Genomic DNA, 57,671 nt, shown 5'->3' with positions numbered 1-57,671 from the left:
GGTGCCGGATTCGCCGAACGCGGCTTCCGGCGGCTGCGTCACTGGCTGTCGGCGACGCACTCGGTCATCGAATCCTGCGCCTGCGCCGCGGGCTGCCCGTCCTGCGTCCAATCTCCCAAATGCGGAAACGGGAACAGCCCGCTGGACAAGGCGGCGGCCGCGCGGCTGCTCGCCGCGGTGCTCGCCGACCTTCCGATCGATGCGGATGACGAGGTAAGCGCCGAATAAAAAGGAATTCGATCATGTTAACTGATACATTGCCGCAGATATTCATGCCTATGCATGCGAATTCCTCCCTCAATTTTCCGTCCTTGTGCTGGGAATTGGTATCGGTACTGCAATAGCGGACGCTGCCCGAATAGCAATACTCGTCGTTAACAAAATTGAGCATGCGCGCATTGGTCCCCTTCCCGCACCGGTCCGGCACGCGCGATCGCGCGTACACTGCGCGCCCCGAACAGACCTATTGGTACTTTCTCTTCGACAGTTAGCAACACATCCCAATCGGTGACGTCGCACTCCGTGACCCGCGCACGCATCCGCTGTGCGAGCACGCGCGCTTCGGTACAACCCGCCTGCACACCTTCCAGCAGTGCGGCCGCGCCGGCCAACGCCGCGAGGTCGGCCGCCGCTTGTATCCGGTGCCGCGCCACGACAATCATCCCGACCTGCGCAAGCAGCGAAGTCAGCACGATCAGTCCCACCAGCGCCAGGCAGGCAGTCACACTCGCAGCCCCCTCGTCCGCCCGCAGGCCCCGACGATCCACCGGATCTCTCCCAGTTCCAGCCCTGCAACCACCCACCGACCCTCCCCCTGATCCCGCCTCGCGACCACCCGTCGGCCCTCCCCTCGATTCCAGGCCCGCGACCACTACAGCCCTCCCTCGGTTCCAGCTCTGCAACCACTCCCCGCTTCCAGCCCCGCAACAACTCGCCGGTCCTCTCTCGGCCCCAGCCCCGCAACCACCCATCGGCCATCCCCTGATTCCAGCCCCACTACCACTCACCAGTCCGCCCCCGGTTCCAACGCCGCAACTGCCTCGGCTCGCAGCACCAACCCTGGCAGCAGCGGGGTTCCGACGGCGACCTCGGCAATCACCCGCCGCCCGTCCCGCCGGATATCGATATCCGCATCCGGCGGAGCGACCTCCCGCGCGGCAGCAGCCGCATGGGCCCGGTCACCGCGCGCGGCCAGGCGAGCCGCCTCGCGGGCAGCGTCGACGCAGCGCACTTGAGACGACGCCGCGAGCAGTGCTGCCACGCACAGGATTACGGTCGCGACGATCGCGGCGAGCGCGATCGCCGCCTCCACCGTCACCCCACCACGGTCGTCACCGAGCGCCAGTGTGCGCTGCGTTTTCTCCGCCTGTGCTCCGGCTATCCGTAGGCCGGCTACACACTGGTGTCGAGCGCCTTGTCGATGATCTTCGTCAGCGCATCCACAATGCTGTCCCCTGTAACCACTCCATAGAGCACGGCGCCGAATGCCGCGGCAGCTATGGTCCCGATAGCGTATTCCGCTGTGCTCATGGCCTCCTTCCCGGCCACCAACCGCATCAGCCGGACACGCAGGCATGATCCGAACGAACGCGCGACGCCGACAATGCGCCGCACCGTACGAGCGAGCGCCTTTCGACCGGTCTCGATCGGCGACACCTCCGCCGCGCCGGCGCATACCCGCGGTGTCGAACTGGACGCCGTCGGCCTGGTCTGTGTCTCTGCCGGAGACCCGTGCCGCCGAGCGCTGATGCAACCGCGCTGACCTGCAATGGAAATACCCTGTGCCGCAGCATGTCCCGATGAAGAACCACCAACGTTTTCCGCAACGCGCGCTTCCGGTATCGGACGTGTCGCAGCCGCAACAGCCGACGACCCGCTGCTCACCGCCCCCACTCTGCCTCCGATCGCCGTCCGGGCATGGACCGCATCGCGCCGCGTTCCTGCCGAGCAGGCGCGCTCCGCCGCGGCAACGGGCTCTGACGGTACCGGGCTCGACTGCTCCCGAAAGCGGGTCCGCGCTGTCCGGCGCAGGTTCTTTCCGCCACTCATGCTCTCCCCCGTTGGTGGTCGCCGCAACGCGGCGGACCACATCAGCCGCGATACCGCGGTGAGCTGTCGTGTTCTCGTGTGGATATGCACGTGGTTCCCCTCTTCTCTTACCAGCCCAGGCAGCAGTTCCACCCGGGCATGTTCCGGTGGTGTTCACAGCAGACCTCCGCCGAGCACGCTGGTGGCCAGGCCGATGACCACCGGCACGATGCCCAGGCAGATGAACGCAGGTAGGAAGCACAGGCCGAGCGGACCGCCGATCAGTACCCCAGCTCGCTCGGCCCGTGCGGCGGCCTCGTCTTCGACCGTGGCCCGGCGTTGACCCGCGAGTTCCCCCACCGCGACCGCCAGCGAGGAACCCGAGCGCGCGGACCGGCGGGCCAGCCGCGCCAGTGCCTCGAACTCCGTTGGTGTGCCTGTTTTCTCGACCGCCGGTGCCGACCATGCGATGGCGGGGTCGGCACCGAGGGCGAGCAGATCCGCGGTGCGATCCAATGCCGCACGCAGCCGGGCCGGGGCGCCGGGCGCTACCGCGCCTACCGCTGCCGCTGTCGGCATGCCCGCCCGCAGGCAGGCCGCGAGCAGATCGAGTACGGTCGCGACGGCAAGCGGGTCCTCAGCGTCTGCGCGGCCGGACCCCGGACCGGTTGTCCACGATCGACGAGCACGGGCTGGCGAAAGCCTGGTGATCACGGAGGTCCGGGCCGGCTGCACGACCAAGGCCACGGCCAGCAGCATCAACGACGTCTGGATTCCGGTGCCCATGGTTCCCCTGTTCAGCGGCGAGATCATCGGAGCGGCGGTTGTTGGTTTCGACCCGCCCGATATCGGCGGGCCGCCCCAAGGCGGGGCAAAGGTTCGCTCGGGTTGCTCGGACCCGTGGGTACGACAGCGGGCATGCTCAGGAGGTGCGGGCGGCGCGCGGCCCGGCCGCCATAGCAGGAGCACGTCCTTGGTTTTCGGCGCGTCATATCAGCACCTTCCGTGTGATGGCGTCCGACCACAGCAGCCCCGCGCAGGCCAGGCCTGCACCGATCGGCAGCAGGTAGTTCCCAGCCGGGGAGGTGAACAGCACTCCCAGTGGTGCGGCGCCCATAAGCTGACCGAGGGCGATACCGAGCAGGGGCAGACCGGCCAGCACCGCCGCGGTGGCGCGAGCTCCGGCGAGCGCGGCCTCGGTGCGGTCGCGGAAGCGGATGCGGGCGGTCAGGTCGGTGCGGGCCGCGCCGAGTAGTTCGGCGAGGGCCAAACCGTGGTTTTCGGCGACGCGCCAGGCATCGGCGATCCGGCCGAGTTCGGCACCGATCACCCAGCCGTGACCACGCAGGGCGTCGGAGCCGCAGCCGCCCAGCCTGCTGCGCGCCGAACTCACCGCGAAAGCACGCGATGCGACGCCCGCGGCCTCGGCAGCGGCCACCTGAGCAGCGGCACTCGGGTGCGCACCCACTCGCAGCTCGCCGATGACCGCGTCCAAGGCGTCGAGCAGCTGCCCGCATTCGGTTCGCCGCGACCGATCCCGTGCGGCGCGACGCATGCGGATACCGATGGTTCCGGCGAGTATCACGGCGGCGATCAGCGGCCCGCTTCCCAACAGGAACGCTGCAGCACAACCGATTCCGGCCCCTACCCGGTACACCGCCGCCGATCCGTACCGGGCCGCCGGACGGCAGACTGTGGCGAACAGCTCCGAGAACCGGCGCCGCTGCCTGCCCCGCGGCACCGCCAGTAAGGCCAATGCGGCACACACGAGCGCGGGGCTCATCGCTCCAGCCGTTCGCGCAACAGGCCCGACAGGGCGGACGCAGCAGGTACTGCACCGCTATCGGCGCGCCAGGCGGCCGTGATCCGGACGTGTCCGTGCTGGTCACGTTCGAGCAGGCCGATTTCGCGGAGTCCGCGTGACCCGTCGGCGCGGCGGTGCACGTGCAGCACGATGTGGACCGCGGCGGCGAGCTGGCTGTGCAGGGCCGCTCGATCCATGCCGCCGAGGGCCGCGAGGGCTTCCAGCCGGGCGGGTACTTCGGCCGGCGAGTTGGCGTGGACGGTGCCCGCGCCTCCGTCATGGCCGGTGTTGAGGGCAGTCAGTAGGTCGACCACCTCGGCGCCGCGGACCTCGCCGACAACAATCCGGTCGGGCCGCATGCGCAGAGCCTGGCGAACCAGCTCGCGCAGGGTGATCTGCCCGGCGCCCTCGACATTGGCGGTGCGGGCGACCAGCCGGACGACGTGCGGGTGCGGCGGGGCCAGTTCTGCGGCGTCTTCGACGCAGATGATCCGTTCGGCCGGGTCCACCTCGGCCAGCAGCCCGGACAGCAGAGTGGTTTTGCCCGACCCGGTTCCGCCGACGACGAGGAAGGCGAGCCGAGCCCAGATGATCTGTCGCAGCAACTGCTTCGCATCGGGGGGCACCGCACCTGCCGCGGCAAGCGCGTCGAGACCCTGGGTGGCTGGGCGCAGTACCCGCAACGACAGGCAGGTGCCGCCGTGCGCGACCGGTGCGAGCACGGCGTGCAGCCGGACGCCGAACGATTCGCCGAGCGACTCTTGGTGACCCGACAGCCGGCCATCCACCCAGGGTTGAGCGTCGTCGAGGCGGCGACCCGCAGACAGTGCGAGGCGCTGCGCGAGCCGACGGACCGCCGCTTCGTCCGGGAAGGTGATCGAGGTTTTCTCGATGCCGTGCCCACGATCGATCCACACCGCATCGGGTGCGGTGACGAGCACATCGGCGACATGCGGATCGTGCAGCAGTGGCTCCAGGACCCCAGCGCCCGTGAGTTCGGTCTGCAGCAGCCGCAGGGCGCGCAGCAGGTCGGTATCACCGAGCACACCGCCCGCCTCGGCTCTGATCGCCGCCGCCAGCCGCGCCGGATCCGGTTCCCGGGAGTCACCCGCGAGACGTTCCCGGACTCGGTCCAGCAGATCGGCGTTCACCAATCCGCCAGTAGTTTCACCTACAGTCATTCCGCCCCCCTTTCGTCGCGGAGCCGTCGCGATACACAACCGCGAGCCGAGCGACCTCACCATTCATCTCGCGAGCTCCTCGGCCGGTCCGTGCAGGACGGACAGGACCGCGTCGCACGCGTCCCGCAAGGGCCCGCGCCGCAGGGTGAGCCCGCCGCGTTCCAGTCGAGCAGGTAGCCCCGGTTGTGCTCGAACGGCCGCCAGCAGCGGAAGATCGAGCACTTCCGCGATTTCGTGTCCGCGCAGGCTGCCCGGTGCAGGACCGCGAACTAGCAAGCCCTGGTTGGGGTTACGCCGGGCGATGTGTGCGGCGACAGTTCGGGCGGCGGCGACCGCACGCAGCTGGGCGGGAACCACGAGTACCACCAGATCGGCGGCGTCGAGCATCTGGCCGGCGTGCGGCCCACGTTCACTGGAAACATCGCAGACGACGAGATCGCCCGCACCGTGGCTCGCTTCGATCACCGCGTGCACCGCCGCGGAGCCGATATCGCTGCGCGCCCCGCTGTCGCGGCCGCAGGACAGGACGGAAAGTCCGGTAACCGCTTCCGGGAGCGCATTGTGCAGTGCGGTTGCCGATACCCGGCCGTTCTCGACGACCAGATCGGGCCAGCGCAGGCCGGGCGCCTTTTCGATGCCAAGCAGCAGGTCGATCCCGCCGCCGTGCGGGGCGCCGTCGATCAGCACGGTATTGCGCCGGAACCCGCCGGTGGCCGAGCGCAGCGCGGTGGCCGCGGCGAGTGTCGAGGCTCCGGCTCCACCGACCGCGCCCGCTACGGCGAGGACCAACCCGCCCTCGGCGCGGTTTTCGGCGTGTTCGGCGAATTTCTCGATGAGCCCGACCGCGGATCCTGGGAGCGCGATAACGTGTTCAGCGCCGATCGCGGCGGCGGCTTGCCAATCGTCGAGAGCTGCCTCCCCCGCGGTGACGGTGACGACACCGGGACGGCGGGGATGCCCTGTTCTGGCACAGGTTTCAGCGGCTTCGGTGTCGAGGACGACCAGCGGAGCGGCGGTCCAGGGATGTCTGCCGACGGGCGCGGCCCGTTCGTCGAGCCGCCTGCCCGCCGCGGCTGCCACCCGGCGGACTTCATCGCGTAGCCGGGAGTCGTGGATGAGCGCCAGCACCGGCGCTGTGGCGGGAGCCGGATCGCTGGCTGTTTCGGGCAGGTCGTGAGCCATGTCGTCAGCGTGGCGCAGCGGCGTGAGGCCGCGGTAGGCCGTGAACCGGAATGTGGATAACTCGCGGGTTGTGGATGAAACGGTTTCCGCCGTGAGCGCCGAGCCGGAGGGGACCCGTTTCGATGCATTCACCAACGAATCGACCCGGAAAGAGGCTGGTGTCCACTGCGCGGAAAAGAGGCTTCCCAGAAATAGAGGACGGCCCCAGCCGGGGGGGAGGAGGCTGGGGCCGTCGGGTTCAGCCCCGGGGGGTCGGGCTGAACGCGCCTGGAACATGTCCAGGTGCCAGCAATACTACACCTACGCACCGGCCATAATGCAAGCCCGACTTTCGGGAAGTCCCCCGAATCACTGATACGGCTAATTGGAGCGTAAAAGCGCAGTTCAGAGCACCGCAGAGCCACGAAGAAGGGTACAGGAGGCGACATGCCTATCCTGGACAGGTGACTGCCCAGGGCGATCAGACAGGATTTCCGCGCCGACCCCCGACGGGCGGACGTGTTGCCGCGTTCTTCGATCTCGACAAGACGGTGATCGCGAAATCGAGCACCTACCTGTTCAGCAAGCCGTTCTACGCGCAGGGACTGCTGAACCGACGCGCAGTTTTGGAGAGCAGCTACGCGCACTTCCTGTTCCTGCTTTCCGGCGCCGATCACGATCAGATGGAACGGATGCGCGCCCATCTGACGAATATGTGCGCAGGCTGGGATGTCGAGCAGGTGAAATCGATCGTGGCCGAGACTGTGCACGAACTGGTCGATCCGTTGATCTATGCGGAGGCGATGGACCTGATCGCCGATCACAAGATCCGCGGACATGACGTGGTGATCGTCTCGGCCTCCGGTGAAGAGGTCGTCGCGCCGATCGCGGAGGCGCTGGGCGCGACGCATACCGCCGCGACCCGGATGGTGGTCGCCGACGGCAAGTACACCGGCGAAGTGGACTTCTACTGCTATGGCGAGGGCAAGGTCAGCGCCATCGAGAAGCTCGCCGCAACAGAGGGTTACGACCTGTCACGCAGCTACGCCTACTCCGATTCGATCACCGATCTACCACTGTTGTCCGCTGTCGGCCATCCGACGGCGGTGAACCCGGATCGCGCTCTGCGCCGGGAGGCCGCGGCCAGAGGCTGGCCGGTTCTCACCTTCTCCAGCCCGGTTTCACTGTGGTCGCGGTTCCAGGCACCGGCTTCAACGACTGTGGCCGCCACCCTGATGGTAGGTGTGAGTGCGATCGTCGCAGGCGCGGTCAGTTACCGGCTGCTGCGCCGACGCTGAGGTCATCGCGGGTCATCGCGCACTTACTTCACACACCTGCGGAGTACTTTCCGACCCCCAGAACCTCGACCGTCGACACGTCGAAAGAGTGGCATTACAGCACGAAACGCCGAAAGACACGCCGGTAATTCAATACTCAGCAGGCCCTTGATGTGAAAGCGCTCACAGTGTAAAAATGGAGGCACGGAAGGACGGAAGGCCAAGACGCAGCCGGAAGAGAAGGCTCCGTTTCCCATCCCACCCTTCCTGGCACGGACACCAGGTACCCACGCGGAGCTCGCCGCGACAAGGGCAGAAGTGTTGTGGGCCTGCGAAATCCGACCTGCCGACGGCGATGGCCTCGCACAGTTTGCGGGGATGAGCCGCGGTGGGCGCTCGGAGGAACGCCGAGGCCGTGGAGGACAACCCGATAAGCACGCATGGTAACCAGGTAGTTCGTGCCCGCGGGCGGTGAAGTCGATCAACGACAACGCCGCCCGCTTCTACTGTGCGGCCCGACCCAATGGTCATCCCACGGCCGAATCGGCGATCGACTTCGCTTCCCGAGCGCCGTCCTCCAACGCGCCGCAGCACAGGATCACCCATCCGCCGACCTCGTCCACGGTTCCCTCCCCGAACCCGGCTGCCCCGTCCAGATAAGCCTGGCGTCTGCGCAACCAGAACACCTCCGGCACACCGAGGCCGTGCGGATCCAACCCGCTGGATACCGCGACCAGCCGTGACGCCGCGCGCGCCACGATACCGTCGGCGGAACCGAATGGCCGCAGTGTCAACAGTTCCCCGTGTACCACCGCCGCAACCACCGGCGCCGGTGCCGTCGACCCGAGTACCGTCTGCACCAGCAGATCGAGCCGTTCGGCAACACCCGCATCCGCCCGCGGCCTGCCCAGCTGCTCGGGATCGGACACCAGATCGGCCGCGGCCAGTAGATGTAACCTGGCCAGCGCCTGCAATGGCGCCCGCTGCCAGATACCGGTCATATTCCGCAGCGCGTCACCGTCGAGCGCCTGCCCTACCCGCAGCGAACCAGCCAGGATCGGGTCGGAAACATTCCCGTCGGCGGGCAGGTCTACGCTGCCGCCGTCGATTGCGGCCGACGAACGCGCCGCCCGCACCGCCGCCTCCGCCGCCGTGGTCGGCCAGCCGCGGCGGTTCGCTTTGTGCCGGTGCACCTCGGCCAGCGCATCACGGGCCTTGTCGGCGGCAGCGCGCACACCGGGCAGGTCGACGAGGGGCTGCAGCGGATCGGTCACGAGGTACGAGGCTACTTCCGTAACCCAGTTCACCGGACCAGCAGGTCCCGGCCCGGAATGGCGTCGAGCAGGTTACGCGTGTACTCCTCGCGGGCGGCGGCGAACACTTCGTCGGTGGTCGCGGCCTCGACAACCCGGCCGCGCCGCATCACCAGCACTTCATCGGCGATCTGCCGGACCACCGCCAGATCGTGCGTGATGAACAGATAGCTGAGCCCGAGTTCGGCCTGCAGTTCGTTCAGCAGGTCCAGGATCTGCGCCTGCACCAGCACGTCGAGCGCGGACACTGCCTCGTCACAGACCACCAGTTCCGGTTCCAGCGCCAGCGCCCGGGCGATGGCCACCCGCTGCCGCTGCCCGCCGGACAGTTCGTTCGGATACCGGGCGAGCACACTCGACGGCAAGGCCACCTGGTCCAGCAGTTCCCTGACCTTCGCCTCCCGCTGGGCGCGGCTGCCCACCCGATGGGTGCGCAGCGGTTCGGTGAGGCTGCGGTGAATCGAGTACATGGGGTCGAGCGAACCGTAGGGGTTCTGGAAGATCGGCTGGACGCGGCGGCGGAACTCCGCCTGCTCGGCACGGTCGAGCCGGGACACGTCGGCGCCGACGAAGGTGACCGTGCCGGATGTCGGCGGGATCAGGCCGAGCACGAGCTGGGCAACCGTCGACTTCCCAGATCCGGATTCACCGACCAGCGCGGTGGTCGTGCCGCGCCGCAGCTGGAACGAAACCTCCTCGACGGCGGCGAGTTCTGTCGACTTCCAGGGCAACGAGCCGCGGATGCGGTACCGCTTGGTGAGCCGTTCCGCGACCAGAATCGCCGCGTCCTCCGCCGCGCCCCGCTGGGCATCCAACCGGTCCTCGATCACGTACCGCCTATGAACCTCGACCCGCCCGCCGTTCTCGGGCCGCTCACCGACCTCAGTACTCCCACCGATCTCAGCGCCCTCATCGACCACAGCGCGCCCATGAACCTCGGCTGGCCCGCCGTCCTCGAGGCTCTCGCCGATCACCGCAGACTCATCGTCCTCAGTACGCCCGTCGGCCTCGGATGGCCCGCTGACCTCAGCAGGCCCGCCGGATTCGCCCCGCGCCGCAACCTTCGTCCGGGTCGCGCCCACCCGAGCTGCCGCCAGCGACGGGGCCGCGGCGACCAGCCTGCGAGTGTATTCGTGCCGCGGGTCGCGCAGGATGTCCAGCGCTGGGCCGGACTCGACGACCCGCCCCCGGTACATCACCACCAGATGTTCGGCGCGTTCGGCGGCGAGCCCCAGGTCGTGAGTGATGAGCAGCACGGCGGTGCCCAGCTCAGCGGTCAGGCCGTCGATGTGGTCGAGGATCTGCCGCTGCACGGTCACGTCCAGCGCCGAGGTCGGTTCATCGGCGATGAGCAGCGTGGGACGTCCGGCCAGCCCGATGGCGATGAGTGCGCGCTGGCGCAGCCCGCCGGACAGTTCGTGCGGATACTGGTCGGCGCGGCGTTCGGCGTCGGGCACCCCTGCTGCGCCGAGCAATTCGACGGCTTTGGCGCGGGCGGCGCGGCCGCGGGCGATCCCCTTGGCGGCCAGTGTCTCGGTGATCTGGAAACCGATCTTGTGCACCGGGTTCAGATTCGTCATCGGATCCTGCGGGACGAACCCGATGCCGGTGCCGCGCACGGCGACCAGCTGTTTCCGGGATGCGGTGGCCAGCTCCCGTCCGGCGAAGCGGATGCTGCCGGAAACCACCCGCCCGCCAGGGGGCAGCAGGCCGATGATCGCATGCGCGGTGGTCGACTTCCCTGACCCGCTTTCGCCGACAATCGACACCGTCTGCCCCGGGTAGACGATCAGATCGACGCCGCGGACCGCATCGACCTGGCTGCCGCTCGTGCCGAACGCGACACGCAGGTCCCGTATCTCCAGCAGCGGGCCCTTGTCTTCGACGCTCTGCCATTCACGGGTTTCCTGCTCGACACTCATGCGCGCCTCCCACGGGACTTCGGATCGAGGGCATCCCCCAGTGCGTCGCCGAGCATGATGAAACCGAGCACGGTCAACGCCAGCGCGGTCGCCGGGTAGAAGAGGATCAGCGAACCGCCGCGCAATTGGTCGCGCCCCGTGGCGATATCGGCGCCCCAGGACACCTCGGTGGGCGGCAGCCCCACTCCGAGGAACGACAGCGTCGCCTCGGTGACGATGAACACGCCCAGCCAGATCGTGGTCACCACAATGACCGGTCCGAGCGAATTGGGCAGCACATGCCGCACCAGAATCCCGAACCGGGACACCCCTAGGGCTCGCGCGGCCAGCACGTATTCGCTGTTCTTCGCCGAGATCACCGCGCCGCGGGCGATCCGCGCCACCTGCGGCCAGGTGAAACCGGCCAGGACGACGATCACCGTCCAGATGGTGCGTTCGGTGGACAACTGCATGATCACGATCGCGGCCAGCATCAGCGGTACGGCGTACACGATTTCCGAAAGACGCGAGATCACCGAATCGACAAGGCCTCCATAGAATCCGGCGAGCGCGCCCAGCGTCGCACCGATCAGGAGGAACAGCAGTGCGGTGCCGACTCCGGTGAGCACCGAGGCTCGCGCACCGTAGATGGTGCGCGCGTAGATATCGCAGCCCTGCAGGTCGAAGCCGAACCAGTGCTGCCCGTCCGGCGGGAGCAGGCTGTTGGTGACCACGCAGTAGCGCGGGTCCTGGTCGGTGAACAGCCAGGGGAAGGCGGCGACCAGCACGACGAGCAGGATCAGCGCTGCCGAAACCAGGAATATCGGGTTCCGGCGCAAACCGCGCCAGGCCTCGCCCCAGAAACCGCGCGGTGCGCCTGTCACCCGCACCTGGTCGGTCGCCTCGACTGTCACCTCTTCGGCCGGAGCCACCCAGCGCTGCTGCCCCGGCCGCTGCGGGCGCTGCTCATCGGACATCGACTACCACCCCCGTTCAGGCGTAACGGATACGTGGATCCAGTGCCGCGTACAGCAGGTCCACGATCAGGTTGGCGAGCAGGAACACGACGATCAAGACGGTGACGAAGGAAACCACGGTCGGCGCCTCACCACGCACCACCGCCTGGTAGAGCGTGCCGCCGATACCGGGAATATTGAAAATGCCCTCGGTGACGATCGCGCCGCCCATCAGCGCGCCCAGGTCGGCGCCGACGAAGGTGACCACCGGGATCAGCGAATTGCGCAGGATATGCGCGGTCACCACGCGCCGGCGCGGTAAACCCTTCGCGGTCGCGGTCCGCACATGGTCGGCGTCGCGGTTCTGTGCCACCGCGCCGCGGGTCAACCGCAGCACATAGGCAAACGACAGCGAACCCAATACCAGCCCGGGCACCAGCAGCCGGGCGAAGCTCGCATCCGCACCGACCGTCACCGGCGCTATCCCCCATTCGATGCCGAACAGGAACTGGGCCAGGAACCCCAGCACGAACACCGGGACCGCGATCACGACCAAGCTGAGCACCAGCATCGTCGAATCGAACAGTTTGCCTTTGCGCAGGCCGGCCAACACCCCGAACAGCACACCGAAGATCGTTTCGAACAGCAGCGCGAGCAGCGCCAACCGGAAGGTGATCGGGAATGCGCGCGCCATCTCGTCCCGTACCGGACGCCCGGAGAACGATTCGCCCAGGTCGAAGGTGAAGATCCCCTTCAGGTAGTACAGGTACTGCACCAGGAACGGCCGGTCCAGGTGATATCGGGCGCGCAGCTGCTCTTCCAGCGCCGGGGTGAGGGCACGTTCCCCGGCCAGCCCCGCCACCGATCCGCCGGTCACCTTGTAGATCAGGAAGTAGATCAGCAGCGTCGCGCCGAAGAACACCGGAACCATCTGCAGCAGCCGCCGCACGATATACCAGGCCATGGGCTCTCCTCTCCGGTGCGTGGCTCAGCGCAGTTCGATGTTTTCGAAGTCGGCCATACCGTTCCAGGCGAAGGTGACGTTGTGTACCCGCTCGGAGTAACCGGCGGTGTTGACGTAGTCGAAGATCGGAATGGTCGGCAGATCGTGCAGCAGCACCGACTGGGCGCGGCCGACCAGCCGCCACGATTCGGCTTCGGTCGGGGCGGCCTCGGCGGTGGCGATCAGCGCGTCGAAGTCCGGGTTGCGGTAGGCGAAGTCGTTGGTGGCCGATCCGCCGAGGAAGCTGGGCTCCAGGAACTGCAGCATGGATGGATAGTCGCCCTGCCAGCCAGACCGGAATGCTTTGCCGATGGTGCCGGAGGTGATCTGGTCACGTAGCTGTTTGAACGTCGGGTACGCCGCGCCGACCGCCTCGATGCCGAGGGTGTTCTTGATGCTGTGGGCGACCGCGTCGATCCAGGCCTGGTGGTCGCCGTCGGCGTTGTAGGCGATCTCGAATTTCCCGCTCCACGGTGCGATCTCGTTCGCCTTCGCCCAGAGTCTGCGCGCCTCGTCGGGGTTGTATTCGAGCACTTCGGAACCGGGCAGTTCGGGATCGTAGCCGGGCAGTACGCGGGAGGTGTAGTCGCGGGCGGGCTCTCTGGTGCCGCGGAAGATCTTCTCCGCGATCGCCGCTCGGTCGATCGCCCTGGAGATGGCGTGCCTGCGCAGCCGCCCCTCTTCTCCGTCGAAATGCGGTAGGCCCGGCTGCGTTCCGATCCACTGGTTCTGCGCGGTCGGCGCACGCACGATCCGATCGCCGAGATCGTCGTCGACGACCGTCAGCGCGCTGCTCGGGACGGTGTCGAGGACGTCCAGGTTACCGGCCAGCAGATCCGAGTACGCTGCGTCGAATTCGGAGTAGAACACGAAGGTCAAGCCCTTGTTCTTGGGCGGACGGCCACCTCGGTAGCTCTCGTTGGGGACCAGGTCGAGCTTGACGTCGTGCTGCCATGCGTTGCCGTCGGCGAAACGGTAGGGCCCGTTGCCGATCGGATGCTGCCCGAACGCTGCCATATCCTTGAACGCGACCTCGGGCAGCGGATAGAACGGGGCGGAGGCCAACCGAGTGCGGAAGTCGATGGTGGGGGCTTTCAAATCGACGGTGAAGGTCAATTCGTCGAGCACTCGCAGCCCTGACATGCTCTGCGCACGAGGGGGATCGGCCTGCACATCGTCGAATCCGACGATCGGCGCGTAGGCATAGCTCTGCAACTGTGCGTTGGTGATCAGAGCGCCGTAGTTCCAAGCGTCGACAAAAGAGTGTGCCGTGACCGGCGAACCGTCGCTGAAGGTCCATCCCGGCTCCAGCCGGATCACATAGTGCTGCTGATCGGTCGTTTCAATGGAGCGGGCCACTTCGTTGTGCAGGCCACCATCGGCGTCGATGCGGCGCAATCCGGCGAACAAGCGATCGACGATACGGCCGCCACCGTTTTCGTTGGTGTTGGACGGGACCAGCGGGTTCTGCGGTTCCGAACCATTGACCGCGATGGAATCGCCGAGCGCCGGGGTGATCGTGCAGGCGGGCAATACCGCGACCCCCAGCAGCACCAGCACAAGTCCGACGATCCGGAACGCGCCGCATCGCCGCCGGGACCTCCAGAGCACGCCGCCGGCCGTCCGCAACGCCCTCGATGACCTCACAGGTACCCCCGACTCACCATCGCCCCCATTTCCGCCGAAGAGTTGGTGCTGACCATAACCGCGCCATCCGGTTCCCGCACCACGATCACCCCGGATTCGGCTCAATGCACCTTCCCGGCAAGCTTTCGCCCCCCGCCACGAGCGGCGTGGATCACAGTTCAACTAGTGTCGAATCGGCTTTATCCGTGGTGAGAAGGAAGTGACGACATGACCGAAACCGTCGAGCACCCGGACTCCTATCCGCCGAGCGCGGAGTTCGCGGGCGCCGCGAACACCGACGCGGGCATCTATCAGCGTGCCGAGCAGGATCGCGAGGCGTTCTGGGCCGAGCAGGCGAACCGGCTGCACTGGGACCAACCGTGGCACCAAGTGCTCGACTGGTCCGAGGCACCGGTAGCGAAATGGTTCGCCGGGGGCAAACTCAACGTCGCCTACAACTGCGTGGACCGGCATGTGCTCGACGGGCACGGCGACCAGGTGGCCATCCACTGGGAAGGCGAACCCGGCGATTCCCGGTCGATCACCTATGCCGAACTGCTCGACGAGGTCAGCCGGGCCGCCAACTATCTCACCGAACTGGGTCTGGAAGCCGGCGACCGGGTCGCCATCTATATGCCGATGATCCCGGAAGCCGTCATCGCGATGCTCGCCTGCGCGCGGCTCGGGCTCACCCATTCGGTGGTGTTCGCCGGGTTCTCCCCGGCAGCGCTACGCCAGCGCGCCGACGACGCGCGCGCCCGGCTGATCATCACCACCGACGGACAGTGGCGGCGCGGTAAGCCCGCCCCGCTCAAGGAGGCCGTGGACGAGGCCCTGTATGCACACGGCGATGTCCCGCACAGTGTGGAACACGTGCTGGTGGTGCGGCGGACCAACACCGAGATCCCGTGGACCGAGGGCCGCGACCTGTGGTGGCACGAAACCGTCGCGAAAGCCGACAGCAAACACCAGGCGCAGGCCTTCGATTCCGAACATCCGCTGTTCATCCTCTACACCTCCGGCACAACCGGGAAACCGAAGGGCATCCTGCACACCAGCGGTGGCTATCTCACCCAGACCGCCTACACCCACCACTACGTCTTCGACCACAAACCGGGCGACGACGTCTACTGGTGCACCGCCGATATCGGCTGGGTGACCGGGCACAGCTACATCGTCTACGGTCCGCTGGCCAACCGCGCCACCCAGGTGCTCTACGAGGGCACCCCGAATTCCCCCGATGAGCACCGCCACTTCCAGGTCATCGAGAAGTACGGCGTCACCATCTACTACACCGCCCCCACCCTCATCCGCACCTTTATGAAATGGGGTAGGCAGATCCCCGACAGCCACGACCTGAGCAGCCTGCGCCTGCTCGGTTCGGTCGGCGAACCCATCAACCCCGAAGCCTGGCGCTGGTATCGGGAGGTCATCGGCGCGAACCGGACCCCGGTAGTCGACACCTGGTGGCAGACCGAGACCGGGGCCATCATGATCTCCCCGCTGCCCGGCGTCACCGCCACCAAACCCGGCGCCGCCATGACCCCGCTGCCCGGGATCAGCGCCCGCGTCGTCGACGAGGACGGTAACCCGGTGCAGGCGTCGGAGCACGAGGCGGTCGGCTACCTGGTCCTCGACCAGCCGTGGCCGGCGATGCTGCGCGGTATCTGGGGCGATATGCAGCGATACCGGGCCACCTACTGGGAGCGGTACGCCGCGCAGGGCTGGTACTTCGCCGGTGACGGCGCGAAACTCGACAGCGACGGCGATCTGTGGGTACTCGGCCGCGTGGACGACGTCATGAACGTTTCCGGCCATCGCATCTCCACCGCTGAGGTCGAATCGGCTCTGGTCGGGCACGCCGGTGTCGCCGAAGCGGCGGTGGTCGGCGCCAGCGACGAGACTACCGGCCAGGGCATCGTCGCGTTCGTCATCCTCACCGCGGGCGCCGCCGACACCGGCTCGCTGATCGCCGAACTGAAGGCTGAGGTGGCCCGCGAGATCAGCCCCATCGCCAAACCGCGCGAGATCCACGTGGTTCCGGAGCTGCCGAAGACCCGCAGCGGAAAGATCATGCGCCGACTGCTTCGCGATGTGGCCGAGGGCCGCGAGCTCGGCGACACCTCGACACTGGTCGATCCGCACGTCTTCGAGGCGATCCGGGCCAGCCGCGCCTGATCGCTGCGGTTTCGCTGGTATACGGGTGGGGTCGGAGGAATTCCGGCCCCACCGTTAAAATCGTGACAGGTGAGCCGGGAAGTCTGGTCGGCATGTGGTCGTGTAGCCCGGGGGTCGCAAGGTCCCGGTTGGGCGGCCGTGGTCCTGCCCGACCGACCGAAAGGTTCTTGTGATCACCCCGACCCGCTCCGAACTATCCCGGTTTCTACGTACCGAAACCGTCGGTGGATCACTGCTGCTGATCGCCGCCGCGGCGGCGTTGCTCTGGGTGAACTCCCCGTGGGGCGCGGCCTATACGACGATGACCGAAACCGTCGTCGCCATCGAGCCACTACACCTGGAGCTGACTCTCGCCGACTGGGTCAAGGACGGGTTGCTTGCGGTCTTCTTCTTCGTTGTCGGGCTGGAACTCAAACGCGAACTCGTCGTCGGGGAACTCGCCGACCCCAGACGCGCCGCGTTGCCGATCATTGCCGCGTTCGGCGGAGTCGTCCTCCCCGCGGTCATCGCTTACACCGTCGGTTTCGGGGTTCCCGGTATGGACCGTGGCTGGGCTATCCCGGTAGCCACCGATATCGCTTTCGCGCTCGCGGTGCTGGCGTTGACCGGGTCGCGTATCCCGGCCGGGGCACGGGTGTTCCTGCTCAGCCTCGCCGTGGTCGACGACCTGCTGGCGATCATCCTGATCGCAGTGCTGTTCACGACGGGGCTCGCGCTGCTGTGGCTGCTCGCCGCGGCCGGATGTTTCGCGGCGTGGTGGCTGGCGCAGCGGCAGCGGATCCGGACCCCATTGGTGTATGTGCCGTTGGCGTTGGTGTCGTGGTATGCGCTGCACGAAGCCGGTATCCATCCGACACTCGCGGGCGTCGCGGCCGGTCTGCTGACCCGAGTCCGACCCGATCCCGGCGAATCGCAGGCACCCGCTACCCGATGGGAACACCTGTTCCAGCCGATTTCCGCAGGATTTTGCGTTCCGCTGTTCGCCTTCTTCGCCTCCGGAGTCCCGTTGAACGGCGAAGTTTTCGGCGAACTGTTCACCGAACGTCTCTCGCTCGCGGTGATACTCGGGCTGCTGATCGGCAAAATCGTCGGCATCTTCGGAATCAGCTGGCTCGCAATCCGGTTCGGCATTGCCAAACGTCCCACACGGCTCGGTTATCGCGATATGTTCGCCCTGTCGGTGCTCGGCGCGATCGGGTTCACCGTTAGCCTGCTCGTGGCAGAACTCGCGCTGACCGACAACGCCGCTGTCGAATTGGCCAAGGCCGCGGTATTGGTGACATCCCTGACCGCATCGGTGGTCGGTTCGGCGCTACTGTTGCGCCGTGGGCGTGTCCACCAGGCGCGGCGCGACGCGGCTGCGCTAGAACGACAAGAGGCCGAGCAGTGCCGGGACAGGGAGAGGGTCGACCAAGTGAGTGTCACACAAGGCGGTAACGGAAACGACGCGCGAGGAAGCACGGTCGCGGCCATTCCGCTGTCCGAGGTCGACCCGCACGCATCGGCCAGTTTCGGCAGCCTGGTCCGCGATGCCACCGAACAGGTCTCCACCCTGGTGCGCGCCGAGGTGGAACTGGCCAAAGCCGAGGTCACCGGTGAGATCAAGAAGGGACTGCAGGGCAGTGTCTTCTTCATCGTCGCGCTGACCATTCTGCTGTTCAGCAGCTTCTTCTTCTTTTTCGCCGTCGCCGAAACCCTCGCCATCTGGCTGCCCAGGTGGTCGGCGTTCTGGATCGTGTTCGCGCTGATGGTGCTCGCCACCGCCGCGTTCGCGTTCCTCGGCTACCGCAAGGTGAAGAAACTGCGGGCGCCGGAGAAGACCATCGATTCGCTCAAGCAGACCCGCACCGTGCTGCCCAGCGGATTCGGTACCCATGAACAGCCCGCCCAGCTGGAGAAGACCACCGCCGCTCGGGGCTGAACAGGCACGGGCGTGCACGGTCCGCCCAGCTACCGCCTTTGGGCGTACCTCCGCCTTCGCTCCGGCCATGCGCATTCAGGCGTACAATCTCCGCGCTCGCTCCGGGGCGGGTGCGGTCTTGCGTATCTTCGCATTCGCTCCGGGGCGGGTGCGGTCTGCGGAGAGGGTTGGGTTCGGAGGCGCCCTAGCGGATCCGGGCGGCTGCGCGTTTATTACGCTCGGTCGCCGTGGCGTCGAACTTCCTCCCGGACCCGTCCAGTGTGCGTTATGAAGGTCCGTGGACCCATCGCGACGTACACGCCAACGGTATCCGCCTGCATGTCGTCACCGCCGAGCCGGAACAGGCCGACGCGCCACTGGTGGTGCTGCTGCACGGATTCGCTGACTTCTGGTGGTCCTGGCGGCATCAGCTCACCGCCCTGGCCGGCCTCGGCTACCAGGCAGTCGCGGTGGATCTGCGCGGCTACGGCGACAGCGACAAACCGCCACGCGGCTACGACGGCTGGACACTGGCCGGGGATATCGCGGGGCTGATCCGCGCGCTCGGCCACACCGAGGCGACCCTCGTCGGGCACGCCGACGGCGGGCTGGTGTGCTGGACGACGGCAGTACTGCATCCACGGCTGGTCCGGTCCATCGCCGTGGTCGCTTCCCCACATCCGGCAGCCTTGAAAAGCGCGGTCCTGCGGGATCGTGTCCAGCGCGCGGCGTTGCTGCCCAACTTCCTGCGCTACCAGCTGCCCCGCTACCCCGAACGGCTACTCACCCGCGGTGACGGCGCCGAAGTACAACGGCTACTGCGCCACCGGGCCACACCGGCCTGGGCCGGGACGGCGGACTTCGCCGACACCGTGGACCGGATGCGTTCAGCGATCCAGATCCCCGGCGCAGCACACTGCGCGCTGGAATACCAGCGCTGGGCGTTCCGCAGTCAGTGGCGGCCGGACGGACGCCGGTTCATGGCGACCATGCGCACGCCCATCGATATCCCGGTGCTGTCCCTGCGCGGCGCAGCCGACCGGTACGTGCTGGCCGACTCTGTCGCCGACGGGCAGCAGTTCTCGCCGCAACGCCGTCTCGTCACCATCACCGACGCCGCGCACTACCCGCATCAGGAAAACCCCGAAGCGGTCACCGCCGAATTGGCGACACTACTGAACTGACCGTCAGCTGAGCACACACGGCCCAGTCGCCACCGGCGAGAGGGACGTGGACGCGGCATCGATACGGGAACGCACCTCGTCCAGAGTCAGCACATACCCGGTGTCGTCATCGGTGACGGCCGCGCCGAAAACCATACCCAGCACCTGGCCCTGGGTATCCACCAGCGGGCCGCCGGAATTACCCGCCCTGACCCGGCCGCGCACCGTATAGACCTCACGTTCGACGGTGCCGTCCCGGTAGATCGTCGGACCGGTCAGGTCCAGCGTCTCCCGCACCCGCGCCGCGCTGGCGGTATAGCGTCCACCGCCCGGGTAGCCGAGCACGATCGCACTCTCACCGGAACGGGCCTCGCGCGGGGACTGCGGGATCACCGGGGCGGTCAGCCCGGGCACCGACAAGACCGCGACATCCATGGACGGATCGAATTCCACAACCGTGGCCTCGAGCGGGCCGTTGGCCGAGTCGACGGTGAGACTGGTCGTCCCGGCCACCACATGCGCATTGGTCATCACCCGTTCCGATGCGATCACGAAACCCGAGCCTTCCAGCGCGCGTTGGCAGCTCGGCGCGACACCGCGGATACGCAGCACACTCTGCTGCAACGAAGCTGCGACCGGGCTGGCGAGCACACTCGGGTCCGGTGGCTCCACGGCCGCGATCGGCGCGCGTCCGAACGGACCGATCACATCCGGCAGACCGGAAGTGTTGAGCAGTTTGGAGAATTCGTTGGGCAGCTTGCGCAGCCAGTTCGGCGCGACCTGGTTGACGTCGGCCAGCACGCGCGACCCGTTGATCGCAGCAGCGATAGCGGGCTGCGACGACGTCGCCAGCGGCAGGGCGAGCAGCCAGGCCGTCACCAGCACCGCGACCGCCTGCAACACCGCGCCGACGGCACTGTCGGCGCCCCGCGCGAACGGATTGCGCATCCCGCTGCGCGCCGCCCGGCCGAGCACCATGCCCGCGACCTCGCCGACGATCACCAGCACCACGATCAGCAGCACACCGGCCAGCACCCGGCTGCGGCCCTCGTCGATATGGATCAGAATGTGCGGCGCGATCAAGATTCCGGCAACCGCGCCGAGCACCACCCCGAGGAACGCCAGCGCCGAAGCCACCGCCCCCTGCCGCCATCCCGATGACGCAGCGAGCAGCGCGAGCACGACAACCGCAATATCGAGCCAAGCCGAAGCGCTCACAGGGTCATCCCCACAGCCGCCAGCGCCTCCTCCAGATCACGCACATCGGTGCGGTCCCAGTCCAGCTCCCAGCCGAGCGAGGAGATAAGCCCGGCCAAGATCCCACCGGTCAACCCCCACACCAGCATTCCGTCCACCTCGAACGCGGGGCTCTGATAACCGAGTCCGCTACGCACCACAAAACGATTAGCGGGGGCGAGCAGATCGGCCATCGACACCCGCACCACCCGCTCGGTTTCGCTCTGGTCGACGACGCGCACCTGGCTCGGGTTCCGCCAATACGCCACCACCGGCGTCACATCGAAACGCGACGGCGGCACGAACAGTTTCGGCAGCACCGCGACCGGATCCACGCCGTCGCGGTCGAGGCCCGTTTCCTCCCATGCCTCCCGCAGCGCGGTATCGATCGGTCCGGAATCCTCCGGATCGACGGCGCCGCCCGGGAAAGCCACCTGGCCGCGATGCTGGCGCATGGTGGACGCGCGCTGCGTGAGCAGCACCTCCGCGTCGGCGGGCAGACCGCCCGGCGCGCCCGGATCGGATTCGGGCGAGCCGCCGAACAACACCAGCACCGCGGCTTGCCTCGGCTTGGACGCGACCGCCATCACCCGGCGCACGGCGCGCGCCCGGCCGAGGGTATCGGCGAAATCCTCGTGCACAGAGTCGGTCGCGCGATGCAGCCACGGTGGTATCCGGTCGAGCTTCATACCGTGACTCCCAGCTTGTCGGCGACGATGCTTGCGATGTCGTCGACATCGTGGAACGGGCGCGCTATGTAGTCGGCGATGGTGCCGTCGGCACGAACCAGCACCGTGATCGGCAGCGCGTTCGGTGCTCCCGCGGCGGCACGAACCCGCGCATCGGGGTCCTGGAAACCAGGCAGCCGCAGTTCGGGGGCGCCCTCGGCACGTAACTGCTTGTTCAGCGCGGCGAGCATGGACAGCGCTTTCGCTTCCCCCGGATCGCTGTGCACCGTCACCACGGCGACCGCGGACCCGGCGCGGGCGGCGTATTCGGCCAGGATCGGCAGCTCGGTCCGGCACGGCTCACACCAGTAGGCCCACAGGTTCAGCACCGCGGGGCGGCCGGCGAGCGCGACTGCCGGATCGACGGGACGCCCGTCGGCGAGGCAGCCCAGCGACAATCCGGCCAGCGGGCCGTGGCCCTCCACAGTATCCACGGGACGTGGACACTGCGCGGCACCCGACGCCGCACGCAACTCCGGCCCGATCTCGGTAGCCGCGGGCGCCCGATCTGCGGTCTGCTCGCCGCCCCCGTCACGCGGCCACAGGGCGACAGCGGCCGCCACCACAACGATCACCCCCGCCAACAACCAACGCCATGCCACAGGTACTCGGCTCACCGCCCCACCAGTTCGAGCAGATGCTCCGCTTCCGGTCCCTTCACCAGCGCGGCGGCGGTATCCGGATCCGTCGGTCCGATCCCATAGGAGGGGCAGTCCTTCGCGAGCACACATACTCCGCACGCCGGCTTGCGTGAATGGCACACCCGCCGCCCGTGGAAGATGACGCGATGGGACAGCAGTGTCCACTCCTTGCGCTCGATGAGCTCGCCGACGGCGTATTCGACCTTCACCGGATCTTCTTCGGTCGTCCACCCCCAGCGACGCACCAGACGGCCGAAATGGGTGTCGACGGTTATACCCGGGACCCCGAACGCGTTTCCGAGGATGACATTGGCAGTCTTGCGCCCGATACCGGGCAAACGGACCAGTTCCTCCATGGTGTGAGGTAATTCACCGTCGTAATCGGCCAGCAACGCTTGCCCGAGCCCGATCAGCGAGTTCGCCTTGTTGCGGTAGAAACCGGTCGGCCGGATGTATTCCTCCAGCTCCGCACGGTTGGCCTCCGCATAGGCGCGGGCATCCGGGTAGGCCGCGAACAGCGCGGGAGTGGTCATGTTCACCCGGGTATCCGTGCACTGAGCCGACAGGATCGTCGCCACCGCCAATTCGAGTGGAGTGGTGAAATCCAGTTCGCAATGCGCATCAGGGAAGGCAACCGCCAGCACTCGGTTCATCCGGCGCGCCCGGCGGACAAGCCCCAAACGGGTTTCCGCCTGTCGGGACCTGGTTTTCCGTTTCGCCGCCCCGGCCGCAGCCGGACGCGGAGCAGCCGCCGCGGCGGGGGCAGCAAGCTCGTTCCCGGCGGTTTCGGAGGGGGAGACACGCACCCATCCACCATACGGAACGGTCCGACAACGTTGGCTTCCCCGTTCGGCTCCCGTATTCCATCTGAGACCTCGAGCGTGTTTACTGCTCGGCATGCAAGGACTCGCTGTGGTGCTCTTCCCAGTGGTGTTGATGCTGTTCGCGCTCGTCATGGAGCGGGTCGAGAACCGACTGCGCAATCTGCTCGAACCAGACGAGGAAGTGCAGCGGTACCTGGACAAGGCAAGCAACGCCGAAGTGAAGGAGCTGACCAAGCTCGGCCTACCGGCCGCCGTGGCCCGGATGCGTAAGCGCCGGTCACGCACCGACGACGCCGAAGAACTCGATATCGCCCGCGCCAGCTGAGCGGCGATACAGCGCCGAACCACCCCGCTACCGCGCTGTATCCACACCTATACGTGGTGTCTGTCACTACGCGCTCTCCGGGCCGCGTAGACTGCACTGTCGGCCGACCCGCTTCGGTCCAGGACTTACAGCCATTTCCCAAAAGGAGCACATTCGTGGACGAGGCCCTCGCCAGAGCTGGCATCTTCCAAGGCGTTGAGCCCACCGCGGTGGCGGCGCTGGCCAAACAGCTGCAGCCGGTGGATTTCCCACGCGGCCACATCATCTTCAATGAAGGTGAACCCGGCGACCGGCTGTACATCATCACGTCCGGCAAGGTGAAGATCGGCCGCCGCTCCCCCGACGGACGGGAAAACCTGCTGACCATCATGGGTCCGTCGGATATGTTCGGCGAGCTGTCGATCTTCGACCCGGGACCACGCACCTCAACGGCCACCACGGTCACCGAGGTCCGCGCTGTCACCATGGACCGCGAAGCGCTCAAATCCTGGATCGACCAGCGGCCCGAAATCGCCGAACAGCTGCTGCGAGTCCTCGCCCGCCGCCTGCGCCGCACCAACAACAACCTCGCCGACCTGATCTTCACCGACGTCCCCGGCCGCGTCGCCAAAGCGCTGCTACAGCTCGCGCAGCGGTTCGGCACGCAGGAAGCAGGCGCCCTGCGAGTCACCCACGACCTCACCCAGGAAGAGATCGCGCAACTGGTCGGCGCCTCCAGGGAGACGGTCAACAAGGCCCTCGCCGACTTCGCCCACCGCGGCTGGCTGCGACTGGAAGGCAAGAGCGTCCTGATCTCCGACTCCGAACGCCTCGCCCGCCGCGCCAGGTAATTTGGCTGTTACATGGCCGCGCCTCCGGCGCAGCGGGTTCGCGGCCCCCTGGTGGCTCGCGTTTCAGCCCTCGCGACTGGCGCCTTCGGCGCGTGCGCGAGTGTCGGACGTTCGTCCGCCCCGGCGCTCCTAGCTGCGAGGGCTGAAACGCGAGCCGGGCCGCAAACTGGACGGGGGCGGTTTGGAGTGCGGACAGGAGCGGCTGGCTCAGGGCCGCCCCTGGAACTGACCTGGCAAGCAGACCGCGCTCTGGCACTGTTGAGAACCCCCGCCGACTGGCCGCGATCGTTGAGCTTGCCCCTCCTCTAGTTTTCAGGCCGCAGATAGCCGCCCAACGGCTCGCAACCTCGGTCGGATGTAAAGGCTTCGATCAGTGGAAGAACAGGGCGTGTTCGATGTCGGTCGGCGTTCAGCCGGTGGAGCGCAAGTAGTCCAGTTGGGCTTTTACGGAGCTGCGGGCGGCGGGCCAGAGGCGTTTGTCGACGTCGGCGTAGACCTTGCGGACCACCGCCATGGCGCCCGCGTTCTCGCCGAGTTCGCGCAGAGCCGCGCGGACCTGGTCGAGGCGTTCCTGGCGGTGCGTGATGTAGTACCGCGCCACCGGCTCCAGGTCGGGGTGGTCGGGGCCGTGGGCGGGTAATAGCGCCCGGCCCGCGCCGACCTCGAGCAGGCGGTCCAGGGAACGCAGGTAGTCACCGAGGCTGCCGTCGGCGGATTCGAGGACGGTGGTGCCGCGGCCGAGGATGGTGTCGCCGGTGAGGACGGCGTCGTCGAGGACGAAACTCATCGAGTCGTCGGTATGACCGGGGGTGTGCACTACGGTGATGCCGAGGCCTGCGGCGTCGATGACCTCGCCGTCGCGCAGCGTCGTAGCGCTCGCGCGGGTGTGTTTGTCGTCCATGGCACGCACCGGCGTCCCGGTCAGTTTCACCAGGCGGTCGATACCGTCGGTGTGATCGGAATGCCGATGCGTGATCAGGGTGAGCGCGATATTACCGTCGGTCGCGCGGGCGATCGCCTCGATATGCGCGCGCTTGTCCGGACCGGGATCGACGACGACGAACTCCGAACTTCCCGGCGCCCGCAGAACCCAGGTGTTGGTGCCGTCCAGGGTCATCTGCCCCGGGTTGTCCGCCAGCAACACCGACGCTGTCGGAGTCACCTGCCGCAGTTGTCCGTATGCGGGATGGGTCGGCGTCATCGCAAATACCTCGCCCTCGATCGGGGAACGTTGCCCAGGAACCTGTTTAGCGCACCTCGGCGATGAGTTCGACCTCGACCGGGGTGTTCTTCGGTAGTTCCGAAACCCCCACCGCGGAGCGCGCGTGCTCGCCCGCGGGCCCGAACACCTCGCCGAGCAACTCGGAAGCGCCGTTGATAACCAGCGGTTGATCGGCGAAACCCGGCGCGGAGGCCACGAACCCCACCACCTTGACGATCCGCACCACCTCGTCGAGCCCGACCAGATCGTGTACGGCCGCCAGCGCGTTGAGGGCACACCAGCGCGCCGCCGCCGCAGCCTCGTCCAGCGACACCTCGGCGCCGACCTTGCCGGTCGCCGACAGCTGACCGGACACGAACGGCAGCTGACCTGAGGTGTAGACGTGCGAGCCGGTGCGCACCGCGGGAACATACGCCGCGACCGGGGCCGCGACCGGGGGCAGTGTCAGGCCGAGGCGCTCGAGGTTCGCACGCCACCCGGTGGCGGGGCCTGCGGCCGTCGAATCGGTGGTCACGGCGTTACTTCTTGGGCCGCTTGAGGTAGGCCACATGCTGTTCGCCGGTCGGCCCTGGCAGCACCGTCACCAGCTCCCAGCCGTCGACACCCCACTGGTCGAGGATCTGCTTGGTCGCATGGGTGAGCAGCGGAACGGTCGCATACTCCCACTGGGTCACATCGCTCATGCGCAGGAAGCCTAGAGGCCCGCGAATGTCTGGTACAGCACACCCCGGTTCGCGGAGCCTACGGGCGTCATTTCGCCCTGGGTTATAGGCTCGCGACCGTGGCAGTACCAACAGCGGCGACGCATCCGGCCGAAACCGAGCTGAATACAGGCTGGCCGGAACGCGCAGCGAAAGCCCGCTTGCACTACGTCTCCGGCAAAGGGGGTACCGGCAAGTCCACCGTCGCGGCAGCGCTGGCCTTGGCGCTGGCCGCTGGGGGGCGCCGGGTGCTGCTGGTGGAAGTGGAGAGCAGGCAGTCGATCGCGCAACTGTTCGATCTGCCGCCGCTGCCGCCGACCGAGACCAGGATCGCCACCGCCGACGGCGGCGGCGAGGTGGTCGCGCTCGCCCTCGACATCGAGCATGCGTTCCTCGAATACCTGGAAATGTTCTACAACCTGGGTTTCGCGGGTCGGGCGATGCGCCGCATGGGGGCCATCGAATTCGTCACCACCATTGCGCCCGGGCTGCGCGACGTCATCCTCACCGGCAAGATCAAGGAATGTGTCGCCCGCGTGGACAAGGGCGGCAGACCGGTCTATGACGAGGTGGTGGTGGACGCCCCGCCCACCGGCCGGATCGCGAGCTTCCTCGATGTCACCAAAGCAATGGCCGAGGTGGCCAAGGGCGGGCCGGTCGCCACCCAGGCCGAGAGCGTGTCCCAGCTGCTGCATTCGGACCAGACGATGATCCATCTGGTCACCCTGCTGGAGGCGCTGCCGGTGCAGGAAACCGCCGACGCGGTCGCCGAACTGACCGCCGCCGACCTGCGGATCGGCGCCGTGATCGTGAACCGGGCCAGCCAGAGCCCGCTGCCCGCCGAACTGCGCAATCGAGCCGCGGCCGGTGAGCTCGACATCGAGGCGGTGCGCGCCGGGTTGAAAACCTCCGGTATCCACCTGTCCGACCTGGATTTCCAGGGTTTGATCACCGAAACCGTGGAGCATTCGGCGACGCTGCAGGCACAGGACGACAGCGCCACCGAACTACTCGAGGTGAACGTTTCCCGGCTGTCGCTGCCCGCGCTGGCCGACGGCATGGACCTGGGCGGGCTTTACGAACTGGCCGAACATCTGATCGCGCAGGGAGTCCGATGAGTGCACCGCGCCCGACCCAGCCATCCCCGCTGGATCTTTCGAGGATCATCGGCGACCCGAACACGCGAGTGCTGGTGTGCTGCGGCTCCGGCGGTGTCGGCAAGACGACCACCGCGGCCGCGATCGCATTACGCGCCGCAGAGCAGGGCCGCCGGGTGGTGGTGCTCACCATCGATCCGGCGCGGCGACTGGCCCAGTCACTCGGAGTGGCCGATCTCGGTAACAGTCCGCAACGGGTTGCGCTGGGGCCGGAGGCCGAAGGCGAGCTGTACGCGATGATGCTGAACATGCGCCGCACTTTCGACGATATGGTGCTGGAACACACCAGTCCGCAGAAAGCGGAGCAGATTTTCGCCAACCCCTTCTATCAGACCGTGGCCTCCTCCTTCGGCGGGACGCAGGAGTACATGGCCATGGAGAAGCTGGGACAGCTTGCCGGGCGGGGCAACTGGGACCTGATCGTGGTCGACACCCCGCCCTCGCGCAACGCACTGGACTTCCTCGACGCGCCGAAGCGGCTCGGTAATTTCCTCAACGGCCGGATGATCCGGGTGATCATGGCACCCGGACGCGGGGTGGGCCGGTTCGTCACCGGGGCGATGAGCCTGGCAGTGCGCGGTGTATCCACCGTTGTCGGCGGCCAGATGCTCACCGACGCGTCGAATTTCCTGCAATCGCTGGAATCGCTGTTCGGCGGGTTCCAGGAACGTGCCAACCGGACCTACGCCATGTTGTCCGCACCGGGCACGCATTTCCTGGTTGTCGCCGCCCCGGAGCCGGATGCGCTGCGTGAGGCGTCGTTCTTCGTGGATCGGCTGTCGACGGAGCGGATGCCGCTGGCCGGACTGGTGCTGAACCGAACTCACCCGATGCTGTGCTCGCTGCCGGCCGATCACGCACTGACCGCCGCCGATCAGCTGGCCGAATCCGATCCGCTGACAACCGGCGTGCTACGGGTTCACGCCCATCGCATGTCGATCGCCCGGCGAGAACAGCATCTGCTGCACCGTTTCACCGGGGCTCACCCCCGCGTGCCGATCGTCTCGGTTTCCGCTTTGCCGTTCGAGGTCTCCGATCTAGAGGCGCTACGCGCGGTGGGTGTTCAGCTCGCCGACGGGAGCTGAACACCGCCGCGGTCGTTGGTCACATGGCCACCTGGTGCCGACGCTGGGCCTGGAAGAAATCGGCCCATGAGGTCACTTCCGGGTGTTGTTTGAGCAGTGCGCGCCGCTGCCGCTCGGTCATCCCACCCCACACACCGAACTCCACCCGGTTGTCGAGGGCGTCGGCCCCGCACTGCATGAGCACCGGGCAATGCCGGCAAATCGTCGCCGCCTTGCGCTGCGCCGCGCCACGAACGAACAGCTGATCGGGATCCACTTCCTTGCATCGCGCCTGTGATACCCAGGCGATCCTCGCTTCGGCCTGCTCTACGTCCAATCGAGCGATGGGGGATGTCATGTGCATTTGGTGTGCCCCTTTGCAGTCCGAACACCGGTGAACGGCGCTCCGGAATCGCGTGCCACCCGCAGCAACCAGAACCCCGCTGCGAAGTGCACCACATTCCACTTTGAGTGTTAGCTCTATCACACTGGGTCTCAATTTAGGTAAAGGTATGGCGCCAGCGCAAGACCGAATGATGACTTTTTGGTACGTCCGTGCCTGTGACCACGCGACACGCCGTGCCCCGGTTCTGCGACACGCGGCCCCCGGCTACGGAGAAAACAAGCATCGCGCCACCGGATCGATGACCGGTTCCCGCTGCGGCATACCGGGTCCGGGCAGCGGCAGGAGGCAACGACACGACCGGGCCACACACCCGCAGGGCCGAACGAGCCAACCCCGTAGGCTGTGGCCGTGCCGATCACACATTCGCTCGCGAAGCTGGCCGGCAGCTGCGCGCTCGCCGCGGTGCTCGTCGCCGGGCTGTTGTTCCCGTTGGCAGGCGGCTTCGGTTTCGTGTCCAACCGTGCGGCGGACGCCGTCGACAACGTGTCCGCCGAACTGGTCGAGGGCACTGTGCCCGCGGTGTCCACCATGGTCGATGCCGCAGGGAACCCGATCGCCTGGCTGTACGAGCAGCGGCGTTTCGAGGTGCCGAGCGATCAGATCTCCAACGATATGAAGCTGGCCATCGTCTCGATCGAGGACCGCCGCTTCGCCGACCACGACGGGGTCGACTGGCAGGGCACGCTGCGCGCATTCCTGACCAACACCTCCAGCGGTGAGGTCCAGCAGGGTGCCTCGACCATCGACCAGCAGTACGTGAAGAACTATCTGCTACTGGTGGCCGCCAAAACCGACGCCGAGCGGCGCGCCGCCACCGAGACCACCCCGGCCCGCAAGATCCGCGAGATCCGGATGGCGCTCACCCTGGACAAGGAACTGAGCAAGGACGAGATCCTGACCAGGTATCTGAACCTGGTTCCGTTCGGCAACTCCTCGTACGGCATCCAGGACGCAGCGCAGACCTATTTCGGGATCGACGCCAAAGACCTGAACGTAGCCCAGTCGGCGATGCTGGCCGGGATGGTGCAGAGCAGCTCGAAGCTCAACCCGTATACCAATCCCGACGGGGTACTTGCCCGCCGCAACGTCGTGCTCGACACGATGATCCAGAACATTCCGAGCCGGGCCGACGAATTCCGCGCGGCCAAAGAGCAACCGCTGGGTGTACTCCCCGAACCGGAGGGCCTGCCGCGCGGTTGCATCGCGGCGGGTGACCGGGGTTTCTTCTGTGATTACGCACTGCAGTATCTGGCCGAAGCCGGGATCAGCAAGGAGCAGATCGACAAGGGCGGTTATCTGATCAAGACCACCCTCGACCCGGCGCTGCAGGATTCGGTGAAACGCGCGGTCACCGAGGCCGCGGACCCGAATCTGGAGAATATCGCCGAGGTCATGTCGGTGATCGGGCCGGGACAGGACAAACATCCGCTGCTGGCGATGGCCAGCAGCCGCACCTATGGCTTGAACCGCGAGGCCAATGAAACCCTGCTGCCACAGCCGTATTCGATGGTCGGCGACGGCGCGGGCTCGGTATTCAAGCTGTTCACCACTGCGGCGGCGATGGAGAAGGGTATGGGCATCAGCGCCCAGCTCGATGTCCCCGGCCGCTTCGACGCCAAGGGCATGGGCAACGGCGGCGCTCCTGGCTGCCCGCCCGAAACGTACTGCGTGGAGAACGCGGGCCGGTACAAGTCGCCGATGTCGGTGACCGAAGCACTTGCGACGTCACCCAACACCGCGTTCGTGAAGCTGATCCAGCAGGTGGGCGTGACTCCAGCCGTCGATATGGCGGTCCGGCTCGGCATGCGCAGCTACAACGAACCGGGCAGCTCGGGGCAGGACAATCAGAGCCTCGCCGACATGATCAAAGAACACAATATGGGTTCGTTCACCCTCGGCCCGTTCGCCATCAACCCGCTCGAGCTGTCGAATGTCGCTGCCACGCTGGCCTCGGGCGGCAAATGGTGCCCGCCCTCCCCGATTGCGGAGGTGATCGACCGCTACGGCAAGCCGGTTCCGTTGACCGAGCAGGCCTGCGAGCAGGTGGTCGAACCGGGTCTGGCGAACACCCTTGCCAACGCGATGAGCAAAGACGATCAGCCAGGCGGCACCGCGGCAGCCGCGGCGGCGGCGGCCGACTGGAAGCTGCCGATGTCGGGTAAGACCGGAACTACCGAAAGCCACCGCTCCTCGGCGTTCGTCGGGTTCACCAACTCGCTCGCCGCCGCCGTGTATGTCTACGGTGACAGCCCGACTCCCGGCGAGATCTGCTCCTTCCCGCTGCGCAACTGCAGCGCGGGCAATGCCAGCGGACTCTTCGGCGGTAATGAACCGGCACGTACCTGGTTCAATGCGATCAAACCGGTCGTACCGAACTATCCGCCGCCCGCGCTGCCCCCGCTGGACGAAAAATACGTGCGCGGCGCGCAGAACGCCCAGGTCCCCGATGTGGTCGGGATGACGAAGGGCGAGGCGACGACCGCACTGACCTCCGCCGGTTTCAAGGTGAACGCAGTGGATTCGGCCGGTTCGGCGCCCAAAGGCACGGTAACCGGTTCGGCGCCGAACGGATCGGCGATCCCGGGTTCACTGGTGACGATCTACGTCAGCGACGGGACAGTACGGACCCCGCCGCCACCCGGACGTCCTGCGGCACCACCGCCACCAGGGATCCCCGGCCTGCCGTTACCGCCGCTGCTGCCGCCCATCCCGATCCCGATCCCCATCCCGCGCTGAGATGAGCCGCTGACAACGCCGGCCGGAGACAACCGGCTGGCGTTGTCGCTTCACCGGACTACAGTCGTGCCTTCACCGCAGCCGAGATACGGGAACCGTCGGCCTTACCCTTGGCCAGCGCGGTTGCGATCTTCATGACCTGACCCATCTGCCGCATCCCGGGCCGCTCCCCGTTTTCCTCGGCGACCTCGGCGATGGCCGTATCGGCGAGGTCGGCGACCTCGGCGTCGGTCAGCTGGGCAGGCAGGTATTCATCGATGATGCGGGCCTCGGCGTGTTCGTTGGCGGCCAGTTCGCCGCGCCCGGCCTGGGTGTAGACCTCGGCGGCCTCGTTGCGTTTCTTCGACTCCTTCGCCAGCACCGCGATCACCTCGGCGTCGGACAGTTCCTTGGCCTGCGCGCCGGCGACCTCGGCATTCTGGATGGCGGCCAGCAGCATGCGCAGCGTGGCGAGGCGCAACGAGTCCTTTGCTTTCAGCGCGGCGGTCATATCCGCGCGCAACTGGGATTTGAGTTCCGACATGTGCCAAACGTAGCGGTTGGGTGGACGCTCGCCCATCACATTCCGCGGCCGCGACCTGTCCGGTGAGCCGGGTAGCGCTATATCCCACTCGGCCGACTCGCCGAAACCTGTGCGTGAACACACCGCGCACTCCCGGACGTGGTCACCTATGCTGGGCAAATGCCCGTAATCTCCACCTCCGCTCTTCGTCGAACCGCGTTCGGCGCCGCCGGAGCCGCGGCGGCCGGAGTCGGTTACGCCTCGCTGATCGAACGCAATGCCTTCACCCTGCGCGAAACCACCATGCCCGTGCTGCGGCCCGGTTCGGCGACGCTGAAGGTGCTTCACCTCAGCGATCTGCACATGATGCCCGGTCAGAAACTCAAGCAGCAGTGGCTGCGTGAACTCGACCGCCTCGAACCCGACCTGGTGATCAACACCGGCGACAACCTGTCGCATCAGAAATCGGTGCCCGCCGTCGTCCAGGCCCTCGGCGGTCTGCTGTCGCGGCCGGGCCTGTTCGTGTTCGGCAGCAACGACTACTTCGCGCCGGTCGCCAAGAACCCGCTGAAGTACTTCAACAAGAACCACCGCCGCACTCATGGGGCGCCCTTGCCCTGGAAGGATCTGCGCGCGGCGTTCACCGAACGCGGCTGGCTCGACCTCACCCATGTGCGCCGCGATATCGAGGTGAGCGGAATCCGTATCGCCAGTGCGGGCGTCGACGATCCGCATCTGCAGCGGGATCGCTACGACACCGTCGCGGGTGCGCCCAACCCGCTCGCCGATCTGCGGATCGGCCTCACTCACTCCCCTGAGCCCCGGGTCCTGGACCGCTTCGCCGAGGACGGTTACGACCTGGTGCTGGCCGGCCACACCCACGGCGGCCAGCTGTGCCTGCCCGGCTACGGCGCGTTGGTCACCAACTGTGATATCGACCGCTCCCGGGTAAAAGGCCCCTCCCAATGGGGCGAGCACACCCAGCTGCATGTTTCGGCTGGCCTCGGCACCTCCCCGTGGGCACCGTACCGGTTCTGCTGCCGCCCCGAAGCGACGCTGCTGACCTTGGTTGCGGCTCCGCCGAAGCGCCCGAGCTCCGATAGTGGCCACGGCGTCAACCCTTCGGAGGCCGTCGCCCGCTGAACTGGGCCCGAAAAGAGCGTTTGACCTGCCGGTTTAACGTCCGAGCCACCCCTGATGTAAGCTACCTGAGGTTCGCTTCACGGGGTGTGGCGCAGCTTGGTAGCGCGCTTCGTTCGGGACGAAGAGGTCGTGGGTTCAAATCCCGCCACCCCGACTCGTGTGGTTGAGACACGAAAAGGGCTCCTGATCAGAAAGCTGGTCAGGAGCTCTTCTTCTTATCCGGGCCGCAGCTGACTACGGCCACCGAACAGTAGCCGTCCGAGGAACTGTCCGAGCGCCTTACCGGAACCACTTGCGCTACCGTTGTCTCAGTCCTTCTGAGCCAGCAGGCCCCCACGTGCAACGGACCGTACGGCTGCTGCGGAGCGTCTGCCGCCGTGGGGATTATCCCTGCCGACACACTGCGGCAGATCCCGTCACGTGATGACGATGGTGTCGTCCAGCAGGAATGGAAGCAGGAAATTGCGTAGAAGGGCGCGTTCTTCGTCTTCGCCCGCGGGCGGCAGGGTCAGCAGGGAAACCATGACGCGGACCGCCCAGCGGCCGAGACGTTCGGCGGCGGCGGGGTGCAGGTCGGGGCGGAAGTGGGCAACGAAGGCGGTGACCAAACTGTCGATCACAGCGGACGAATTCGACAGTTGAGCGACGATACCAGCGTTTGCGGGCTCGAACCACACCGCAAGGTGCGGGGTTTTGCGGGCTTCGGCCAGCGTGGCCGCCATACCGTCGAGCAGCTGATCGGCGAGGTCGGGGCCGTCGAGCGGGTAGTCGCGCCAGACCCGCTCGATCAATTGCCGGGCTTCGCGTCCGGCGAAGGCGACATACAGGGCTTCGCGGTTATCGAAGTAACGGTAGAGCGTGGCACGCGAACAGCCCGCGGCCTCGGCTACCTCGGCCATCCCGACAGTGGTCACGCCCTTGTCGAGGAACAGGGCGCGCACGGCGTCGAGAATGCGTTCGCTTGCCAGTTCGGCCCGGCTTTCGGCCAGCCAGCCGGTGCTCATGCGGCACACCGGAACGGCACGCTCGTCGGCCTGCGCACATAGGGACCGGGCGCATACCGCACGGCATCGCAATCCACCTGGTACTCAGGGAACCGCACCAGCAGTTCCTCCAATGCCACCCGTGCCTGCATACGAGCTGCGGCCGCGCCGAGACAGTGATGCGGTCCGTGCCCGAAGGTGAGGATGCGCTGCGGGTTGCGGTCGATATCCAGCTCCGCCGCGTCTGCGCCGAACACTCGTTCGTCGCGATTCGCCGAACCGTACACCAGCAGCACTTTACGTCCCGCGGGGATCGTAACCCCGGCGAGTTCCACCTCGCGGGTGGTGGTGCGGGCCAAACCCTGGACCGGCGAGGTGAGCCGCGCGAGCTCCTCCACCGCGACCCGGATGCGGTTCGGGTCCTCGGCAAGGGCGGCGCGCTGGTCGGGATGTTGCTGTAGTAGCTGCACGGCGCCACCGAGCAGACCCGTGGTGGTGTCGTTGCCGCCGGAGACCATGGTCCAGGTGTAGGCGAGGATCTGCACCAGACCGTTGACATCCGAGTCGTCGGCCGCCACACCAGCCTGAACCAGCAGGGAGACGGTGTCGTCGCCAGGGTCGGTGCGCCGCTGTTCGATGAGTTCGGCGAAGTAACCGAGCATCTGCATCGATGCCTGCTGTGCGGCGGCGGAGCGCTGGGTGCTTGCCGCGACGACCGCGTCGGTCCAGCCGTCGAATCTGGACCGATCTGCCTCGGGAACACCGAGGTAATAGGCGACAACCATCGTCGGCAGCGGTTTGAACAGTTCCTCGACGATATCGCCACCGCCTCGTTCGGCCAGCCGGTCCAGTCGCTCGCGCACGAACCGGCGAACCACCGGTTCCACCTCTTCGACCTGGCGAGGCGTGAAGCCGCGTGCGACGAGTTTGCGGAAATCGGTGTGCTCCGGCGGATCCTGCATCACCAGTGGCGGATTCGCGGTCAACCCGATCTGCTCGAGTTCGCCGTATTCGACGGTCAGCCCATCGCGCGAGGAATACGTGCCGCTGTCACGCGCCGCCGCGAATACCTGCTCGTGCCGAGTGAGTACCCAGTAGTCGCGGTCCGGCCGGTCACGCGGCACCACATGATGCACCGGGTCCTGTTCCCGCAGCGCGGCATACATCGACCACGGATCGCGCCACGTCTCCTCCGAGCGCAGCTCGAACCGCACCCGCCCCTGATACTCATCCGCATACATGTCCCGAAGTTAAGACAAAAACAATATTTTGTCTACAAGTGGCTACGAGGCCGAACTCCCCATGCGCGTGGCACCAGATCGCCCCTGCCACCCGACATCGAACCCCGCCGCCAGAATCGCTTTCAGCCATGCGGTGCGAGCGCCGCGATCGCAATCGCCAGCTCTTCACCGCTGGGCAGATCACCTTCAGGGTCGCCCATCCACTGCAGAACCAAGCCGTTCAACAGCGTGAAGTACAACCAGGCGACAGCTTTCGCCTGCGTTTCGCCCAACTCCGGATGCGCCTGAGCAACCTCCGCCGCAATATCGGAAACAGCCAACACGGCCATCTCCCCCATCCTCGTTTGCTCACTCGGCGTCCGCTGGATCCGGACCAGATTTTCCAGACTGGCCACCAGCACCTCCCGGTTGCGCTCGAACAACTCGGCGATGCCCTCCCACACCAAGGGGAATGCAGCGGCAGGTGAGCGCCCTTTGCCTGCTGCCGTGATCCGCTCATCCAGGGCGTCTCCGATCTCCCTGCCGGTTTCCTCGGTGAAGGCCTCGGTCAGCAGCCGGTCTTTGGAGCCGAAGTGGTATCCGATCGCGGCCAGGCTCACGCCCGCCTTCGTTGCGATGTCCCGTGCCGTCGTCGCGGCGAAACCCCGCTCATAGATGCAGCTCCGCGCAGCCGCAAGCAGATCTTCCTTGTTACCCATGCGGCCCATCATAGCCTCGTCTTACACAAGCGTATTAGACATGCGTGCAAATCTGTGTTAGACATTTGTCTTATACGAGCGTTCGAGTTGGGCGCTCACCGACGTGAGGAAGAGCCGATGCGCAACGAACCCAACCCTGCAGCCCCGCGGATCCTGATCTCCGGCGGCGGTATTGCAGGCAATGCCGTGGCCCTGCAGTTGCTGCGTCGGGGAATCCGGCCGACAGTGGTCGAACGCGCGCAGGCGCCGCGGCCGGGCGGACAGGCTGTCGACCTACGCGGACCGAGCCGCGAGGTCGCCGAACGCATGGGATTGATGCCGGGTATCGAAGCCCACCGCATCGACGAGCGCGGCATCATTCAGGTCGACGACACCGGTAAGGAGCTGTACCGCACGCCGGCCGAATTGTTCGAGGGCAAAGGCGTGGTCGCCGATATCGAGATCACCCGCGGCGATCTGAACCAGGTCCTGCTCGACGCCATCGCCGACCACACAGGCGGCTCGGACGCTGCCGCGACAGCTCCCGACTACCGGTACGGCGAATGGATCTCCGATATCGCCGCCGATTCGACGGGTGTCACGGTGACGTTCGGATCAGGTACGACCGAACGATTCGATATCGTCATCGGCGCCGACGGCCTGCACTCGGTAACCCGCAGACTGGTATTCGGGCCCGAAGAACAGTTCGCCACCTACCTCGGCGGCTATATGTCGTTCTTCACCATGCCGACCCCCGCGGGCATCGAACCGCACTGGTTCACCATGCGCGCCCTCGTCGGCGGCACCGGTATCGGGATGCGCCCGGACGCCGATCCGGCGACGTCGAAAGCTCTCGTCATCATTCGCGGCGACGCCGACCCCGCACTGCGCCGCGATACCGCCGCCCAGCAGCAATTGATCCGGGAACGGCTCGCCCGGGGCGGCTGGGCAGCGTCCGCGATCACCGCAGCCATGCCCGAGGCCGACGATTTCTACTTCGACGAACTCGCCCGCATCGATATGCCGCACTGGGTCTCCGGCCGGGTCGCGCTGGTCGGAGACGCAGGCTACTGCGGCTCGCCGCTCACCGGCCAAGGTACGGCAATGGCGCTGGTCGGGGCGTACGTGCTGGCCGGTGAAATCGGTGCGGATCCAGGCAACCCGCAGCGGGCGCTGGCTCGCTACGAGGAGATCCTGCGTCCATTCGTCGCCCTCGCCCAGGAACTGCCGCCGGGCGGGTTGAAAGTGATGACCCCGCGCAGTCGGCTGGGCATCCGCGTTGCGGCAACAATGGGCAAGCTGATGACCACCCCGGTGTTGAAACCGCTCATGATGCGCATGATGACGGCCACCGAGAACTACGACCTGCCCACCTATCCGCCCCATCAGCGCACAGCCGGAACTGCGGCGCTATAACAGGCTTCCGCGGGAGAGTGGCGGCATACGATCCGGCGTCGGGACCAGGGAATCGGGCGCTGCCATCGACGAGCACTGGTTGGTTACCTTCGGCGGCGGCGAGGCCTGGGTCGCGGCGGGCGTCTGGGCCGCGACGGCACTGGCTCTGCTGCTGAGCTTCCGGAAGAGCCGGTTTGTGTGCCGGTGACGAGCCGGCCGGACCGGTCACCCCGCGAGACCGGTCCGGCCGACATGCGCCCCCTTCGGTGGTCCGGCCTGTCACCCCGCGAAGACAGGCCGGACACCCCCTGGTCCCCTCCCAACTCCCCCCGGTGAGCCGGTTCCTGGCCCTCCCCAGGTCCGGAGTCCCGGCTCGCCCGCTCCCCTCGGGCAGGCACAGCCGACTACTCGCAGTAATCGAAAGTGCCCAGTTCGGTGCGACCATCCTTGATCAGGTAGCTGGTCGCGGGCAGGTCGGCTTCGGCGACCACGTACTTGCCATCCGGGGCCAGCCACTCCACTTCCTGGATCACCCGGTAGGAGTTCGGGTCGTTGCGCAGGATCTTCAGCTCTGTGTCGTCCATATCGGCAGGATCGGTAGCGGTGGCCTTGCCGGTCTCCCATTCGCCCGCGCCGACCAGCTCGTCCAGTACATCGAAGACGACGGTGCGGTAGCGGACCTGTTGGTGTTCTCCGGGCAGGTAATCGGGCTGGGCGTACACGATCGGGGCGTCGATCTCCACGACGATCTCGTCGCCGTCGTGCCCACAGGTGGCCTGACCGGTGACCGCGGCGCCCGGCTCACCGTAGGCGGCAGCAGTACCCGCGCCGAAGAAGAGGGCGGTGGTTGTGGTTGCGGCAACGATGACGGTGCTGAGCTTGCCGATCATGGTGTTCGTGTCCTGTTCCGGTCGGTGGCTTCCGGATTGCTCCGGGTTGACACAAACAGTGCGGGTCGGCGCTTAGCGCCTGCTTAAAAAGATCTTACAAAGCTGAAAGTGCAGGTCAGAGCGCTGCAATCGAAGGAACGAAACAAGATCGGGCAAAGCAGGGAGTTTCGCGCCATCATGGAGGCACGTTCGGCAACGAGATTTGGGAGTGCCGCTATGGAAACTCTGATCGTATGGGCGCTGGCGTGCGCGGTCTACTGGTTCGGCCTGCTGTGATGCCACAGCCAGAAAAACAAAACCGCCCCTGACCGTGCGGTCAGGGGCGGAATCGTCTCGTTGGACCGTACCTGGGCAGCTCGCGCCTGCGAAGGGGTAGCTCAGCCTTGCGAAGGCGCGGGCTTGGCGCCGCCGTTCAGCCCGGCGCGAACACCTTCCTCGACCCGTTTGCCGAGATCGGTGTCGACGTTCTTCCAGTATTCGAAGACCCGGCTCAGCACCGGCTCCCGGACACCACCGAGCACATGGCCGACGATATTGCTCACCAGACGGTCACGCTGCTCATCGGTGAGCACCTCGCGGACGAGGGTGCCCGCCTGGGTGAAATCGCCGTCCTCGGCGTGCTGGATATAACCGGCGCGCACCATGGTCGGATCGAATTCCCAGCTGCCGTCGTCGCCTGCCCGCTCGGGGTCGGCGTGCGGGCCGCCAAAGGAGTTCGGCGCATACACCGGAACGCTCGGATCGTTGTAGTAGTAGCGCATGGCGCCCTCCTTGGAGTAGGAGTTCACCTCGGCCGCCCGCGCCTGGTTGGGCGGCAGCTGCGCGTAGTTGGTGCCGATGCGGTAGCGGTGCGCGTCTGCATAGGAGAAGACACGGCCGAGCAGCATCTTGTCCGGCGAGAAGCCGATACCGGGGACGATATTCGACGGTTCGAACGCGGCCTGTTCGATATCGACGAAGTAGTTGGCCGGGTTGCGGTTCAATGTCCATGTGCCGACCTCGATCAGCGGGTAGTCCTGCTTGGACCACACCTTGGTCAGGTCGAACGGGTTGAACCGGTAGCCCTCGGCCTCGGCGACCGGCATGATCTGGACGTAGACGGTCCAGCTCGGGAAGTCGCCGCGTTCGATCGCCTCCCACAGGTCCTTGCGGTGGTAGTCGGCATCTTCACCGGCGATCCGGTCGGCCTCGGCCTGGGTCAGGAATTCGTGGCCCTGGTCGGTCCTGAAGTGGTATTTCACCCAGAATCGTTCGCCCGCGGCGTTGATCCACTGGTAGGTGTGCGACCCGTAGCCGTTCATATGCCGGTAGGTCTTCGGGATACCGCGGTCACCCATCAGCCAGGTCACCTGGTGCGCTGTTTCCGGGCGCAGGGTCCAGAAGTCCCACTGCATGTTGTGGTCGCGCAAGCCGTTGCCGGGTAGGCGTTTCTGGGACCGGATGAAGTCGGGGAACTTGATCGGGTCCTTGATGAAGAACACCGGCGTGTTGTTGCCGACGAGATCGTAGTTGCCGTCCTCGGTGTAGAACTTCACTGCGAAACCACGCGGGTCACGCCAGGTGTCGGGGCTGCCGAGTTCGCCTGCCACGGTGGAGAAACGGGCCAGCGATTCGGTGCGCGCACCGGGCTGGAACAGCTTCGCCTTGGTGTACTTGCTGACATCGCCGGTGACGACCAGCTCGCCGTAGGCGCCCGAGCCCTTGGCGTGCACGATGCGTTCCGGCACCCGCTCGCGGTTGAACTGGGCCAGCTTCTCGATCAGGTAGTGGTCGTGCAGGAGGATCGGCCCCTGCGTGCCCGCGGTCAGCGATTCGTTGTCGCTTTCGACGGGGACCCCGGTGTTCGTCGTTGTCGGCTTGGTCATTGAGAAGCCTCCTCGGCTGCTACACGTCCCGGGACGGGTTCGCCCGGGTAGACAGGGTTTTCGCCGCCGGGCCGGCGGCAGTTCGGGCACAGACCCCAGAAGACGACCTCGGCCTCGTCGATCACGAACCCGTGGTCGTGCCCGGGTTCCAGGCAGGGGGCGCTGCCCACGACACAGTCGATATCCACGACCGTGCCGCAGCTTCGGCAGACCAGATGGTGATGGTTGTCACCGATTCTGGCCTCGTACAGGGCGGCCGAGCCAGCGGGTTCGATCCGCCGCAGCAGCCCGGAGCGCACGCAGGCGTGCAGTACGTCATAGATGGCCTGTATGGATACCGAGCCCAGTTTCTCGCGCACGGCGGTGGCAACGGTGTCCGCATCGGAATGCGGATGCGCGGTGACCGCATCGAGCACCGCCAGGCGGGGGGCAGTAACCCGCAGGCCAGCCGCACGTAAGCGGGTGCGGAAGTCGGTGTCGTCGGTGTGCATACCCAACAGTGTGCCCCTTTTCTGGAATTAGTCAAGAAAAGAACATCAGGTCCAATGCGGAGAGGCACCGTGTCGCACGTCACAAAAGATACCCGGAATAGCTTGCATACAGGGGTGGTTGAACCAAACTGTCGGCGTCCCGACAGCCCCGGGCCGCACCCTTTGTCGCTACGAGCGACCACTCGCCGAGAGGCGCTTGTTGGACGTCGGCTTCGACTTCGAAATAACAGCTGAACGTCGCCAGGTGATCGCTGGCGACGTTTGCTATTTCGGGACAGAACAGCGGCACCCAGGAACACCACCGATGCCGTTCATTACCGCGCGAACCGAGGAACGGCATTAACCTGATTCGCATGGGGTGTCTGGGTGGGCTCCTGGCCGGAGTCGCTGCGGTATCGCTGGTCGTTGGACATGTATTCACGGGCGGCACCGCCATGGCCCGAGCCGAACCCGGCTCCCCGCCCGCCGAATGCGAAGTGCAGACCGGGCGCGAACCACAGCGAACAGCACCCGAACAGGTAGGGCTGGATCCCGAACGATTAGCGGCGGCACTGGACTTCGCAGGCAGTCGCAACCGGCTGAACGTACAGGTCTACCGACACAACTGCCTGATCGGCGAAGGACCGACGAACGCGCAGACCGGCAACGTCGCCTGGAACGTCTGGAGCGTAACCAAGAGCGTGGTCTCACTGCTGACCGGAATCGCCTGGGACCAGGGCAAAATCGATATCCACGCCCCGATCGACCACTATCTTCCGTCCGGACTGGGTGACGGTAAGCGCCGCGCGATCACGGTGGAGAACCTGCTCACCGAAACCTCCGGCATGCGAACCGGTGTGATCACCGAAGGCCTCACCGGGATCATCCCGCTGGACCCCAACAGCGCGGTCCAAGCGCTCGGCGTCCCACTCGACCACGAACCGGGCACAGTGTTCAGCTACAGCCAGCGCAATGTCGACCTACTGGCATATGTGCTCGAACTGGCTGTCGGGGAACCACTGCAGCAGTTCGCGCAGCGGGAACTGTTCGAGCCGCTCGGAATTGCGCGCGGCGACTGGTATTGGGCGCGTGACCGCACCGGGCACACCTACGGTTACGCGCACCTGATGATCCCGCCGAACGATCTCGCGAAGATCGGATTGCTGGTGAGCAACGACGGACGTTGGGGCGCACGGCAGATCGTGTCATCGGACTATCTCCAACGGGCGCGGACCCCCTCGGCAGCCAACCACTGCTACGGCTACTTGTTCTGGGTGGGGCCGTCCTGCGCCGAGACCCCAAACTTCCTGCCTCCCGATGCGTATGCGATGGCCGGGATGGGCATGCAGAACATCTTCTTCATCCCCAGCCTGGATCTGACGGTGATGTGGACGGGCGTCTACGGCAACGTCAGCCGCCACGGCCTGCCCGGAGTGCTGCAGAACCAGACCGAGCTGCCACACGAGTTCTTCCGGCGACTTTTCGCAGCCTTCCACGAACCCCCCGTCCCCGACCCGGGCCCCTATGTCGAACCACCCCTGAGATTCGACCCGAACGCCTATATAGACACCGATATCCTGCTCGCCGTTTTCGGTATCGGTGCCGCCGCGTACCCGGGCTGCAATGTCTTCTCGTGCCTGCACTACCCGCTCACCCCGCCGTTCAGCGACGCCCCACCTGGCTGCGCGGTCCTCGTCTGTCTCGGCACCGACCCACGCACACCAGGCATCCGCTGATAATCGCCGCGGGCGGCACTACTCGTGGTAGTGCCGCCCGGCGGTGGCGCTGAGGAACGGTCAGCGATCGGCGAGCAGGACCTCGGCGATCTGGATGGTGTTCAGGGCGGCGCCCTTGCGGAGGTTGTCGCCGGAGATGAACAGGGCGAGACCGCGGCCTTCGGGGGCACCCGGGTCCTGGCGGATCCGACCGACGAGGGATTCGTCGCTACCTGCGGCCTGCAGCGGGGTCGGGACGTCGACCAGCTTGACACCCGCCGCCTTGCCCAGGATCTCCTTCGCCTGTTCGACAGACAGCGGATCGGCGAATTCGGCGTTGATCGACAGCGAGTGGCCGGTGAACACCGGGACGCGCACGCAGGTCCCGCTGACCAGCAGGTCGGGCAGGCCGAGGATTTTGCGGCTTTCGTTGCGCAGCTTCTGGTCCTCGTCGGTTTCGCCGGAACCGTCATCGACCAGCGAACCGGCCAGCGGCAGCACGTTGAACGCGATCGGCGCGACGTATTTGTCCGGCGCCGGGAAGTCGACCGCGCCGCCATCATGGGTGAGCTTCTCGGCGTCGTCGATCACCGCGCGCGCCTGCGTGGCGAGTTCTTCGACACCGGCCAGCCCGCTACCGGACACCGCTTGATAGCTCGACACCACGAGCCTGCGCAAACCTGCCGCGTCGTGCAGCGGTTTGAGCACCGGCATGGCCGCCATGGTGGTGCAGTTCGGGTTGGCGATAATGCCTTTGACCAGGTTGCGGGTCTGCTCGGGATTGACCTCGCTGACCACCAGCGGGACGTCGGGATCCTTGCGCCAGGCCGACGAATTGTCGATCACCGTCACCCCGGCGGCGGCGAAACGCGGCGCCTGCACCCGCGACATCGTCGCGCCCGCGGAGAACAGGGCGATATCCAGACCGGACGGATCGGCGGTCTCGGTGTCCTCGACCACGATTTCCCCGCCACGCCACGGCAGCTTCTTGCCCGCCGACCGCGAGGAGGCGAAGAACCGCACCTCGTCGGCCGGGAAGTTGCGCTCCTCGAGGAGTTTCCGCATCACAGCGCCGACCTGCCCGGTCGCGCCGACGACTCCTACGCGTACGCCCATGCTCATCGCCCCGTTCCAGCGTGTACGACGGCGACCTCGTCGCCGCCCAGATCGAATGCCCGGTGCAGCACCTCGACGGCGCGGTCCAGGTCGGTGTCTTTGACCAGCACCGAGATCCGGATCTCGGAGGTGGAGATCAGGTCGATGTTGATACCGGCCTCGGCCAAAGCTTCACAGAAGGTGGCTGTGACGCCGGGATGGCTTTTCATACCCGCACCGACCAGCGATACCTTGCCGATGTGGTCGTCGTAGAGGAGTTCGGAAAAACCGATTTCGCTCTGCTGTTTGGTGAGGGTTTCCACCGCGCGCGCCCAATCGGATTTCGGCAGGGTGAAGGTGATATCGGTTTTGCCGGTCTCCACTTTGGAGATGTTCTGCAGCACCATATCGATGTTGATCTCGGCTTCGGCCACCGCACGGAACACCTTGGCGGCGTAACCCGGCTCGTCCGACAGGCCGACCACGGTCACCTTGGCCTCGCTGCGGTCGTGCGCGACGCCCGTGAGCATTGCTTGTTCCAAGGGGATGTCCTCCATCGATCCGTAAACGTAGGTGCCCCGCTTGTCGGTGTAGGACGAGCGCACATGCACGGGCACGTTGTAGCGGCGCGCATACTCCACACAGCGCAGCATGAGCACCTTGGCGCCGCAGGCGGCCAGTTCCAGCATCTCCTCGTAGGAGACCTGCTCGAGCCGCTGGGCCTCCGGCACGATCCGCGGGTCGGCGGTGTAGACGCCGTCCACGTCGGTGTAGATCTCGCAGACGTCGGCCCCCAGCGCCGCCGCCAGCGCGACGGCGGTGGTGTCGGAGCCACCGCGGCCGAGCGTGGTGACATCCTTACTGTCCTGGCTGACGCCCTGGAAGCCGGCGACCAGCACGATGGTGCCTTCGTCCAGCGCTTCGCGCACCCGGCTGGGGGTGACGTCGATGATCTTGGCTTTACCGTGCGCGGAGGTGGTGATCACACCGGCCTGGGAGCCGGTGAACGAGCGGGCCTCGGCGCCGAGGGAGTGGATGGCCATGGCGACCAGCGCGTTGGAGATGCGCTCACCCGAGGTGAGCAGCATGTCCATTTCCCGCGCAGGCGGTGCGGGCGCCACCTGCTCGGCCAGGTCGAGCAGTTCGTCGGTGGTGTCGCCCATGGCAGAGCAGACCACGACGACGTCGTGCCCCTGCTTCTTGGTCTCCACGATCCGTTCGGCGACGCGCCTGATCCGATCGGCCGACGCGACCGAGGATCCTCCGTACTTCTGGACAACGAGAGCCACGACAGGGTCCTCCAATGTCGGCGAACAAACGATCAGTGACTCAGAGTACCGGCGCACGGCCTGGGCTTTTACCGCTATCTATGCGTCTGTGGAATAACCCACAGACGCACGAGGTCACGTTTACATCTCGGCCCACAGGGTTGACACGGGCGTGCGACGCCCGGAGCCGGGTTCCCGTTCAGGCCCGGCTGAACCAGGTGACCTGCGTTCCATTGCTGAACTCCTGACGTCGCTGCGGGGTGAAAAGCGTCGGCCGGAACCGCCCGTTCAGCAAGGGGATGCCTCGTCCCGCCAATACCGGATAGCTCTTGATGACCATCTCGTCGATCTCATCGATCAGCTCTCCCGCGAGCTTTGCACCGCCGCAGAGCCAGATGTCGAGGCCCTCTTCCTGCTTGAGGGCGCGCACCTTTTCCACTGGATCGGTGTCGACGATCTCGACCTGGGGATAGTCGGCGGGGTCGAGGGTGCTGGAGAAGACGTACTGCTTCAGATGCGGGTACGGGCTCGGCACCCCTTCGGCCAGCCCCGGTTCGTAGGTTCCCCTGCCCATGAGCACGGTGTCCCATGACCGATTGGGCAGATCGACCGGGATCCCGACAAGCTCTCGCACATGTACCGGGATGGATTCCGGGTAGGGGTTCCACGTCTTCATGTCGTCGGGTACCGGAAAGAAGTCGAACTCCCCGCCGGGCCCGGCGATGTAGCCGTCGATCGTGACGGCGACGTAGTAGACGAGCTTTCGCATAAGACCACCTTGCCTGTAGTACTCCAACTGAAGCGGTTTAAACGTAGTACTACAGTTGGAGTGGTGTCAAGCGCGGGGAAGCCCCGAATACGGGAAGGCGCTCATCGACGCGGCGATCGGGACATCGACCAGGGACGAAGCCGCGAGCTCACCTTCCGGGAGACAAACAAAGAGACAGCGCGCCATAGCCGCATGAGCACCCTTGTGATGTATGGCACCGACTTCGATAATGGAGCCCATGATGGCGAACGTCGGAGATCGACTGCATGTGCACGGGCACATCGTGGGGCAGAGTGATCAGGAAGGCGAGATCGTCGAAGTTCGTGGGCCGGATGGTTCACCGCCGTATATGGTGCGTTTCGAGGACGGACACGAATCGCTCGTCTTCCCCGGCCCGGATGCGACAATAGAACGTTTCACTTCTGCCTGACCCGCACCCTACCTCGGCCCCGCTGATCCGCGCCCGCCCACGCCGCCGCGGACGGCCCGTCACCGCTCGACGAAGTGTTGACGATCACTGCACCGCTGAGCAGAATCGGGCCGACTGATACACACAGGGGGCGCGGAGGTAAGTCATGCGTACGAAAACCGACATCAGATTCGACGTCGAAGCGGACCCCGCCCAGGTGATGGACGCGCTACTGGCTGTCGAAATGCTGCCGGAATGGTCGTCATCCTATGTGGACGCCCGCGTGGCCACCCGCGACGACCACGGCCGTCCGCTCCGCGTTTTCGTCAAGGCCGAGATGATGGGAGCGTCCGACCTGCAGGTTCTGGAATACGACTGGGACGTCGACCGCTCCTCGTGGGAAGTCACCGACAGCACCCGCGGGGTCAAGGGCGGCGGGTTCTTCGAAATCGCCGACAACGAACAGGGCGGCACCAGCGTCTGGTACCACACCGAGCTCTACCTGCCGATTCCCGCACCCGGCTTCCTACTCAGCCGTACCCTGCGGCGCACCAACGAGGCGGTGGTGCAGAACTTCATCGAATTCGCCGAGCAGTTCCCCGAGACCGAGCAGCGATACCAGATCGTCTGATCTCCCCGATCAGTCCCGGCGCACAGTGGTCAGATGCCGGGCCGTCGCCTCCAGTGGCGTCGGACCATAGGCCGACGGCGCCACCTTCACCCCGTTGCGTACCGACTCCCGGATCTGATCGACGTTCTCCCTGATCATGTCCGAAACCAGTTCATCGGTACGCGGGTCGGCCAATACCTGGAACATGATCCGGAACGAAGTGTCGGCGATGAGCCGGATGATCTCGTCGTGGAATGGGATATAGCGGACCCGGCCTGCCTGCGGATCATTCTTGATCAGCTCCACGATCATCTCGTCCAGTTCGCCCCGGTTCTCCTCCAGAGCGGCCGCGATATTGCGGGTGTAGTGGCCGGTGCGCAGCACATCGGCGACCTCGTCCAGCACCGCCATGGTCATCGGGCGTTTGATCGTCTCCACGATCGTGACGACCGACCGGTTCACCACAGCGGCGGTCACCCGGTCGCCGAATACGCGGTCGGCGACCCTGGCCAGCCGGACCAGGATCACCACCACCCGCAGCAGCCGGAAACCGCGCAACCACGGGCTGGTCACCGGGATCATGCCGAGCACTTCGTACCAGTAGACGAGCGGGAACGTCCACGGCCAGCCTGCTCGGTGCCAACGCCACAGAAACTCTGCCGCGAATACCGCGCAGATCGCGTAGTCGGCGATCACGATCATGCGATAGGTGTCGCCGGAAACCTCGAAGAAGGTGATCCAGCCGACCAGCACCACCGAGACGATGGCCAGCGCCAGCATCAAGAAATCGGTCCACAGTGCGGGCGGTTTACGCGGGAATCCGCCCTGATTGTCGGTATCGCAGGCGTCGCCGAGGCCGTAGTCAGTGGGCGGCGCAGTTGCCACGTGAAGCTTCCCTTCGACGCCGAACCGTCCCGCCGGCATCAATACGCCGCCGGGGGCCCGGTACGGATGTTGCGGTTCGATCCGATCGCGAGCGCTGTCCGGTCGTCAATGCCCCGCGCGGATGATCGCCTCGATATTGCGTTCGGCCAATGCGGTGATGGTGAGCGACGGGTTGACGGTGGCCGTGCTGCCCGGAACGGCCGCCCCGTCCACCACATACAGGCCCTTGTGCCCATGCACCCGGCCGTAGCCGTCGGTCGCCTTCCCGAGCACCGCACCACCCAGCGGATGCGCGGTGAACAGGGCGTTCGCGGCGTAGCCGAGGGCGTCGTATTCGACCATCGCTCCGGCCCGTTCCGCGATCCGGCGGTCGACCGCGTGGGCTGCGGCCACGACCTCGTCTCGGTTCTTACGCGGCCAGGAAAGCCCGACACCGCCGGTGGCTTTGTCGTAGCCGAGGCGGGTCCTGGTCGGGTCGAGCACCAACCCGAGCGAGGCCAGGGCGCCGGTCTCGAACGGAATACCGGGGATGTACCAGCTCTCCAGGGTAAGCGGGACATCCGAATCGTCGAAGATCCGGCTCGCGCTGGGCACACCTTGGCCGAAACCGCCGATCGAACTCGCGCCGCGAGCCAACGCCACATCGCCGTTGGTGCCCCAGCCGTCGCCGATATGCTCGTTGAGGTCGGGCAGCGTCCCGGTGGCCTGGGCGCGAACGAGCAGCTCGGAGGTGCCGATCGAACCCGCGCCGAGGAACAGGCGGTCGCAGGTGAGGGTGCGAGTGCCCAGTTCCGCTCCGGTCGGGGCGAGTTTGGTCACGGTCACCGCGAACCGGCCGCCCGACTCCTTGGCGATCGAGTCGACGCGGTGGCCGGGGAAGATTGTCGAGCGCCCAGTGTCCTGCGCGTACTTCAGATAGTTCTGATTGAGGTCGAACTTCGCGCCGTTGGAGTTACCGAGGTTGCTGCGGGCAGCAGTAGCCGAGGGCCGAGTGGTGCCTGCGAGCTCGCCACGCAAGATGTCCCAGGTGAAGATCGAATCGTTCGGGATCGGCTGGTAACCGGCCTTACGTACCTGTTCGTCCCAGGCGCGGGAATGGGCGAACGGCGCGGAGGCGTAGATATCCGCTGGCATTCGATCCAGTCGCAGCATCTGCCGCACCCGCGGGTAGTAGATCCGCTCCAATTCGCCGTAGTCGACGACGCCGCCGAAAACGTGATCGAACAGTTTGCGTTCCGGGGCGATCATCGCACCGGTGAAAACCACCGAACCGCCGCCGACCACGGCCGCCCGCCACACATCGATGCCCGGATATGTGGTGCAGTCGAGGACTCCGCCGAAATCGGCGAAATGCATCGTCACCTTGGTGACCCCGGTGAAATTGGTGCGATGCCAGAACCCGCGGCCGTCGGGCAGATCGTCGCCGGTGAAGATCTCCCGCCACGGATCGTTGGGCCAGCGGGAGCCGCGTTCGAGCACCGTATTGGTTATGCCTGCCTCCGCCAGCCGCAGCGCCGCGACCGCCGCGCCGAACCCGGAGCCGACGATGATCGCTTCGGAATGCTCGGGCGGGTCGGGAATCGGAGCGAAGATCTCCGGCACCCACTGCCGGAACAATTCGTGCCACACCGGTTGCGCCGCGGCTCGCGGTAGCGACGGCCGCACTGCCCCCGTCGCCGACCCTGCCGCCCCGATCAGGGCAGCTGCCCCCGCCGCCTTGAAGAGGGCACGCCTGTCCACTGGGCCACCTTTCTGATCATGTCTATAGCCGACGGATGCTACCGATATTCGGTCTTGATGAACAGTCCGAACACGACTGTGCACCAGGGGATACGCGCGCAGGCCGCTAAGACGTGAGCAGGCGGACCACAGCGGTACAACCGACCATGACGATCACCGCCCGCAACACGTTCGGCGGCAGACGCCGGCCGAGTTTCGCGCCGAGCTGGCCGCCGATAACCGCGCCGACGGCGATGAAGGCGACGGCCTGCCAGTCGATTTGGGCGATCACGATGAAGATCACCGCCGCCAGGGCGTTCACCAGCAGAGCAAGAACATTCTTCACGCCATTGAGGCGCTGGATGTCTTCATGCACGAACACGCCGAGCAACCCGAGCAGCAGCACGCCCTGGGCCGCGCCGAAATAGCCACCGTAGATACCGGTCGCGAAAACCGCCGCGAACAGCACCGGACCGCCGTGCACCGGTCCGGTGTCGGCGTCACGGCGCTCCTTCACCCAAGCGGCCAGCCGGGGCTGGATCACAACCAGCACCAGCGCCGCGATGATCAGCACCGGCACGATCGCCGCGAACGCCCTATCCGGCAGGGTCAGCAACAGCGCCGCGCCCACCGCCGCACCCAGCAGCGAGGCCGTGCCGAGGCGGATCAGCCGCACCCGCTGGCCTGCCAGCTCCCTGCGATATCCAATCGCCCCGCTCAGCGAACCGGGAGCGATCCCGACGGTGTTCGACACATTCGCGGTGACCGGCGGCAACCCGACCGCCAACAGCACCGGAAAGGTGATCAGGGTGCCGGACCCGACAATCGTATTGATCCCACCCGCAGCAATCCCCGCCCCGAAAACGGCCAGCTGTTCCAGCCAAGTCATAGGTGAACCCTTCGGACGTCCCGTCGGCCCGCGAACGGTACCAGCGCAAGCTCACCTTGTTCGCACGACCGAAGCGAATGCGCAGGTACGCGAACGCACGACTGAAGCAATTGCGCAAGTTCACGCAAAGCACATGACCAAAGCGAATGACAGAGACACGCACAAGCGCATAGCCGGAAGACGAAGACGCAGAAGGTGCACAGCAGAGCGCACGGCCGCAGCGCAGACGGAGTACGCCCGGAGCGAGTGCGAGAAAATACGCAGGCCGCACGCCCGGAGCAAAGGCGGTAGGTAGGCAGACCCCACCCAGCCGTGCGTCGTGCAGGATGTAGACATAAATGCGCATGGCCGGAGCGAAGACGGAGGTACGCCCGGAGCGAGGTACGCGTGCCCGGCGTGGTCCGAGCGAATTCGGCACGGTAAACTCGGCGACGTCATGCAGCGGGCTCTTCTTCTCGGCCGCCGCGGCGGGGTCTGAACGGACCGGCCTCCCGTCGCGGGGTTCCACCGTGCCGGTCGACCCGCATACGGGACACATCTCACCCCACGGAGAAATCGCATGTCACCCGCTGACGCCTTCGTATCCAGCTCGCGCACCATCACCGCGCCCGCTAAACCCGCGCCCGCCGACCAGCCGGCGTGGAACAAACAGAAGAACTCGTCGATGCCTGCGTTCCGCTACCGGCCGTTCGCCGAGGAGGTGGAACCGGTCACCCTGCCCGACCGCACCTGGCCGGATAAGGTCATCGACCGCGCTCCCGCCTGGTGCGCGGTCGACCTGCGTGACGGCAATCAGGCGCTGATCGATCCGATGAGCCCGGCCCGTAAACGCCGCATGTTCGATCTGCTGGTGCGGATGGGTTACAAGGAGATCGAGGTCGGTTTCCCGTCGGCCAGCCAGACCGACTACGACTTCGTCCGCGAGATCATCGAGGACGGCGCGATCCCCGACGACGTCACCATCCAGGTGCTCACCCAATGTCGCCCCGAGTTGATCGAGCGGACCTTCCAGGCATGCGCAGGCGCGTCCAATGTGATCGTGCACTTCTACAACTCGACCTCGATCCTGCAGCGGAAAGTGGTGTTCCGCGCCGATCGCGACGCGGTCTGCAAGATCGCCACCGACGCCGCGCGGCTGTGCTCGGAAGTGGAGCAGCGCTACCCCGATACCAACTGGCGTTACGAGTACAGCCCGGAGTCCTACACCGGTACTGAGCTGGAATACGCCAAACAGGTGTGTGACGCGGTTTCGGAAATCATCGCGCCCACCCCCGATAAACCGTTGATCATCAACCTGCCCGCGACCGTCGAGATGGCGACACCGAACGTGTACGCCGATTCCATCGAGTGGATGAGCCGCAACCTGGCCCGCCGGGAGGCGATCGTGCTGTCGTTGCACCCGCACAATGACCGCGGCACCGCCGTCGCCGCCGCTGAACTGGGCTATCAGGCGGGCGCCGACCGCATCGAGGGCTGCCTGTTCGGTAACGGGGAACGCACTGGCAACGTCTGCCTGGTCACCCTGGGCATGAACATGTTTTCCCGCGGGATCGACCCGCAGATCAATTTCTCCGATATCGACGAAATCCGCCGCACCGTCGAATACTGCAACCAGCTGCCCGTGCACGAGCGTCACCCGTACGGCGGCGACCTGGTCTACACCGCGTTCTCCGGCAGCCACCAGGACGCGATCAACAAGGGGCTGGACGCGATGAAGGCGACCGCCGACGCGGCGGGCGCGGATATAGCCGATACCGTCTGGGAGGTCCCGTACCTGCCGATCGACCCCAAGGACGTCGGCCGCACCTATGAGGCCGTGATCCGGGTCAATTCGCAGTCCGGTAAGGGCGGTGTGGCCTACATCATGAAAACCGACCACGGCCTGGTACTGCCGCGCCGGCTGCAGATCGAGTTCTCCCAGGCCATCCAGAAGATCACCGACGGTGAAGGTGGCGAGGTCACTCCCAAGGAGATGTGGGATGTCTTCGCAGACGAGTACCTCAGCCCGGTCCTGCCGCTGGAACGGATCAGGCAGAAGGTCACCGCATCGGAAACCGACGGCGGCACCGACACCATCACCGCCGTGGTGAAAGTGAACGGCGTCGAACAGGAGATCTCCGGGACCGGCAACGGCCCGCTCGCCGCATTCGTCGACGCCATTGCAGGTGTCGGCTTCGACGTGCAGGTGCTCGACTACTCCGAGCACGCCATGTCCGCAGGCGACGACGCCCAGGCAGCCGCCTACGTCGAATGCGCGGTCGGCGACAAGGTTGTCTGGGGTGTCGGCATCGCCACCTCCATTACCACCGCATCGCTGCGCGCCGTGGCATCCGCGGTCAACCGCGCCCACTGAGTTAGGTAGACGGGCCGGGCAGGAACGGCGGTCGCGCAGTCCCCGTTCCTGCCCGGCTCTGTCATGTAAACCCACCGAGACTCATCCGAAGCCGACCAGGTAAGTCTTACGAGCCGCTCGCCGCGCAGGTGTTTCCCGGTATCTGCCGTCAGCAGCACGTGTCCGGGTGAGTCTTACGAACCCGCGCGCGCCAGCGTGCCAATAAATACTGATAGCGTTGTGGCAACTCCAGCCGCCGAGCTTTCTGCTTGATGTACCGAGCAGATGGGGGAACTGTGACTAGTAACGACCACGACCCGACTTCTCCGCCATGGCTGCAGAGTCACCCGGTGGACACTGCTGAGCCTGATGCGTCAGCGCAATCAGGTGAGGTAGCAGATGTTTCCGCTGATGGTGTGACGGATGCGCCGGGTTCGTCCGGTGATGGTGATGTATCTGGCGCGGTGTCCTCGGACAGAGAATTTTCCGAGCATTCTGATGGTGTCGGCGCGGCGGATACGGTCGACGTGTCCGATAACAGTGGGGTTCCGGGTGTTCCGGGTGGGGATGCTGTAGACGGGGTGGGTTCGGTTGAGGATGCTCCCAGTGGTGGGATGTCGCCATCGTTCTCGTCGGCGCCTGGTTCGTCGTTCGAGGATGTTGGTGGTGATTCCCAGCAGTCCGAGGGGGTTTTCGCGCCGCCCGCGTATACGAGTGGGCAGTTCATGGTGCCGGATGTGGGTTCGCCTGCGGTCGGGTCGGATATGGGTTCCCCGGATGCGGGTGCGGCGCAGTTTTCTGGTGTGGATTCACCGTTTGCGCAGGCGGGGGATGGTCCGTCCAGCTCGTATTCGAGTGATCGGTTCCCGCAGCAGAATCCGTACGACAATCCGGCCGCAGGGCAGTTCGCGCCGCCTTCGGGTGAGCAGTTCTCGCAGGCTGGGGCGAGCTATCCGGGGACGGGTGGCGGACCGTACGCTGCGCCGAGCGGCCAGTTCAGTGAGCCTGGTGGGCAGTTCGCCCCGCCGCCACCTGGGCAGTTCGCGTCGCAGGGCGGCCAGTTCCCGGAGACCGCCGCCGGGTCGTCGCCGTACAGCAGTGGTCAGTTCGCGCAGCCGCCAGGACAGTTCGATCAGCCGCACAGCGGTAACCAGTTCACTCAGTCCCCTGATGGTGGGTTCGCGCCACCTGCGGCAACAGGCCAGTTCACCCAGTCCGCTGAGGGTGGGCAGTTCACTCACGGGCCGGGCAGCGGGCAGAGGCAAGCGTCCGGGCAGTTCTCTGAGCCCGGCGCAGACCAGTTCAATCAGGCGGGCAACCAGGTATCGCAGCCGAACGCGCCGTACGGTTCTGCCGCGCCGTCGAGCGATGCCGACCAGGCGGGTAACCCCATTTACAGCTGGGCTCCTCCGCCGGTGCAGCAGCCGCAGCAGTTTCAGACACCCACTCCTCCGCCTGCCGCGCCGTCCGCGCCTCCAGCAGGCCCGCCGACCGGTCAGTACCAGCCTCCCGCAACAAACCAGCAGCAGCAGTTCCAGGCCGCGCCGCAGCAGCAGCGTCTGCAACCGCAGCAGCCGTTCCAGCCGCAGAATATGCCCGAGCCTGGTCAGGCCGGTCATTCCGTCAACGACCTGAACCTGCTGAAACGCGTTCGCAAGGCCCCGCGCAGCGGTTGGCGGCGCGCGGTGCACAAGGCATCTCGGGGCATGATCAACCCGGGTGAGTCCCCTGCCGATATGGTGCATCGCGATCTGGTGGCGCGAGTGAATCAGCCCGTGCGGGGCGATCACCGGATCGCGATCCTGTCGCTCAAGGGCGGCGTCGGCAAGACCACGACCACTGTGGGACTGGGTTCGACGTTCGCGTCGGTGCGCGGTGACCGTGTTATCGCCATCGACGCCAACCCCGACCTCGGTACGCTCGCGCATCGCGTGCCGCGGCAAACCCGTTCGACGGTCCGCAACCTGCTGGAGGATCCGCATATCACGCGGTACTCCGATGTCCGGGCGCATACGTCTCAGGCGCCGAGCCGGCTGGAAGTGCTGGCCAGTGAACAGGACCCGGCGGTGTCGGAGGCGTTCAGCGAGGCTGATTACCGCAAGGCGATCACGATCCTGCAGTCGTTCTACAACATCATTCTCACCGACTGCGGCACCGGTCTGATGCATTCGGCGATGGCCGGTGTGCTCGATATGGCCAGTTCGCTGGTGCTGGTGACCTCGCCCGCCATCGATGGCGCGCGCAGCGCCTCGGCGACCTTGGACTGGCTGGATCATCACGGCTACGACAGTCTGGTCAAGCGAACCGTGGTGGTGGTGAATGCTTCCCGGCGGGGTTCCTCGTCGGTCGACCTCGATCATCTGCGCAAACTGTTCCTGGATCGTACGCGCGCGGTGCAGGTGGTCCCGTTCGACGACCATCTGGCCGAGGGCGCCGAGATCGACCTGGAACTGGTGAGCAAACCGACCCGGCGGGCACTGTTGGAGCTGGCGGCGATCGTCGCCGAGGATTTCGAGTACGTCGCGAATCAGCAGTACATCCGATTCCAATCCTGAGGCCAGACCGGGGTTTCGGTCAGTCGGAGGTGGATCGGTGTCGGTCCACCCGACGGTCAGGCCTGCATTGACGGCGGTCGCCGAGTCCCGTTTGCCCGCAACCTTGTGAAGTAAACCGATCGATCAGCGTTATCCCGAGGCTAGGCAGCAGAGCGACACATGAGTGGACAATGTGGGGCGGTGTCGCGTCGGGCTGTACTGGCCGGTGCCGTCGCGGCAGGTGTGGGTGTGGTCGGCTCAGCGACGGTGGGGGTTTCGCGGGCTGCCGGGAGCCCGGGGCAGCGGGTTGCGGTGTTGGGGGGCGGGGTTGCCGGGCTCACTGCGGCGCATGAACTGGCCGAACGCGGTTTCCGGGTCACGGTTTACGAGCGACGCGCGTTGGGCGGTAAGGCGCGCAGTATCCCGGTGTCCGGCACCGGGACCGGTGGGCGTCTCGATCTTCCCGGCGAGCACGGTTTCCGTTTCTTCCCCGGCTTCTACCAGCATGTTCCGGATACGATGCGGCGTATCCCGTTCGCGGAGAACCCGGATGGTGTGTGGAACAACCTGGTCGCGGCACCGGTTGCGCGGTTCTCCCGCCGCGACGGCGACGACTTCCGGGTTCCGTTGGGTTTGGCGCATCTCGGTGCAGCCGACCCGGATTCGTTCCGGGAAACGCTGGGCGCCGCTGTTGCGACAGCCACCGGAATGCCGCCCGCGGAGGGGATGTACTTCGCCAACCGGTTGCTGGTGTTCAATACCAGCAGCGATGCCCGCAGGCTCGGCCAGTGGGAGCGTATGTCCTGGCACGAGTTCGTGGGTGGGCATCAGCGGTCGCACGAGTTCCGCGCGCTGCTGTCGCGCACGCTGACCAGTCTGCTGGTCGCGGCGAAAGAGGATATGGCCAGCGTGCGCACCATTGGGACGATGGGTGAGCAGTTCCTGGGAAACCCGCTGGAAATCGGATTCGACGGCAGCCTGGACCGGGTGCTGAACGGCCCGACGAACGCAGCCTGGATCGATCCGTGGGTACGGTTGTTGCGTGAGCTCGGGGTCGCTTTCGAGCTCGGAGCCGAAGTCCGTGGACTCGAGGTGCGTGACCGGCGGATCCGCGCGGCACGTGTGGTCGATTCCGTGGGTGTTTCCCGTTCGGTGGCGGCCGACTACTTCGTGGTGGCGCTGCCCGCGGAACGCGCCCGCACCCTGTGGAACGCCGAGGTGCTCGCCGAGTGGCCGGAGCTGGAACGGATGCACCGGTTGCATACGGATTGGATGAACGGCATCCAGTACTACCTGCGTGAACCGGTTGATATCAGCGACGGTCACATCGCTTTCATCGACTCCCCGTGGTCGCTCACCGCGATCACCCAGAATCACCTGTGGGCGCGCAAACTGCCGGAATTCGGGGACGGGTTGGTCGCCGAATGCCTGTCGGTGGATATCTCCAACTGGCATACCCCGGGCATTCTCTACGGCAAACCGGCCCGCGAATGCACGGCCGAGGAGATCGCGCGCGAAACCTGGGCGCAGATGTGCGCGCACCTCAACGATCGCGATGATCTGCTGCACGAGGCGAACCTGCATTCCTGGTTCCTCGACCCGGCTATCGTCTGGCAGCAAGGCAGCGGCCACAACACCAACGCCGACCCGCTGCTCATCAACACCGCCGGGTCGTGGGAAGCACGCCCCGATGCGCACGGCCCGCTGGAGAACCTCTTCTTGGCAGGCGATTATGTGCGCACCAATATCGACCTGGCCACCATGGAAGGCGCCAGCGAATCCGCGCGCACCGCGGTGAACGCGCTGCTGGACGTAGCCGGCTCGAACGCGCCGCGCTGCCGCACCTTTACCCTCTACCGCGCCCAGGAACTCGAACCGCTGCGCCGAATCGACGCCGACCGCTATGCCGCCGGGCTGCCCAATCTGTTCGATATCCAGCTCTGAGCCGGGCTGCGGCCCGCGCACCGCGGACTATCTCGGTAGTCGCTGCAGACAGCCGACGGCAGATAGCGGTGGGCAGCGCAGGGGGGCGGTGGCGGCGCTGGTGAATACGCGGCGCGACCGCTCGACGGGCGAACATTAGACTGCGCGCGTGGCAGATATATCTGTGCGCGGGCGGATCGCGCTGCGGGCGGCGGCGGCAGCGTCGTGGGCCTCGCAGAAAGCCGGTCGCGGCAAAGGGTCGATGATCGGCGGTCTGATCGCGTTGAAGATCGATCCGACGATCATGGATCAGCTGGGCCGCGGGCGGCGCACGGTGCTGGTCACCGGCACCAACGGCAAATCAACCACCACCAGGATGACCACCGCCGCGCTGAGCACCATCGGGGACGTCGCCACTCAGGCCGACGGCGCGAATATGGACGCAGGCATTGTCGCGGCGTTGAGCGTGCACCGGTCCGCGCCGCTGGCGGCGATCGAGGTCGACGAACTGCATCTGCCGCATGTCAGTGATTCGCTCAACCCGTCGGTGGTTGTGCTGCTGAACCTCAGCCGTGATCAGCTCGACCGGGTCGGCGAAATCAACACGATCGAACGGCGGCTGCGCGCCGGGTTGGCACGGCACCCGCACGCCGTGGTCGTCGCCAACTGCGACGATGTGCTGATCACCTCCATTGCCTACGACCACCCGAATGTGGTGTGGGTGGCGGCGGGCAGCGGCTGGGCGATGGACGCCACCAGCTGCCCACGCAGCGGGGAACCGATTCTCTGGGAAGGCGAGCACTGGCACAGCACCGGCGCCGATTTCCGGCGGCCGCCACCGGATTGGTGGCTCGACGGCGACAAACTCTGCGGACCCGACGGGGTGCGGCTGCCGCTGCGGCACCCGCGATCGGACGCAGCAGCCGCAGCCTGCCACCCGTACGGGCACTGATTCGCGCCTGTCTGGCCCCGATCTCCTGGTTGACCGCTGCCACC

The 57,671-nt window shown here is 66.3% G+C and carries 51 protein-coding genes, 1 tRNA gene and 2 pseudogenes (1 of these 54 running past the window's edge); 21 read left to right on the top strand and 33 right to left on the bottom strand.

Annotated elements, in window-relative coordinates:
• Positions 1-228: the end of a DEAD/DEAH box helicase gene (locus B0T44_RS00260; RefSeq protein ID WP_077118690.1), read on the top strand. 2,166 nt of this gene lie to the left of the window's left edge; only the last 228 of its 2,394 coding nucleotides appear in the window; its start codon lies off the left edge, out of view; its stop codon occupies positions 226-228.
• 146 nt (positions 229-374) lie between these two features.
• On the opposite strand, the gene B0T44_RS00255 is transcribed toward B0T44_RS00260, so the two are convergent.
• The 7 genes from B0T44_RS00255 to ssd all read right to left on the bottom strand — a co-directional run bounded on the left by B0T44_RS00255 (position 375) and on the right by ssd (position 6,195).
• On the bottom strand, positions 375-767 hold the full coding sequence (locus tag B0T44_RS00255) for an Rv3654c family TadE-like protein (RefSeq protein WP_077118692.1): 393 nt from the start codon (positions 765-767) through the stop codon (positions 375-377).
• 236 nt (positions 768-1,003) lie between these two features.
• Complete coding sequence (locus B0T44_RS00250) at positions 1,004-1,318, bottom strand: TadE family type IV pilus minor pilin (RefSeq protein ID WP_139347895.1); 315 nt, start codon at positions 1,316-1,318, stop codon at positions 1,004-1,006.
• 74 nt (positions 1,319-1,392) lie between these two features.
• Complete coding sequence (locus B0T44_RS00245; protein ID WP_077118879.1) at positions 1,393-1,557, bottom strand: DUF4244 domain-containing protein; 165 nt, start codon at positions 1,555-1,557, stop codon at positions 1,393-1,395.
• 645 nt (positions 1,558-2,202) lie between these two features.
• Entirely contained in the window at positions 2,203-2,814 is a 612-nt protein-coding gene (locus B0T44_RS00240; RefSeq protein WP_217697524.1) for a type II secretion system F family protein, read from the bottom strand.
• 202 nt (positions 2,815-3,016) lie between these two features.
• On the bottom strand, positions 3,017-3,811 hold the full coding sequence (locus tag B0T44_RS00235; protein WP_077118695.1) for a type II secretion system F family protein: 795 nt from the start codon (positions 3,809-3,811) through the stop codon (positions 3,017-3,019).
• Positions 3,808-5,013, bottom strand: a complete 1,206-nt coding sequence (locus tag B0T44_RS00230) for a TadA family conjugal transfer-associated ATPase (RefSeq protein ID WP_077118697.1) — start codon at positions 5,011-5,013, stop codon at positions 3,808-3,810. Before B0T44_RS00230 ends, B0T44_RS00235 begins: the two co-directional genes overlap by 4 nt.
• Positions 5,014-5,076: 63 nt before the next feature.
• Positions 5,077-6,195: a septum site-determining protein Ssd gene (gene ssd, locus B0T44_RS00225; protein WP_077118890.1), complete on the bottom strand. Its 1,119-nt coding sequence runs from the start codon at positions 6,193-6,195 to the stop codon at positions 5,077-5,079.
• Between the two features lie 443 nt (positions 6,196-6,638).
• On the opposite strand from ssd, the gene B0T44_RS00220 reads away from it, so the two are divergent.
• Entirely contained in the window at positions 6,639-7,472 is an 834-nt protein-coding gene (locus B0T44_RS00220; protein WP_077118699.1) for an HAD-IB family hydrolase, read from the top strand.
• Between the two features lie 506 nt (positions 7,473-7,978).
• Here the strand turns inward: B0T44_RS00220 and B0T44_RS00215 are convergent.
• The 5 genes from B0T44_RS00215 to B0T44_RS00195 are packed head-to-tail and all read right to left on the bottom strand — an operon-like array spanning position 7,979 to position 14,178.
• The gene (locus B0T44_RS00215; protein WP_077118702.1) at positions 7,979-8,725 is read right to left on the bottom strand and encodes a Fic family protein; all 747 of its coding nucleotides are present in this window, start codon (positions 8,723-8,725) and stop codon (positions 7,979-7,981) included.
• A 29-nt stretch (positions 8,726-8,754) separates the two neighbouring features.
• Positions 8,755-10,686 (bottom strand): dipeptide ABC transporter ATP-binding protein, encoded by a 1,932-nt coding sequence (locus B0T44_RS00210; protein ID WP_077118704.1) that lies wholly within the window; start codon positions 10,684-10,686, stop codon positions 8,755-8,757.
• The gene (locus B0T44_RS00205; RefSeq protein ID WP_077118706.1) at positions 10,683-11,642 is read right to left on the bottom strand and encodes an ABC transporter permease; all 960 of its coding nucleotides are present in this window, start codon (positions 11,640-11,642) and stop codon (positions 10,683-10,685) included. The genes B0T44_RS00210 and B0T44_RS00205 overlap by 4 nt, the downstream gene beginning before the upstream one ends.
• Before the next feature lie 16 nt (positions 11,643-11,658).
• Positions 11,659-12,585 carry an ABC transporter permease gene (locus B0T44_RS00200; RefSeq protein WP_077118709.1) on the bottom strand — a complete coding sequence of 309 codons (927 nt, stop codon included), beginning with the start codon at positions 12,583-12,585 and terminating at the stop codon, positions 11,659-11,661.
• 24 nt (positions 12,586-12,609) lie between these two features.
• On the bottom strand, positions 12,610-14,178 hold the full coding sequence (locus B0T44_RS00195; protein WP_425436850.1) for a peptide ABC transporter substrate-binding protein: 1,569 nt from the start codon (positions 14,176-14,178) through the stop codon (positions 12,610-12,612).
• Positions 14,179-14,478: 300 nt separating this feature from the next.
• Here B0T44_RS00195 and acs point away from each other — a divergent pair, with 300 nt between their 5' ends.
• The 4 genes and pseudogenes from acs to B0T44_RS00180 all read left to right on the top strand — a co-directional run bounded on the left by acs (position 14,479) and on the right by B0T44_RS00180 (position 19,512).
• A complete protein-coding gene (gene acs / locus B0T44_RS00190; RefSeq protein WP_077118711.1) occupies positions 14,479-16,428 on the top strand; it encodes an acetate--CoA ligase in 1,950 nt (649 codons plus the stop codon).
• Between the two features lie 169 nt (positions 16,429-16,597).
• Positions 16,598-17,782 (top strand): annotated as a pseudogene (gene nhaA / locus B0T44_RS00185) (Na+/H+ antiporter NhaA); the annotation flags it as partial.
• A gap of 60 nt (positions 17,783-17,842) precedes the next feature.
• Positions 17,843-18,349: a phage holin family protein gene (locus tag B0T44_RS27770; RefSeq protein WP_175648072.1), complete on the top strand. Its 507-nt coding sequence runs from the start codon at positions 17,843-17,845 to the stop codon at positions 18,347-18,349.
• A 227-nt stretch (positions 18,350-18,576) separates the two neighbouring features.
• On the top strand, positions 18,577-19,512 hold the full coding sequence (locus tag B0T44_RS00180) for an alpha/beta fold hydrolase (RefSeq protein WP_077118713.1): 936 nt from the start codon (positions 18,577-18,579) through the stop codon (positions 19,510-19,512).
• A 3-nt stretch (positions 19,513-19,515) separates the two neighbouring features.
• On the opposite strand, the gene B0T44_RS00175 is transcribed toward B0T44_RS00180, so the two are convergent.
• The 4 genes from B0T44_RS00175 to nth are packed head-to-tail and all read right to left on the bottom strand — an operon-like array spanning position 19,516 to position 22,776.
• Positions 19,516-20,709: a MarP family serine protease gene (locus tag B0T44_RS00175; RefSeq protein ID WP_077118715.1), complete on the bottom strand. Its 1,194-nt coding sequence runs from the start codon at positions 20,707-20,709 to the stop codon at positions 19,516-19,518.
• Positions 20,706-21,416 carry an NUDIX hydrolase gene (locus tag B0T44_RS00170; RefSeq protein ID WP_077118717.1) on the bottom strand — a complete coding sequence of 237 codons (711 nt, stop codon included), beginning with the start codon at positions 21,414-21,416 and terminating at the stop codon, positions 20,706-20,708. The genes B0T44_RS00175 and B0T44_RS00170 overlap by 4 nt, the downstream gene beginning before the upstream one ends.
• The gene (locus B0T44_RS00165; RefSeq protein ID WP_077118719.1) at positions 21,413-22,072 is read right to left on the bottom strand and encodes a TlpA family protein disulfide reductase; all 660 of its coding nucleotides are present in this window, start codon (positions 22,070-22,072) and stop codon (positions 21,413-21,415) included. The genes B0T44_RS00170 and B0T44_RS00165 overlap by 4 nt, the downstream gene beginning before the upstream one ends.
• Positions 22,069-22,776: an endonuclease III gene (gene nth / locus B0T44_RS00160; RefSeq protein ID WP_077118897.1), complete on the bottom strand. Its 708-nt coding sequence runs from the start codon at positions 22,774-22,776 to the stop codon at positions 22,069-22,071. The genes B0T44_RS00165 and nth overlap by 4 nt, the downstream gene beginning before the upstream one ends.
• 232 nt (positions 22,777-23,008) lie before the next feature.
• Here nth and B0T44_RS00155 point away from each other — a divergent pair, with 232 nt between their 5' ends.
• The gene (locus B0T44_RS00155) at positions 23,009-23,245 is read left to right on the top strand and encodes a hypothetical protein (protein WP_081511456.1); all 237 of its coding nucleotides are present in this window, start codon (positions 23,009-23,011) and stop codon (positions 23,243-23,245) included.
• A 155-nt stretch (positions 23,246-23,400) separates the two neighbouring features.
• On the top strand, positions 23,401-24,075 hold the full coding sequence (locus tag B0T44_RS00150; protein ID WP_077118724.1) for a Crp/Fnr family transcriptional regulator: 675 nt from the start codon (positions 23,401-23,403) through the stop codon (positions 24,073-24,075).
• Between the two features lie 409 nt (positions 24,076-24,484).
• Here the strand turns inward: B0T44_RS00150 and B0T44_RS00145 are convergent, their stop codons facing one another.
• The 3 genes from B0T44_RS00145 to sp36 are packed head-to-tail and all read right to left on the bottom strand — an operon-like array spanning position 24,485 to position 25,980.
• On the bottom strand, positions 24,485-25,276 hold the full coding sequence (locus B0T44_RS00145; protein ID WP_077118727.1) for an MBL fold metallo-hydrolase: 792 nt from the start codon (positions 25,274-25,276) through the stop codon (positions 24,485-24,487).
• Between the two features lie 46 nt (positions 25,277-25,322).
• Entirely contained in the window at positions 25,323-25,811 is a 489-nt protein-coding gene (locus B0T44_RS00140; protein ID WP_077118729.1) for a RidA family protein, read from the bottom strand.
• A gap of 4 nt (positions 25,812-25,815) precedes the next feature.
• A complete protein-coding gene (sp36, locus tag B0T44_RS26230) occupies positions 25,816-25,980 on the bottom strand; it encodes a Sp36 family protein (protein WP_139347897.1) in 165 nt (54 codons plus the stop codon).
• Between the two features lie 98 nt (positions 25,981-26,078).
• Between sp36 and bagA the strand changes: the two genes are divergently transcribed.
• Together bagA and bagB are read left to right on the top strand one after the other, a co-directional pair.
• Positions 26,079-27,116 carry an ATPase BagA gene (bagA, locus tag B0T44_RS00135; RefSeq protein ID WP_077118731.1) on the top strand — a complete coding sequence of 346 codons (1,038 nt, stop codon included), beginning with the start codon at positions 26,079-26,081 and terminating at the stop codon, positions 27,114-27,116.
• The gene (gene bagB, locus B0T44_RS00130) at positions 27,113-28,240 is read left to right on the top strand and encodes an ATPase BagB (RefSeq protein ID WP_077118734.1); all 1,128 of its coding nucleotides are present in this window, start codon (positions 27,113-27,115) and stop codon (positions 28,238-28,240) included. The genes bagA and bagB overlap by 4 nt, the downstream gene beginning before the upstream one ends.
• A gap of 19 nt (positions 28,241-28,259) precedes the next feature.
• Here bagB and B0T44_RS00125 read toward each other — a convergent pair whose 3' ends face one another.
• Entirely contained in the window at positions 28,260-28,583 is a 324-nt protein-coding gene (locus tag B0T44_RS00125; RefSeq protein WP_077118736.1) for a WhiB family transcriptional regulator, read from the bottom strand.
• 390 nt (positions 28,584-28,973) lie between these two features.
• Between B0T44_RS00125 and B0T44_RS00120 the strand changes: the two genes are divergently transcribed.
• On the top strand, positions 28,974-31,361 hold the full coding sequence (locus B0T44_RS00120) for a penicillin-binding protein (protein ID WP_077118900.1): 2,388 nt from the start codon (positions 28,974-28,976) through the stop codon (positions 31,359-31,361).
• A 58-nt stretch (positions 31,362-31,419) separates the two neighbouring features.
• On the opposite strand, the gene B0T44_RS00115 is transcribed toward B0T44_RS00120, so the two are convergent.
• On the bottom strand, positions 31,420-31,884 hold the full coding sequence (locus B0T44_RS00115) for a GatB/YqeY domain-containing protein (protein ID WP_077118904.1): 465 nt from the start codon (positions 31,882-31,884) through the stop codon (positions 31,420-31,422).
• A gap of 159 nt (positions 31,885-32,043) precedes the next feature.
• On the opposite strand from B0T44_RS00115, the gene B0T44_RS00110 reads away from it, so the two are divergent.
• Together B0T44_RS00110 and B0T44_RS00105 are read left to right on the top strand one after the other, a co-directional pair.
• On the top strand, positions 32,044-33,006 hold the full coding sequence (locus B0T44_RS00110) for a metallophosphoesterase (protein WP_077118906.1): 963 nt from the start codon (positions 32,044-32,046) through the stop codon (positions 33,004-33,006).
• An 80-nt stretch (positions 33,007-33,086) separates the two neighbouring features.
• Positions 33,087-33,160, top strand: a tRNA-Pro gene (locus B0T44_RS00105).
• Positions 33,161-33,422: 262 nt separating this feature from the next.
• Here B0T44_RS00105 and B0T44_RS00100 read toward each other — a convergent pair.
• From B0T44_RS00100 to B0T44_RS00090, 3 genes are all read right to left on the bottom strand, one after another.
• Positions 33,423-34,010 (bottom strand): TetR/AcrR family transcriptional regulator, encoded by a 588-nt coding sequence (locus tag B0T44_RS00100; RefSeq protein ID WP_077118738.1) that lies wholly within the window; start codon positions 34,008-34,010, stop codon positions 33,423-33,425.
• Positions 34,007-35,230: a cytochrome P450 gene (locus tag B0T44_RS00095; RefSeq protein ID WP_077118740.1), complete on the bottom strand. Its 1,224-nt coding sequence runs from the start codon at positions 35,228-35,230 to the stop codon at positions 34,007-34,009. Before B0T44_RS00095 ends, B0T44_RS00100 begins: the two co-directional genes overlap by 4 nt.
• A gap of 122 nt (positions 35,231-35,352) precedes the next feature.
• Entirely contained in the window at positions 35,353-35,928 is a 576-nt protein-coding gene (locus B0T44_RS00090; protein WP_077118742.1) for a TetR/AcrR family transcriptional regulator, read from the bottom strand.
• Between the two features lie 117 nt (positions 35,929-36,045).
• Between B0T44_RS00090 and B0T44_RS00085 the strand changes: the two genes are divergently transcribed.
• On the top strand, positions 36,046-37,323 hold the full coding sequence (locus B0T44_RS00085) for an FAD-dependent monooxygenase (protein ID WP_077118744.1): 1,278 nt from the start codon (positions 36,046-36,048) through the stop codon (positions 37,321-37,323).
• 383 nt (positions 37,324-37,706) lie between these two features.
• On the opposite strand, the gene B0T44_RS00080 is transcribed toward B0T44_RS00085, so the two are convergent.
• From B0T44_RS00080 to B0T44_RS00070, 3 genes are all read right to left on the bottom strand, one after another.
• Positions 37,707-38,192 (bottom strand): hypothetical protein, encoded by a 486-nt coding sequence (locus B0T44_RS00080; RefSeq protein WP_077118749.1) that lies wholly within the window; start codon positions 38,190-38,192, stop codon positions 37,707-37,709.
• 377 nt (positions 38,193-38,569) lie between these two features.
• The gene (locus tag B0T44_RS00075; RefSeq protein WP_077118751.1) at positions 38,570-40,057 is read right to left on the bottom strand and encodes a catalase; all 1,488 of its coding nucleotides are present in this window, start codon (positions 40,055-40,057) and stop codon (positions 38,570-38,572) included.
• Entirely contained in the window at positions 40,054-40,548 is a 495-nt protein-coding gene (locus tag B0T44_RS00070; protein WP_077118753.1) for a Fur family transcriptional regulator, read from the bottom strand. The genes B0T44_RS00075 and B0T44_RS00070 overlap by 4 nt, the downstream gene beginning before the upstream one ends.
• 353 nt (positions 40,549-40,901) lie before the next feature.
• Here B0T44_RS00070 and B0T44_RS00065 point away from each other — a divergent pair, with 353 nt between their 5' ends.
• The gene (locus B0T44_RS00065; protein WP_077118755.1) at positions 40,902-42,263 is read left to right on the top strand and encodes a serine hydrolase domain-containing protein; all 1,362 of its coding nucleotides are present in this window, start codon (positions 40,902-40,904) and stop codon (positions 42,261-42,263) included.
• 60 nt (positions 42,264-42,323) lie between these two features.
• Here B0T44_RS00065 and B0T44_RS00060 read toward each other — a convergent pair whose 3' ends face one another.
• The 3 genes from B0T44_RS00060 to B0T44_RS00050 form a co-directional block, all read right to left on the bottom strand.
• Positions 42,324-43,358 (bottom strand): aspartate-semialdehyde dehydrogenase, encoded by a 1,035-nt coding sequence (locus B0T44_RS00060; protein ID WP_077118758.1) that lies wholly within the window; start codon positions 43,356-43,358, stop codon positions 42,324-42,326.
• Between the two features lie 2 nt (positions 43,359-43,360).
• A complete protein-coding gene (locus B0T44_RS00055) occupies positions 43,361-44,626 on the bottom strand; it encodes an aspartate kinase (protein WP_077118760.1) in 1,266 nt (421 codons plus the stop codon).
• Positions 44,627-44,804: 178 nt separating this feature from the next.
• Positions 44,805-45,374 (bottom strand): dihydrofolate reductase family protein, encoded by a 570-nt coding sequence (locus B0T44_RS00050; protein ID WP_077118762.1) that lies wholly within the window; start codon positions 45,372-45,374, stop codon positions 44,805-44,807.
• A 238-nt stretch (positions 45,375-45,612) separates the two neighbouring features.
• On the opposite strand from B0T44_RS00050, the gene B0T44_RS00045 reads away from it, so the two are divergent.
• Both B0T44_RS00045 and B0T44_RS00040 read left to right on the top strand, forming a co-directional pair.
• Positions 45,613-45,804, top strand: a complete 192-nt coding sequence (locus tag B0T44_RS00045) for a DUF1918 domain-containing protein (protein WP_077118765.1) — start codon at positions 45,613-45,615, stop codon at positions 45,802-45,804.
• A gap of 145 nt (positions 45,805-45,949) precedes the next feature.
• Positions 45,950-46,414 (top strand): SRPBCC family protein, encoded by a 465-nt coding sequence (locus tag B0T44_RS00040; RefSeq protein WP_077118767.1) that lies wholly within the window; start codon positions 45,950-45,952, stop codon positions 46,412-46,414.
• Between the two features lie 9 nt (positions 46,415-46,423).
• On the opposite strand, the gene B0T44_RS00035 is transcribed toward B0T44_RS00040, so the two are convergent.
• The 3 genes from B0T44_RS00035 to B0T44_RS00025 all read right to left on the bottom strand — a co-directional run bounded on the left by B0T44_RS00035 (position 46,424) and on the right by B0T44_RS00025 (position 49,886).
• The gene (locus B0T44_RS00035; protein ID WP_077118908.1) at positions 46,424-47,278 is read right to left on the bottom strand and encodes an ion transporter; all 855 of its coding nucleotides are present in this window, start codon (positions 47,276-47,278) and stop codon (positions 46,424-46,426) included.
• A 105-nt stretch (positions 47,279-47,383) separates the two neighbouring features.
• Positions 47,384-49,018 (bottom strand): GMC oxidoreductase, encoded by a 1,635-nt coding sequence (locus tag B0T44_RS00030; RefSeq protein WP_077118769.1) that lies wholly within the window; start codon positions 49,016-49,018, stop codon positions 47,384-47,386.
• A 106-nt stretch (positions 49,019-49,124) separates the two neighbouring features.
• Entirely contained in the window at positions 49,125-49,886 is a 762-nt protein-coding gene (locus tag B0T44_RS00025; RefSeq protein ID WP_077118771.1) for a sulfite exporter TauE/SafE family protein, read from the bottom strand.
• A 559-nt stretch (positions 49,887-50,445) separates the two neighbouring features.
• Between B0T44_RS00025 and leuA the strand changes: the two genes are divergently transcribed.
• The 4 genes and pseudogenes from leuA to B0T44_RS00005 form a co-directional block, all read left to right on the top strand.
• Positions 50,446-52,239, top strand: coding sequence for a 2-isopropylmalate synthase (gene leuA / locus B0T44_RS00020; RefSeq protein WP_077118773.1), 1,794 nt, complete (start codon positions 50,446-50,448; stop codon positions 52,237-52,239).
• Between the two features lie 593 nt (positions 52,240-52,832).
• The gene (locus B0T44_RS26225; protein WP_175648070.1) at positions 52,833-54,773 is read left to right on the top strand and encodes a MinD/ParA family ATP-binding protein; all 1,941 of its coding nucleotides are present in this window, start codon (positions 52,833-52,835) and stop codon (positions 54,771-54,773) included.
• A gap of 159 nt (positions 54,774-54,932) precedes the next feature.
• Positions 54,933-56,696 carry a hydroxysqualene dehydroxylase gene (locus B0T44_RS00010; protein WP_081511421.1) on the top strand — a complete coding sequence of 588 codons (1,764 nt, stop codon included), beginning with the start codon at positions 54,933-54,935 and terminating at the stop codon, positions 56,694-56,696.
• Between the two features lie 148 nt (positions 56,697-56,844).
• Positions 56,845-57,603: pseudogene (locus tag B0T44_RS00005) on the top strand (Mur ligase family protein); the annotation flags it as partial.
• Positions 57,604-57,671 lie beyond the last annotated feature (68 nt).

Source organism: Nocardia donostiensis (assembly GCF_002081715.1).
Classification (GTDB): domain Bacteria; phylum Actinomycetota; class Actinomycetes; order Mycobacteriales; family Mycobacteriaceae; genus Nocardia; species Nocardia donostiensis.
This window is presented reverse-complemented; position numbering and strand designations above follow the sequence as displayed.

Excerpts from the sequence above, each read along its gene's own strand:
- B0T44_RS00245 (WP_077118879.1), bottom strand. The coding sequence starts at position 1,557 with ATGCGGTTGGTGGCCGGGAAGGAGGCCATGAGCACAGCGGAATACGCT.
- B0T44_RS00240 (WP_217697524.1), bottom strand. The coding sequence starts at position 2,814 with ATGGGCACCGGAATCCAGACGTCGTTGATGCTGCTGGCCGTGGCCTTG.
- B0T44_RS00235 (WP_077118695.1), bottom strand. The coding sequence starts at position 3,811 with ATGAGCCCCGCGCTCGTGTGTGCCGCATTGGCCTTACTGGCGGTGCCG.
- B0T44_RS00230 (WP_077118697.1), bottom strand. The coding sequence starts at position 5,013 with ATGACTGTAGGTGAAACTACTGGCGGATTGGTGAACGCCGATCTGCTG.
- ssd (WP_077118890.1), bottom strand. The coding sequence starts at position 6,195 with ATGGCTCACGACCTGCCCGAAACAGCCAGCGATCCGGCTCCCGCCACA.
- B0T44_RS00210 (WP_077118704.1), bottom strand. The coding sequence starts at position 10,686 with ATGAGTGTCGAGCAGGAAACCCGTGAATGGCAGAGCGTCGAAGACAAG.
- B0T44_RS00205 (WP_077118706.1), bottom strand. The coding sequence starts at position 11,642 with ATGTCCGATGAGCAGCGCCCGCAGCGGCCGGGGCAGCAGCGCTGGGTG.
- B0T44_RS00200 (WP_077118709.1), bottom strand. The coding sequence starts at position 12,585 with ATGGCCTGGTATATCGTGCGGCGGCTGCTGCAGATGGTTCCGGTGTTC.
- acs (WP_077118711.1), top strand. The coding sequence starts at position 14,479 with ATGACCGAAACCGTCGAGCACCCGGACTCCTATCCGCCGAGCGCGGAG.
- B0T44_RS00170 (WP_077118717.1), bottom strand. The coding sequence starts at position 21,416 with ATGAAGCTCGACCGGATACCACCGTGGCTGCATCGCGCGACCGACTCT.
- B0T44_RS00145 (WP_077118727.1), bottom strand. The coding sequence starts at position 25,276 with ATGACGCCGACCCATCCCGCATACGGACAACTGCGGCAGGTGACTCCG.
- sp36 (WP_139347897.1), bottom strand. The coding sequence starts at position 25,980 with ATGAGCGATGTGACCCAGTGGGAGTATGCGACCGTTCCGCTGCTCACC.
- bagB (WP_077118734.1), top strand. The coding sequence starts at position 27,113 with ATGAGTGCACCGCGCCCGACCCAGCCATCCCCGCTGGATCTTTCGAGG.
- B0T44_RS00125 (WP_077118736.1), bottom strand. The coding sequence starts at position 28,583 with ATGCACATGACATCCCCCATCGCTCGATTGGACGTAGAGCAGGCCGAA.
- B0T44_RS00115 (WP_077118904.1), bottom strand. The coding sequence starts at position 31,884 with ATGTCGGAACTCAAATCCCAGTTGCGCGCGGATATGACCGCCGCGCTG.
- B0T44_RS00110 (WP_077118906.1), top strand. The coding sequence starts at position 32,044 with ATGCCCGTAATCTCCACCTCCGCTCTTCGTCGAACCGCGTTCGGCGCC.
- B0T44_RS00100 (WP_077118738.1), bottom strand. The coding sequence starts at position 34,010 with ATGAGCACCGGCTGGCTGGCCGAAAGCCGGGCCGAACTGGCAAGCGAA.
- B0T44_RS00095 (WP_077118740.1), bottom strand. The coding sequence starts at position 35,230 with ATGTATGCGGATGAGTATCAGGGGCGGGTGCGGTTCGAGCTGCGCTCG.
- B0T44_RS00090 (WP_077118742.1), bottom strand. The coding sequence starts at position 35,928 with ATGGGTAACAAGGAAGATCTGCTTGCGGCTGCGCGGAGCTGCATCTAT.
- B0T44_RS00085 (WP_077118744.1), top strand. The coding sequence starts at position 36,046 with ATGCGCAACGAACCCAACCCTGCAGCCCCGCGGATCCTGATCTCCGGC.
- B0T44_RS00080 (WP_077118749.1), bottom strand. The coding sequence starts at position 38,192 with ATGATCGGCAAGCTCAGCACCGTCATCGTTGCCGCAACCACAACCACC.
- B0T44_RS00075 (WP_077118751.1), bottom strand. The coding sequence starts at position 40,057 with ATGACCAAGCCGACAACGACGAACACCGGGGTCCCCGTCGAAAGCGAC.
- B0T44_RS00070 (WP_077118753.1), bottom strand. The coding sequence starts at position 40,548 with ATGCACACCGACGACACCGACTTCCGCACCCGCTTACGTGCGGCTGGC.
- B0T44_RS00065 (WP_077118755.1), top strand. The coding sequence starts at position 40,902 with ATGGGGTGTCTGGGTGGGCTCCTGGCCGGAGTCGCTGCGGTATCGCTG.
- B0T44_RS00060 (WP_077118758.1), bottom strand. The coding sequence starts at position 43,358 with ATGGGCGTACGCGTAGGAGTCGTCGGCGCGACCGGGCAGGTCGGCGCT.
- B0T44_RS00050 (WP_077118762.1), bottom strand. The coding sequence starts at position 45,374 with ATGCGAAAGCTCGTCTACTACGTCGCCGTCACGATCGACGGCTACATC.
- B0T44_RS00045 (WP_077118765.1), top strand. The coding sequence starts at position 45,613 with ATGATGGCGAACGTCGGAGATCGACTGCATGTGCACGGGCACATCGTG.
- B0T44_RS00040 (WP_077118767.1), top strand. The coding sequence starts at position 45,950 with ATGCGTACGAAAACCGACATCAGATTCGACGTCGAAGCGGACCCCGCC.
- B0T44_RS00025 (WP_077118771.1), bottom strand. The coding sequence starts at position 49,886 with ATGACTTGGCTGGAACAGCTGGCCGTTTTCGGGGCGGGGATTGCTGCG.
- leuA (WP_077118773.1), top strand. The coding sequence starts at position 50,446 with ATGTCACCCGCTGACGCCTTCGTATCCAGCTCGCGCACCATCACCGCG.
- B0T44_RS26225 (WP_175648070.1), top strand. The coding sequence starts at position 52,833 with ATGTCGCCATCGTTCTCGTCGGCGCCTGGTTCGTCGTTCGAGGATGTT.
- B0T44_RS00010 (WP_081511421.1), top strand. The coding sequence starts at position 54,933 with ATGAGTGGACAATGTGGGGCGGTGTCGCGTCGGGCTGTACTGGCCGGT.